The sequence below is a fragment of the Exiguobacterium sp. s191 genome, assembly GCF_018618955.1.
GTDB lineage: Bacteria > Bacillota > Bacilli > Exiguobacteriales > Exiguobacteriaceae > Exiguobacterium_A > Exiguobacterium_A abrahamii.
Genome location: NZ_JACSNC010000001.1, coordinates 1,711,244 through 1,768,420 on the forward strand (window position 1 = coordinate 1,711,244; position 57,177 = coordinate 1,768,420).

General features: G+C 48.0%; 59 protein-coding genes and 2 riboswitches (1 of these 61 running past the window's edge). Of the genes, 13 read left to right on the forward strand and 46 right to left on the reverse strand.

Annotation, left to right across the window (positions count from 1 at the left end):
• Positions 1-40: 40 nt before the first annotated feature.
• Together KNQ09_RS09070 and metK are read right to left on the reverse strand one after the other, a co-directional pair.
• The gene (locus tag KNQ09_RS09070; protein ID WP_023469107.1) at positions 41-529 is read right to left on the reverse strand and encodes a GNAT family N-acetyltransferase; all 489 of its coding nucleotides are present in this window, start codon (positions 527-529) and stop codon (positions 41-43) included.
• A 137-nt stretch (positions 530-666) separates the two neighbouring features.
• Positions 667-1,875 carry a methionine adenosyltransferase gene (metK, locus tag KNQ09_RS09075; protein ID WP_023469108.1) on the reverse strand — a complete coding sequence of 403 codons (1,209 nt, stop codon included), beginning with the start codon at positions 1,873-1,875 and terminating at the stop codon, positions 667-669.
• Between the two features lie 128 nt (positions 1,876-2,003).
• Positions 2,004-2,130, reverse strand: a riboswitch (SAM riboswitch).
• Between the two features lie 234 nt (positions 2,131-2,364).
• Between metK and pckA the strand changes: the two genes are divergently transcribed.
• Positions 2,365-3,933, forward strand: a complete 1,569-nt coding sequence (gene pckA / locus KNQ09_RS09080; RefSeq protein ID WP_195864591.1) for a phosphoenolpyruvate carboxykinase (ATP) — start codon at positions 2,365-2,367, stop codon at positions 3,931-3,933.
• Positions 3,934-4,184: 251 nt separating this feature from the next.
• Here pckA and KNQ09_RS09085 read toward each other — a convergent pair whose 3' ends face one another.
• The 9 genes from KNQ09_RS09085 to KNQ09_RS09125 form a co-directional block, all read right to left on the reverse strand.
• A complete protein-coding gene (locus tag KNQ09_RS09085) occupies positions 4,185-5,441 on the reverse strand; it encodes an EAL and HDOD domain-containing protein (protein ID WP_214858182.1) in 1,257 nt (418 codons plus the stop codon).
• 174 nt (positions 5,442-5,615) lie between these two features.
• Entirely contained in the window at positions 5,616-6,371 is a 756-nt protein-coding gene (locus KNQ09_RS09090) for an alpha/beta hydrolase family protein (protein ID WP_214858184.1), read from the reverse strand.
• A complete protein-coding gene (gene ytkD, locus KNQ09_RS09095) occupies positions 6,343-6,816 on the reverse strand; it encodes an RNA deprotection pyrophosphohydrolase (RefSeq protein WP_047393467.1) in 474 nt (157 codons plus the stop codon). The genes KNQ09_RS09090 and ytkD overlap by 29 nt, the downstream gene beginning before the upstream one ends.
• A 170-nt stretch (positions 6,817-6,986) precedes the next feature.
• Positions 6,987-8,336 carry a glucose-6-phosphate isomerase gene (locus KNQ09_RS09100; protein WP_050678632.1) on the reverse strand — a complete coding sequence of 450 codons (1,350 nt, stop codon included), beginning with the start codon at positions 8,334-8,336 and terminating at the stop codon, positions 6,987-6,989.
• 113 nt (positions 8,337-8,449) lie between these two features.
• Complete coding sequence (locus tag KNQ09_RS09105; protein WP_023469114.1) at positions 8,450-9,616, reverse strand: iron-containing alcohol dehydrogenase; 1,167 nt, start codon at positions 9,614-9,616, stop codon at positions 8,450-8,452.
• Positions 9,617-9,752: 136 nt separating this feature from the next.
• The gene (gene yugI / locus KNQ09_RS09110) at positions 9,753-10,145 is read right to left on the reverse strand and encodes a S1 domain-containing post-transcriptional regulator GSP13 (RefSeq protein WP_012371159.1); all 393 of its coding nucleotides are present in this window, start codon (positions 10,143-10,145) and stop codon (positions 9,753-9,755) included.
• 911 nt (positions 10,146-11,056) lie between these two features.
• Positions 11,057-12,100: a ribonucleotide-diphosphate reductase subunit beta gene (locus KNQ09_RS09115; protein ID WP_035406099.1), complete on the reverse strand. Its 1,044-nt coding sequence runs from the start codon at positions 12,098-12,100 to the stop codon at positions 11,057-11,059.
• Positions 12,069-12,557: a flavodoxin domain-containing protein gene (locus tag KNQ09_RS09120; protein ID WP_023469116.1), complete on the reverse strand. Its 489-nt coding sequence runs from the start codon at positions 12,555-12,557 to the stop codon at positions 12,069-12,071. Before KNQ09_RS09120 ends, KNQ09_RS09115 begins: the two co-directional genes overlap by 32 nt.
• 18 nt (positions 12,558-12,575) lie before the next feature.
• Positions 12,576-14,843, reverse strand: coding sequence for a ribonucleoside-diphosphate reductase subunit alpha (locus KNQ09_RS09125; protein WP_214858186.1), 2,268 nt, complete (start codon positions 14,841-14,843; stop codon positions 12,576-12,578).
• Between the two features lie 456 nt (positions 14,844-15,299).
• On the opposite strand from KNQ09_RS09125, the gene KNQ09_RS09130 reads away from it, so the two are divergent.
• Genes KNQ09_RS09130 through KNQ09_RS09145 form a run of 4 tightly spaced genes read left to right on the forward strand, consistent with a single transcriptional unit; the run spans position 15,300 to position 18,079 of the window.
• Complete coding sequence (locus KNQ09_RS09130) at positions 15,300-15,539, forward strand: NifU N-terminal domain-containing protein (RefSeq protein WP_023469118.1); 240 nt, start codon at positions 15,300-15,302, stop codon at positions 15,537-15,539.
• A 56-nt stretch (positions 15,540-15,595) separates the two neighbouring features.
• Entirely contained in the window at positions 15,596-16,390 is a 795-nt protein-coding gene (locus KNQ09_RS09135; RefSeq protein ID WP_214858188.1) for a glycosyltransferase family 2 protein, read from the forward strand.
• 4 nt (positions 16,391-16,394) lie between these two features.
• Positions 16,395-16,892, forward strand: coding sequence for an Lrp/AsnC family transcriptional regulator (locus KNQ09_RS09140; RefSeq protein WP_050678638.1), 498 nt, complete (start codon positions 16,395-16,397; stop codon positions 16,890-16,892).
• Positions 16,889-18,079 carry an aminotransferase gene (locus KNQ09_RS09145; protein ID WP_214858190.1) on the forward strand — a complete coding sequence of 397 codons (1,191 nt, stop codon included), beginning with the start codon at positions 16,889-16,891 and terminating at the stop codon, positions 18,077-18,079. Before KNQ09_RS09140 ends, KNQ09_RS09145 begins: the two co-directional genes overlap by 4 nt.
• Before the next feature lie 253 nt (positions 18,080-18,332).
• Here KNQ09_RS09145 and KNQ09_RS09150 read toward each other — a convergent pair whose 3' ends face one another.
• Both KNQ09_RS09150 and KNQ09_RS09155 read right to left on the reverse strand, forming a co-directional pair.
• On the reverse strand, positions 18,333-19,220 hold the full coding sequence (locus tag KNQ09_RS09150) for a MazG nucleotide pyrophosphohydrolase domain-containing protein (RefSeq protein ID WP_251138118.1): 888 nt from the start codon (positions 19,218-19,220) through the stop codon (positions 18,333-18,335).
• Positions 19,186-19,371: a hypothetical protein gene (locus tag KNQ09_RS09155; RefSeq protein WP_064299469.1), complete on the reverse strand. Its 186-nt coding sequence runs from the start codon at positions 19,369-19,371 to the stop codon at positions 19,186-19,188. Before KNQ09_RS09155 ends, KNQ09_RS09150 begins: the two co-directional genes overlap by 35 nt.
• Positions 19,372-19,464: 93 nt before the next feature.
• Here KNQ09_RS09155 and ytvI point away from each other — a divergent pair, with 93 nt between their 5' ends.
• Positions 19,465-20,589: a sporulation integral membrane protein YtvI gene (ytvI, locus tag KNQ09_RS09160; RefSeq protein ID WP_214858192.1), complete on the forward strand. Its 1,125-nt coding sequence runs from the start codon at positions 19,465-19,467 to the stop codon at positions 20,587-20,589.
• Here ytvI and KNQ09_RS09165 read toward each other — a convergent pair.
• From KNQ09_RS09165 to KNQ09_RS09175, 3 genes are read right to left on the reverse strand one after another with little or no spacing between them, the layout of a single operon-like run.
• Positions 20,569-21,237, reverse strand: coding sequence for a DUF429 domain-containing protein (locus KNQ09_RS09165; RefSeq protein WP_064299467.1), 669 nt, complete (start codon positions 21,235-21,237; stop codon positions 20,569-20,571). The two genes, ytvI and KNQ09_RS09165, sit on opposite strands and share 21 nt — an antisense overlap.
• Positions 21,218-21,388, reverse strand: coding sequence for a hypothetical protein (locus KNQ09_RS09170; RefSeq protein ID WP_156501818.1), 171 nt, complete (start codon positions 21,386-21,388; stop codon positions 21,218-21,220). Before KNQ09_RS09170 ends, KNQ09_RS09165 begins: the two co-directional genes overlap by 20 nt.
• Positions 21,385-22,797, reverse strand: coding sequence for a leucyl aminopeptidase (locus tag KNQ09_RS09175; RefSeq protein ID WP_133207640.1), 1,413 nt, complete (start codon positions 22,795-22,797; stop codon positions 21,385-21,387). The genes KNQ09_RS09170 and KNQ09_RS09175 overlap by 4 nt, the downstream gene beginning before the upstream one ends.
• Before the next feature lie 353 nt (positions 22,798-23,150).
• On the opposite strand from KNQ09_RS09175, the gene ptsP reads away from it, so the two are divergent.
• Complete coding sequence (gene ptsP, locus KNQ09_RS09180; protein ID WP_023469128.1) at positions 23,151-24,875, forward strand: phosphoenolpyruvate--protein phosphotransferase; 1,725 nt, start codon at positions 23,151-23,153, stop codon at positions 24,873-24,875.
• Between the two features lie 108 nt (positions 24,876-24,983).
• Here ptsP and KNQ09_RS09185 read toward each other — a convergent pair whose 3' ends face one another.
• The 6 genes from KNQ09_RS09185 to KNQ09_RS09210 form a co-directional block, all read right to left on the reverse strand.
• Entirely contained in the window at positions 24,984-26,501 is a 1,518-nt protein-coding gene (locus tag KNQ09_RS09185; protein ID WP_064299465.1) for an MDR family MFS transporter, read from the reverse strand.
• Positions 26,502-26,653: 152 nt separating this feature from the next.
• On the reverse strand, positions 26,654-28,762 hold the full coding sequence (ptsG, locus tag KNQ09_RS09190) for a glucose-specific PTS transporter subunit IIBC (protein ID WP_064299464.1): 2,109 nt from the start codon (positions 28,760-28,762) through the stop codon (positions 26,654-26,656).
• 130 nt (positions 28,763-28,892) lie between these two features.
• Positions 28,893-30,416: a glucose-specific PTS transporter subunit IIBC gene (gene ptsG / locus KNQ09_RS09195; RefSeq protein ID WP_029342409.1), complete on the reverse strand. Its 1,524-nt coding sequence runs from the start codon at positions 30,414-30,416 to the stop codon at positions 28,893-28,895.
• Between the two features lie 217 nt (positions 30,417-30,633).
• The gene (gene glcT / locus KNQ09_RS09200) at positions 30,634-31,491 is read right to left on the reverse strand and encodes a glucose PTS transporter transcription antiterminator GlcT (RefSeq protein ID WP_023469132.1); all 858 of its coding nucleotides are present in this window, start codon (positions 31,489-31,491) and stop codon (positions 30,634-30,636) included.
• Positions 31,492-31,592: 101 nt separating this feature from the next.
• Positions 31,593-31,910, reverse strand: coding sequence for a YuiB family protein (locus KNQ09_RS09205; protein WP_023469133.1), 318 nt, complete (start codon positions 31,908-31,910; stop codon positions 31,593-31,595).
• 81 nt (positions 31,911-31,991) lie between these two features.
• Positions 31,992-33,203, reverse strand: coding sequence for an NAD(P)/FAD-dependent oxidoreductase (locus tag KNQ09_RS09210; RefSeq protein ID WP_029342410.1), 1,212 nt, complete (start codon positions 33,201-33,203; stop codon positions 31,992-31,994).
• Positions 33,204-33,446: 243 nt separating this feature from the next.
• Here KNQ09_RS09210 and KNQ09_RS09215 point away from each other — a divergent pair, with 243 nt between their 5' ends.
• Entirely contained in the window at positions 33,447-34,445 is a 999-nt protein-coding gene (locus KNQ09_RS09215; RefSeq protein WP_023469135.1) for an NAD(P)/FAD-dependent oxidoreductase, read from the forward strand.
• Positions 34,446-34,705: 260 nt separating this feature from the next.
• On the opposite strand, the gene KNQ09_RS09220 is transcribed toward KNQ09_RS09215, so the two are convergent.
• From KNQ09_RS09220 to KNQ09_RS09240, 5 genes are all read right to left on the reverse strand, one after another.
• Positions 34,706-35,032 (reverse strand): GNAT family N-acetyltransferase, encoded by a 327-nt coding sequence (locus KNQ09_RS09220; RefSeq protein WP_214858194.1) that lies wholly within the window; start codon positions 35,030-35,032, stop codon positions 34,706-34,708.
• A gap of 18 nt (positions 35,033-35,050) precedes the next feature.
• Positions 35,051-35,197 carry a hypothetical protein gene (locus KNQ09_RS09225; protein ID WP_214858196.1) on the reverse strand — a complete coding sequence of 49 codons (147 nt, stop codon included), beginning with the start codon at positions 35,195-35,197 and terminating at the stop codon, positions 35,051-35,053.
• Positions 35,194-35,685: a GNAT family N-acetyltransferase gene (locus KNQ09_RS09230; protein WP_251138119.1), complete on the reverse strand. Its 492-nt coding sequence runs from the start codon at positions 35,683-35,685 to the stop codon at positions 35,194-35,196. The genes KNQ09_RS09225 and KNQ09_RS09230 overlap by 4 nt, the downstream gene beginning before the upstream one ends.
• Before the next feature lie 8 nt (positions 35,686-35,693).
• Positions 35,694-36,560, reverse strand: a complete 867-nt coding sequence (locus KNQ09_RS09235; protein WP_214858200.1) for an NAD-dependent epimerase/dehydratase family protein — start codon at positions 36,558-36,560, stop codon at positions 35,694-35,696.
• A 117-nt stretch (positions 36,561-36,677) separates the two neighbouring features.
• On the reverse strand, positions 36,678-37,028 hold the full coding sequence (locus tag KNQ09_RS09240; RefSeq protein WP_029342414.1) for a HesB/IscA family protein: 351 nt from the start codon (positions 37,026-37,028) through the stop codon (positions 36,678-36,680).
• Between the two features lie 111 nt (positions 37,029-37,139).
• Positions 37,140-37,281, forward strand: a riboswitch (FMN riboswitch).
• Positions 37,282-37,436: 155 nt separating this feature from the next.
• Here KNQ09_RS09240 and KNQ09_RS09245 point away from each other — a divergent pair.
• The gene (locus KNQ09_RS09245) at positions 37,437-38,003 is read left to right on the forward strand and encodes an ECF transporter S component (RefSeq protein ID WP_214858202.1); all 567 of its coding nucleotides are present in this window, start codon (positions 37,437-37,439) and stop codon (positions 38,001-38,003) included.
• Positions 38,004-38,079: 76 nt separating this feature from the next.
• On the opposite strand, the gene KNQ09_RS09250 is transcribed toward KNQ09_RS09245, so the two are convergent.
• The gene (locus KNQ09_RS09250) at positions 38,080-38,313 is read right to left on the reverse strand and encodes a YuzB family protein (protein WP_023469141.1); all 234 of its coding nucleotides are present in this window, start codon (positions 38,311-38,313) and stop codon (positions 38,080-38,082) included.
• A 92-nt stretch (positions 38,314-38,405) separates the two neighbouring features.
• Between KNQ09_RS09250 and KNQ09_RS09255 the strand changes: the two genes are divergently transcribed.
• Positions 38,406-39,458 carry an NAD(P)/FAD-dependent oxidoreductase gene (locus KNQ09_RS09255; RefSeq protein WP_055968842.1) on the forward strand — a complete coding sequence of 351 codons (1,053 nt, stop codon included), beginning with the start codon at positions 38,406-38,408 and terminating at the stop codon, positions 39,456-39,458.
• A 40-nt stretch (positions 39,459-39,498) separates the two neighbouring features.
• Here the strand turns inward: KNQ09_RS09255 and KNQ09_RS09260 are convergent, their stop codons facing one another.
• Positions 39,499-39,795, reverse strand: a complete 297-nt coding sequence (locus KNQ09_RS09260) for a DUF1462 family protein (RefSeq protein WP_064299461.1) — start codon at positions 39,793-39,795, stop codon at positions 39,499-39,501.
• Between the two features lie 109 nt (positions 39,796-39,904).
• Here KNQ09_RS09260 and KNQ09_RS09265 point away from each other — a divergent pair, with 109 nt between their 5' ends.
• Entirely contained in the window at positions 39,905-40,132 is a 228-nt protein-coding gene (locus KNQ09_RS09265) for a NifU family protein (protein WP_012371190.1), read from the forward strand.
• 42 nt (positions 40,133-40,174) lie between these two features.
• Here KNQ09_RS09265 and KNQ09_RS09270 read toward each other — a convergent pair whose 3' ends face one another.
• Positions 40,175-40,939, reverse strand: a complete 765-nt coding sequence (locus KNQ09_RS09270; protein ID WP_214858204.1) for a TIGR01457 family HAD-type hydrolase — start codon at positions 40,937-40,939, stop codon at positions 40,175-40,177.
• Positions 40,940-40,945: 6 nt separating this feature from the next.
• On the reverse strand, positions 40,946-41,389 hold the full coding sequence (locus KNQ09_RS09275) for a DUF86 domain-containing protein (RefSeq protein ID WP_214858206.1): 444 nt from the start codon (positions 41,387-41,389) through the stop codon (positions 40,946-40,948).
• 151 nt (positions 41,390-41,540) lie between these two features.
• Between KNQ09_RS09275 and glpX the strand changes: the two genes are divergently transcribed.
• Both glpX and KNQ09_RS09285 read left to right on the forward strand, forming a co-directional pair.
• Positions 41,541-42,521 (forward strand): class II fructose-bisphosphatase, encoded by a 981-nt coding sequence (gene glpX, locus KNQ09_RS09280; protein ID WP_029342420.1) that lies wholly within the window; start codon positions 41,541-41,543, stop codon positions 42,519-42,521.
• Positions 42,522-42,556: 35 nt separating this feature from the next.
• Positions 42,557-42,832 carry a DUF3055 domain-containing protein gene (locus KNQ09_RS09285; RefSeq protein WP_023469147.1) on the forward strand — a complete coding sequence of 92 codons (276 nt, stop codon included), beginning with the start codon at positions 42,557-42,559 and terminating at the stop codon, positions 42,830-42,832.
• 33 nt (positions 42,833-42,865) lie between these two features.
• On the opposite strand, the gene KNQ09_RS09290 is transcribed toward KNQ09_RS09285, so the two are convergent.
• The 15 genes from KNQ09_RS09290 to KNQ09_RS09360 all read right to left on the reverse strand — a co-directional run.
• Positions 42,866-43,312: a general stress protein gene (locus KNQ09_RS09290; protein ID WP_064299459.1), complete on the reverse strand. Its 447-nt coding sequence runs from the start codon at positions 43,310-43,312 to the stop codon at positions 42,866-42,868.
• Between the two features lie 85 nt (positions 43,313-43,397).
• Positions 43,398-43,775, reverse strand: a complete 378-nt coding sequence (locus KNQ09_RS09295; RefSeq protein ID WP_029342423.1) for a YutD family protein — start codon at positions 43,773-43,775, stop codon at positions 43,398-43,400.
• Positions 43,776-43,869: 94 nt separating this feature from the next.
• Positions 43,870-44,769 (reverse strand): lipoyl synthase, encoded by a 900-nt coding sequence (gene lipA, locus KNQ09_RS09300; protein WP_023469150.1) that lies wholly within the window; start codon positions 44,767-44,769, stop codon positions 43,870-43,872.
• A 62-nt stretch (positions 44,770-44,831) separates the two neighbouring features.
• Positions 44,832-46,133 carry a bifunctional metallophosphatase/5'-nucleotidase gene (locus tag KNQ09_RS09305; protein ID WP_064299458.1) on the reverse strand — a complete coding sequence of 434 codons (1,302 nt, stop codon included), beginning with the start codon at positions 46,131-46,133 and terminating at the stop codon, positions 44,832-44,834.
• Positions 46,134-46,154: 21 nt separating this feature from the next.
• Entirely contained in the window at positions 46,155-46,997 is an 843-nt protein-coding gene (locus tag KNQ09_RS09310; RefSeq protein ID WP_064299457.1) for a DUF72 domain-containing protein, read from the reverse strand.
• 167 nt (positions 46,998-47,164) lie between these two features.
• Complete coding sequence (locus tag KNQ09_RS09315) at positions 47,165-48,238, reverse strand: acyltransferase (protein ID WP_064299456.1); 1,074 nt, start codon at positions 48,236-48,238, stop codon at positions 47,165-47,167.
• A gap of 146 nt (positions 48,239-48,384) precedes the next feature.
• On the reverse strand, positions 48,385-48,936 hold the full coding sequence (locus KNQ09_RS09320; protein ID WP_064299455.1) for a dihydrofolate reductase family protein: 552 nt from the start codon (positions 48,934-48,936) through the stop codon (positions 48,385-48,387).
• 85 nt (positions 48,937-49,021) lie between these two features.
• Positions 49,022-50,419, reverse strand: a complete 1,398-nt coding sequence (sufB, locus tag KNQ09_RS09325) for a Fe-S cluster assembly protein SufB (RefSeq protein ID WP_023469154.1) — start codon at positions 50,417-50,419, stop codon at positions 49,022-49,024.
• Positions 50,420-50,455: 36 nt separating this feature from the next.
• The gene (gene sufU / locus KNQ09_RS09330; RefSeq protein WP_023469155.1) at positions 50,456-50,890 is read right to left on the reverse strand and encodes a Fe-S cluster assembly sulfur transfer protein SufU; all 435 of its coding nucleotides are present in this window, start codon (positions 50,888-50,890) and stop codon (positions 50,456-50,458) included.
• Positions 50,880-52,103: a cysteine desulfurase gene (locus KNQ09_RS09335; protein WP_035396382.1), complete on the reverse strand. Its 1,224-nt coding sequence runs from the start codon at positions 52,101-52,103 to the stop codon at positions 50,880-50,882. Before KNQ09_RS09335 ends, sufU begins: the two co-directional genes overlap by 11 nt.
• A gap of 1 nt (position 52,104) precedes the next feature.
• A complete protein-coding gene (gene sufD / locus KNQ09_RS09340) occupies positions 52,105-53,382 on the reverse strand; it encodes a Fe-S cluster assembly protein SufD (protein WP_023469157.1) in 1,278 nt (425 codons plus the stop codon).
• 18 nt (positions 53,383-53,400) lie between these two features.
• Complete coding sequence (gene sufC, locus KNQ09_RS09345; protein ID WP_023469158.1) at positions 53,401-54,186, reverse strand: Fe-S cluster assembly ATPase SufC; 786 nt, start codon at positions 54,184-54,186, stop codon at positions 53,401-53,403.
• Positions 54,187-54,319: 133 nt separating this feature from the next.
• A complete protein-coding gene (locus KNQ09_RS09350; protein ID WP_064299453.1) occupies positions 54,320-55,570 on the reverse strand; it encodes an MDR family MFS transporter in 1,251 nt (416 codons plus the stop codon).
• 79 nt (positions 55,571-55,649) lie between these two features.
• A complete protein-coding gene (locus tag KNQ09_RS09355) occupies positions 55,650-56,483 on the reverse strand; it encodes a MetQ/NlpA family ABC transporter substrate-binding protein (RefSeq protein ID WP_050678660.1) in 834 nt (277 codons plus the stop codon).
• Positions 56,484-56,515: 32 nt separating this feature from the next.
• A protein-coding gene (locus KNQ09_RS09360) for a methionine ABC transporter permease (RefSeq protein ID WP_064299452.1) crosses the window boundary here: on the reverse strand, positions 56,516-57,177 show its 3' portion. 4 nt of this gene lie beyond the right edge of the window; 662 of the gene's 666 nt are visible here — the last part of the coding sequence; its start codon lies off the right edge, out of view; it ends in the stop codon at positions 56,516-56,518.

The window sequence follows — 57,177 nt, forward strand, 5'->3', positions numbered from 1 at the left end:
CCTTATTTCAAACGCACACGAAACCGTCCCAAGACGGATTTCATGAGGCGACATGGCGAAGACGAATGACAGATTCTACTTGCCCAAAGACTTCTTCCGTCATCTCACTGAGTTCTTCAAAACCGAATGAGGTTAAGAACTGACGTGCTTTATAGTTACGTGCCTCCACGTATACTTCGAGTGGGACGGCTCCTTGTCGTTCGAGTTCACGGATCAGCCGTCGTCCGATTCCGTTTTGCTGATATTTCGGCAAGACGTACAGACGAATGATCTCCCACGTTCCCTCAACATCAACAGCATGAATGAAACCGACGATTTCCTCATCGATGATTCCGACATAAAAATACTCTCCCCGTGCTTCTTCCGCCGTCCGGATCGCACGAACGACTTCTTCTTGCGGATACGCCTCCTGCACGAAATGCGCTTTCGAACGTTCGGAATAGATTTCTGCATACGTATCCAACCAAGATGTGACGGCAATGTCATGAATACGTCCTGCATCAGCTGGAATAGCTTCGCGTATTTCCATAATCGGAACCCCCCTTTGTATTCATACGAATCGACTCATGTACTTTTACCCTCTTCTAGAAAAAACATTCGTTTCCTGCAAAGTTCCACGGAAACAAAAAAGTCCGAAAACCCGCGTAGGGTTTTCGGACTTTTTGATTATGCGAAACGTTTTGCTTGTTCTTCAAGAACTGCTGCTTTATCTGTTTGCTCCCATGGAAGCTCAACATCTGTACGACCGAAGTGACCGTATGCAGCTGTTTGACGATAGATCGGACGACGGAGATCAAGCATGTTGATGATTCCAGCCGGACGAAGATCGAAGTTTTCAGCAACCAATTCGACGAGTTGCGCTTCAGGAAGTTTTCCTGTACCGAATGTGTCAACCGCGATTGATACTGGGTGCGCGACACCGATTGCGTACGCGAGTTGAACTTCTGCTTTGTCTGCAAGACCTGCAGCAACGAGGTTCTTCGCGACGTAACGTGCTGCGTATGCAGCTGAACGGTCGACTTTTGTTGGATCTTTACCTGAGAATGCTCCACCGCCGTGGCGTGCGTATCCACCATACGTATCAACGATGATCTTACGACCAGTTAATCCAGCATCTCCTTGTGGTCCGCCAATGACGAAACGACCAGTTGGGTTGATGAAGAATTTCGTTGCTGCGTCGATGTATTCAGCCGGGATAACCGGTGTGATGACGTGTTCTTTCAAGTCAGCTTGGATTTGCTCAAGCGTGACTTCTTCTGCATGTTGTGTCGAGATGACGATCGTATCGACACGAACCGGCTCGTTGTTCTCGTTGTATTCGACCGTGACTTGTGTTTTTCCGTCTGGACGAAGGTAGTCGAGTTGACCGTTTTTACGCACTTCTGCCAAACGGCGTGCGAGACGGTGTGAAAGCGAGATTGGAAGTGGCATGAGTTCTGGTGTTTCTTTCGTTGCGTAACCGAACATGAGACCTTGGTCTCCTGCACCGATTGCATCGATTTCTGCATCAGACATGCTACCTTCACGTGCTTCAAGCGCTTGGTCGACACCAAGAGCGATGTCTGCTGATTGCTCATCGATTGATGTCAATACAGCACATGTGTCCGCGTCAAAACCGTATTTCGCGCGTGTGTAGCCGATTTCACGAATCGTTTCACGGACGACTTTTGGAATGTCGACGTAAGTCGATGTCGTGATCTCACCTGCAACGAGAACGAGACCTGTTGTAACAGAAGTTTCTGCTGCAACACGTGCGTTTGGATCCGCTGCGAGGATTGCATCAAGAATTGAATCCGAAATTTGGTCACAGATTTTATCTGGATGACCTTCAGTGACTGACTCCGACGTGAATAGTCGGCGATTAAGGTTTGTCATGTATGACCCTCCCAAAAAAGAATTTGACGGTGTACTCATTTCCCCTAGTTGAGTGGGACGGTAAAATGAAAAAAACCTTTCCAAGTCCAAAAAATGGTCAGGGAAAGGTTGTGCGTTCTTCCTTTACCCTCTTATCGTTCGAAGTGTTTACTTCGCTTCAGGAGAGCACCTTTTCCCTCATTAATATGTGAATTAATGTAGGACGGTTGCCGGGTTTCTTCGGGCCTTGTTCCCTCCACCTGCTCAGAATAAGAGTATCCGTTACGAATTACATGATATAAAGTTGTACCTACTCTGTCAAGCAAGGTTTCAAATTCTAGTCGAAACTTTTTGAAAGAGATGTTAAACTGTTAATGCTGAAAGCGTTTCCAGATAAATAGAAATCAGCACCAGAAAATGATTGCTCTCTCTTTAGTATGTCATATATAATAAATGTGTCATACTAAATACAGTGAGCCAAAACCAACGTAGGGGAAAGGTGGGGTCAGGATGCCGATGACGGTCCTGAATATCGAAGAACTACTCAAGAAAGAGCATGTGTTCAAACAACTATCTGTTGCTGAACTTGTCGAACATGCGATTCGAAACGAAGAAGGTGTCCTTGCTGAGAACGGTGCATTATCTGTAGAAACGGGGAAATTTACAGGTCGTTCACCAAAAGATAAGTTCATCGTCCGTGATTCTTCCTGCGAGTCTCACATTGATTGGGGGCATGTCAACCAACCAATGGATGGAGACAAATTTGAACAATTGTTGCAAAAGGTTCTTCGTTACATGAACGAAGCCGACCAGCTCTACTACACAGAAGCTGCTGCTGGAGCAGATACGCACTTCACCCTTCCGGTCCGTGTGCTCACACAATACGCTTGGCATAACCTGTTTGCCAAACAACTCTTTTTACGCGAGTATCCTGAAGTGGCTGCCTTCGAACCGTTCACGGTCGTCTATGCGCCACATTTCAAAGCAGATCCTGCCGTTGACGGAACGAACTCCGAAACGTTCATCGCGATGTCGTTCGAACATCGGATCGTCCTGATCGGTGGAACGGAATACGCGGGAGAAATCAAAAAATCGATCTTCTCCGTCATGAACTATCTCTTGCCACAAGAAAATGTCCTTTCGATGCACTGCTCGGCAAACGTCGGACACGAAGGCGACGTCGCCTTGTTCTTCGGTCTATCCGGTACTGGTAAGACCACCCTCTCAGCAGACGATAGCCGTCAATTGATCGGAGACGATGAGCATGGTTGGTCGCACGACGGTGTCTTCAACATCGAAGGTGGATGTTATGCAAAGACCGTTAACTTATCACGCGAAAAAGAACCGCAAATCTTTGACGCGATCCGTTTCGGAACCGTCCTTGAAAACGTCGTGCTCGACGAAGCCCGTCACCCTGATTACGATGACACATCGTTGACGGAAAATACGCGTGCTGCTTATCCGATCACAGCGATTGATAATATCGCTGTTCCTTCACGTGCTGGTCATCCGAAGACGATCGTCTTCTTGACGGCTGATGCGTACGGTGTTTTGCCTCCGATCAGTAAATTGACGAAAGAACAAGCGATGTATCACTTCCTATCAGGATATACATCAAAACTCGCCGGAACAGAACGCGGTGTCACGGAACCGGAAGCAACATTCTCAACATGCTTCGGTTCACCGTTCCTTCCACTGATGCCTGAAAAATATGCGACGATGCTCGGCGAATTGATTGATCGTCATGGTGTCACTGTTTATCTCGTCAACACAGGCTGGACAGGTGGTGCTTACGGAACAGGTAGTCGTATGAAGCTATCGTATACACGGACGATGGTCAATGCTGCCGTCAACGGCACACTCGCAACGATTCCAACAGAAGAACATCCGATTTTCGGACTTCATATGCCACTTGAAGTTCCAGGTGTTCCAAGCGAGTTACTCAATCCGGTACGCGTCTGGTCGAATCCGGACGAATACGACACACAAGCGCGGTCGCTTGCTGAGAAATTCCAACACAATTTCCTTCGCTTCGAAAGTGCGACGGATGCGATCAAGTCAGCTGGTCCACGCCTATAAAAAAAGAGCCTTCGGGCTCTTTTTTTATGTTTAGAAATCGGTACATCTCTTAAGAAAATCAATTCATGGTCAACAAAAAAAGAATGATGCGTCACACGCAACTCCTACAGGAAAAAGCGCATTTATGCGCTATCAGAGACAAACAAGACCCGCTTTCCTGCTGGAATGAAGCAGGAAAACTGGCTTGTGTCTCGCCTGAGGAAAGGGCGTGAAAAGACGAGTCATTCTTTTTTGAGTCAGCCCCTTCATTTTCACTCTAAAACAGAATCCGTTTTTTCTTGAAGATGTGTTTCTTTTTGTTTGAGCCATTCCTGACTTTCTGCTAGTAGCGCATAGGCTCGTGGAAGTGAGACATCTAAACGTTGACTGAGCAGTTCGAACTGATCGAAATCACCGCGATCTGCACTGATCGCAAGCACTAAACAATCCCGAAACGGATGATCTTTTCCTTGCAGAACGATCTTCAGAGAATCTTCAATTGGCAGTTGGTCGATGATGTCGTCGATATCCACAGATAACAGCGCATCTATGTGTGATAACAGACCGATCATATAAGCACTCTCCGGCTTTAACGTACACGTCTCTTTCGCAAATAACTCACAAAGTTTTGCGCAGTGCAAGGAAGACCGAAGTAACTCATTTGACCATTCGTAAGGACTAGCAAGCTTCATCTCACGCAAGACGATTAACGAAATCCAGCTTTTGAGTTGTGAGAAGCCAAGTAGTGAAATGGCTTGTCGAACAGAGCTGACTGTATTGCGTAATCCCATTCCCGGAGAATTGATCAATTGTAGTACTTGAATACTGATATAAGGATTTGCTTCGATCTCATCAATGACCTCATCGTATTTTTCATCCGTATCGAGCCATTTTAGCATCTTCAGCAATACCGGCAATTGAGGAGGGACAGCTTTTCCCTTCATCAACATTGGCTTAGCGTAAAAATAGCCTTGAAACCAGTCATATCCCATGTCAAGACAACGTGTATGATCCTCATGTGTCTCGACTCGTTCGGCAAGCATCTTGATGTGGGGATAATTACGCCGGACGATATGCAGGATCGCACTTTGCTCGCGAGTAGGAATCGCCTCGATGTCGATTTTAATTAAATCAATTAGCGCGAATAATTCTGTTCCATGTTGACGAAGTAAATCGGTCACAAAATCATCGAGTGCTAGTGTAAAACCTGCTTCTTTCCAACTGTGCAACACAGATAACATCTCTGTATCGATATCAACAGTTTCTAAAATTTCGATAACGAACCGTTTTGGATCTAAATAGTGAATCAGATCACTTTTCAAGAGATCCGCTGTAAAGTTGACGAAAAGTTTTTTACCTTCAGCGACATGCTCTACACCCATATGAACGAGTGTATTCGTTAAAACATCCATCGTCGCTAGATCACCGTCGAATACATTCATTTGTTTGACGGAACGATACAGTAACTCGAATGCATCAACTGCTCCGATTCGGTCAACGATGGGTTGACGTGCTAGTAAGATATCCATCGTCCTCCATCCCCCTCTACATTACTCATATGGTTCTAATTATATCAAAATTTATTTTTCAGGAAGTTTATTGTTTTTTACAACGAATCAATATTCTTTTTTTCCCATTATGTATGTAAGTTCAATTTTTCAGATGACAAAAAAACCGATACGACATTCATCGTACCGGCTAAATTATCGATTATAGATACCAGTCTCAAACCAATTCAACACATTCCGTGTCACACGCAACTTGTCATGAATCGGAAATTGATGGGCATAGGCATAAGTCTGAAGCGTCGTCTGCTCAGGATGACGTGCAGCATAAGCGGTTGCGTGTCGTAAACGAACGTTCTCGTCGTATGCACCGTGAATCAATAATACTTCACCTTGAGGTTCGACATGGAGCGGCGAGCGAACCGCGTATTCATCAGGAACCGTGTCTGGTGTACCTCCCGTGTATCGCCGCAGCATCTTTTGCATCGTCTTCTGCTCTTCATACGTCCACGTCAACTCCGTCACCCCTGCCCAGGACACCGTTCGGGCGACTGGACGGTGATGCGCAAGGAGCAATGCCATCTGTCCACCACGTGAAAATCCAAATGCGTGAACATGCGAGACACGTTGCTGCAACCAGTCAAAGGCACTGCAGGCGTCTTCGATATCATGATGTCCAAAGTCTTCTTTTCCCGTACCGCCTAGATTCCCTCGATAGAAAGGTGCCATGACAAAAAAACCTGCCTGTGCGAACGCGAGCAGTCGTGTCGGTCGGACCATTCCGATCGAACGCGTTCCACCACGCAAGTAGAGAATTCCCTGACCGTTCGCGACTTGCGGGAGTACGATATAGGCACCGACCCGTTCTCCGTCCGCTGTGGTATAAAACATCCGAAACGTCCGAAACGGACCTTGCCGCGGAAGTTCAAACCAATCGGCGTTCGCTAAGTACACGGAGCGTCTCCGGAAGGACACGGTCCTTCATCATAAAGCTGTATTGTCGATTCGTATCGAGACGATCAGGGAGTTCCTCGAATAGAAAAGCACCATCTGTTTCATCCACGGCAAGATGAGACGACAATGATCCGATTTGCGCGAAATAGATGTTTTTGATGATCGTATCGCCTTTTCCGGCAACACGATATTGTCCGACATATGAGAGAGAATCGATTTTCCCACCCGTCTCTTCCATCACTTCACGACGTGCGGCTTCTTCTGCCGTTTCACCCGGTTCAACCTTTCCACCAGGAAATTCGTAACCACGCTGCTTATGATGGGTCAGTAACCATTTTCCTTCGTACACGGCAATGACCCACACGTGCAAAGGACGATCCGAGAACGGATGGTCATCAAAACTTAACTCTACTTGATTTTGATAATAATCCAAGAATGTAATCACGTACGTGCACCTCATTTCTTCTTCTAACTTCACTTTACCTGTTTCACGGGTATTCTAAAAGTGAAAACGCTAGGATTACCTGTAAATCTGGAAAATGATAGCCTACTATCATCCGGTAAACACAAAAACAGCCGATGTTCCACTAGGGAACGATCGACTGTCGTTTTACATTACTTCAAACGTGCTTCGAGTTCTGCTTTTTCTGCTTCGAATCCTGGTTTCCCAAGAAGAGCGAACATGTTTTTCTTGTACGCTTCGACGCCTGGCTGATCAAATGGGTTCACTCCGAGGAGGTAACCACTCATCGCACAAGCTTTTTCGAAGAAGTAGAACAGGAATCCGAGGTGATACGGTGTCATCTCTGGAAGTTCGACTGTCAAGTTCGGTACTTGTCCGTCCGTGTGCGCAAGCAACGTACCTTCTGCCGCTTTATCGTTGACGAATTGAATTGACTTACCTGCAAGGAAGTTCAATCCATCGAGATCCTGAGCATCTTCTTCAACAGTCAACGCATGACGCGCTTGACCGACTTTGATGACTGTCTCGAACAGGTCACGACGACCTTCTTGGACGTATTGTCCCATCGAGTGGAGATCCGTCGAGAAGTCGACTGCTGCTGGGAAGATTCCTTTGAAGTCTTTTCCTTCTGACTCGCCGTATAATTGTTTCCACCACTCCGATACATAATGAAGTGCTGGTTCGTAGTTGACGAGAAGCTCGATCGTCTTCCCTTTCGCATAGAGCGCATTTCGTACGACCGCGTATTGATACGCTTCGTTGTCAGCTAGGTTTTCGCTCGCATAGCGCTCTTGCGCATCACGGGCACCTTGCATCAACTCTTCGATTGAAATACCAGCTGCTGCGATTGGTAATAGACCAACCGGTGTCAAAACAGAGAAACGACCGCCGACATCGTCCGGAATGACGAATGTTTCATATCCTTCAGAGTCTGCGAGTGTTTTTAATGCACCACGCGCTTTATCCGTCGTTGCATAAATCCGGTGTTTTGCTTCTGCTTTACCGTATTTCTCTTCCATGAACGATTTCAAGAGACGGAACGAAATTGCTGGTTCTGTCGTCGTACCCGATTTCGAGATGATGTTGACCGATACATCTTTTCCTTCGAGGACTTCGAATAAATCGTGCAGATACGTCGATGAGATATTATGTCCTGCATAGATGATTTGTGGTGCTTTGCGATCTTCTTTTGATAACAAGTTATGGAATGAGTGTCCGAGCATCTCGATCGCAGCACGCGCTCCGAGATATGAACCGCCGATTCCGACGACTAACAACACATCAGAATCCGACTTGATTTTTTCTGCAGACGCTTGAATACGTGCAAACTCCGCTTGATCGTAGTTCGTCGGAAGATCCACCCATCCTAAGAAATCACTTCCTGCGCCTGTTCCTGCATGAATCGCATGGTGAAGCGTCTTTACCGTTTCCGCCATATGATCTACTTCATGTTGACCTACGAATTGTAGGGCTTTCGAATAATCAAAACGTACTGTTGACATGCCATCGTCCTCCTTATTCATTCGCAACGAAATGCGACCTTCCTTTTCATTAAAACGCAAGAAGGAAGGTCGTTCAAGTCTTTTGTGAAATGAGTAGCAAATGTTACAGATTGTTATAGGGCAGCTGTCACGATTTGACGAACGTCTTCGTTTCCAAGTGATTTGAAGTTTCCGAAGTCGCCGCGTGTCATTGCTGACTTGACGATTGCGTCAACTGTATCTTCTTTGATGTCGTAATCAGCAAGACGATTCGGTGCACCGAGTGATGTCCAGAAAGCACTAATTGCGTCAATTGTCGCATGTGCCGCTTCCATTTCTGATTTACCTTCCGTATCAACGTTAAAGACGTTCTCACCGAGTGTCACGAAACGATGTGCATTTGATTCGTCAAGCACGTGGCGCATCCAGTTCGGGAAGAGGATCGCGAGTCCACCTGCGTGCGGGATATCGTGAACAGCTGAGACGGCATGCTCGATGTTGTGTGATGCCCAGTCGCCGCGTGCGCCCATTTGAAGGACACCGTTGAGTGCCATCGTACCAGCGAAGAGAATCGTGCCACGAAGTTCAACGTTCTCGAGATCGTTGACGAGTTTTGGTGCTGCTTCGACGACTGCTTTCATGACACCTTCTGTCATCCGTTCTTGGACCGGTGCATGCGCAGGGTGGAAGTATTGCTCGAGGCAGTGGCTCATCATATCGACGATACCGTAGATTGTTTGATCTTTTGGCACACTGACTGTGTACTTCGGATCAAGGATCGAGAATGTCGGGAATGTAAGCGGGCTACCCCAACCGTACTTCTCTTGTGTCTTCCAGTTCGTGATGACGGATCCTGAGTTCATCTCAGAACCTGTTGCTGCAAGCGTCAAGACTGTTCCGAATGGGATGACTGTTTCTGGTGTTGCTTTGCCGATGACGAGATCCCATGCTTCGCCTTCATAAGGAATACCAGCAGCAATCAATTTCGTGCAGTCGATGACAGAACCGCCACCGAGTGCAAGCAATGCGTCAACGCCTGCTTCACGTGCGATTTTGATACCGCGCTCTGCTGTCTCGATACGCGGGTTCGGTTCGACACCGTCGCATTCGACGTACTCGATTCCTGCCGCGTTGAGTTCACGTGTGACATCATCATAGACGCCATTACGTTTAATACTGCCGCCACCGAAGACGAGCATGACTTTCTTTGCACCGAGTGCTTCGAGTTGTGGTTTCAGTTGGCTGACTTGACCGTCACCAAAAATAAGTCTTGTTGGATTGCGATATTCAAAGTTTTCCATCTGTGTTGCCTCCTCAATAAGTAATGAACACCTTACATTATCCACACATTCCCCTTTCGCATCTAATTTAATGCTTATTCTATGTAAAAATCGCATAAAAAAAGAGAACCGACCGATGTCGATTCTCTCATGTGGCTTATTTTTGGAAGTTTGATTTTTCAATCCATTCTTCCAATTTACCTTTAAGAACGTTGAATCCAGGTGCTTCTTCTTGTTTGAAAGCAGGACCTGCATCGCGACGTCCAGCGTTTTTGCGTGGACCTTTCGCGCGTGCTTCACGTTTTGGAGCTTCCTGAGTTGCTTTGATCGAAAGCTTCATTTTTTTGTTAGCTTCGTCGATGTCGAGAACTTTAACAGTTACTTCATCGCCAACTTTTACGTAATCGTTGATGTCTTTTACGTAATCGTGTGAGATTTCTGAGATGTGGACGAGACCTTGTGTTTGCTCGTCAAGTGCTACGAAAGCACCGAAGTTTTGAATACCAGTTACTTTACCAGTAACGACTTGGTCTTTTTCAAAGTTTGCCATAATGTATACACTCCCTAACTAAATTCATCAACTTATAATAACACACTTTTCTTGTATCGTAAAAAATATTTTTGGAATTTGTTTATTTTTTATTTCACAAGGGAACATTTTAGTAGCAAGACTTCAAGTATTCCCCCTGATTCTGCCGAACTTTCCGAGTTCGGCCCTTTTTTTGTTCTTTTACTCAATTGACCTAAAAAACAGATACCGAAAAGTGATGTGAGCGACTTTCAAAACGCTCTAATAAAAACGGACAGTCTCGGTCTGCTCGCTTTCCGCGGACAAGCCCTCATGCCGCTTCAGATGCGTCGCATCTTCCAGGGTCATGATGACTTGTTTTTCCGCAGGAGTCGAGCAAGACCTCACCTGTCCTAGCGTAAAGGAAATCATGATGTGAAGCAATCACAATTTAAGACGGTTGATTAATTACTCAAAAATCAAATCGTAATTGACAATGACCGTTCACAAACGAACCTGAACGAAAGTGTTCTTCAATCCATTTATCGCGACGAAAATGTCCACGTACCAAATGAGCCGCTCGTTGATGCGGAGTAAGGATACACATTAGTAGTTACCTCCTTCCCTTTTAGCAGGGAAGAATGACTCGCAACATCAATCAAATAAAGTTTTACCTGAATACGCATATGTAGTATCGTATAAATTAAGTATTTAAACACTACCTCTATTCATGTTGTATTGGCGTACAACATGAGTGCAACGCGCAGTTGAAGGCCATTCTTCACTGCCGTACTAAGCAGTTGCGATTTCGCAGCTGCTTTTTTGTGCACTTTTCCGGACCACCTCCTTTGATATCTGAATTTTCGATTATTTCAACCGTTAGAAAAAGGACTAACTGAATAGTTTCAACAAAACTTTATCAGTTAGTCCTTTCCACATACCGTTCACTTCACTTACAGATCGTCAAATCCATTCGCATCGGTTACTTTCGCATACGAACGTGATTTTTGTTCGAAGAAGTCCGATTTCGTCGCGTTCATCGAATCATCTGAATACGCACGAATCCATGGCATGACGTCTTCGTCGTGCCCTTCATAGAGATCCGACAAACCGATGACGCGAAGGCGTTTGTTCGCGAGATATTTAACGTAATCACGCATCTCACTGACATCAAGTCCGTCTAAATCACGTAAAACGTATTCGCTCCACTCGATTTCAAGATCAACGGCACGCTTGAACGTGTCATAAACGAATTGTGTGAATGAGCCATCGGCATCAATTTCCGGATGCTCCGACAAGACAGCACGTAACAATTGGCTGATGAAGTACGAATGTTGTAATTCATCACGTTGAATATAACTGATCATCGTCGATGTTCCGACCATCTTTTGGTGACGCGCTAAGTTATAGAAGAAGGCAAAGCCCGAATAGAAGTTGATTCCTTCAAGAACGATCGAAGCAACGAGCGATTTCGCGAAGTTCTCTGGAGTCCGGTCATTTTGGAAATCTTCGTATAAATCAAGAATGAATGCATTACGCTTCATGACCATGTCATCGTCTTTCGCGATATCAAAAATCCGGTTTTGTTCAGCCAATGGAACTAAGCTGGATAAGACGTAGCTGTACGATTGATTATGCACGACTTCCTGTTGCGCGATGATCGCGAGAATCGCATGAACGGACGAATCCGACGTGAACATTGCCGATTCCAAGATATAACGTGTCTGAACCGAGTCAAGGATCGAGAGTAGCCCGATGATTCGTTTGAAGGCATCCTGTTCCCGTTCGCTTAATTGATTCCACTGTTGCATGTCCTTCGACATCGAGATCTCATCTGGGATCCAGAAGTTCGATAACAGTTGTTTGTAAATCGAATAAAACTGTGGATACGCAATGTCGTTCCAGTTGACGATGGCACTCGTTTCGCCACCGATGATCGCTGTCGCGCGATTTGGATGACGTGCATCAAGCAGTTTGATTTTTTGTAGCTGTTCCATGTGCTTCGACTCCTTCTTGCTGTAATTGAAGAATGGTCCGTTTCGTCCATTCCTTGACGAGATGTGGGCGATTGCGTGGTGACTGTTCGATTTTCAACAGTTCTCCAGCAAGCGGTACACCGAATTTCGAGAGATGATAGGCCATCTCATCAACGGCGCGACAATATTTGACGAACATCTTGTCCCCTGTTCCAAAAACAGCTGCCTGCGGAATCGCATGCGAACTCTCCTTTAGAACGGTTCTGAGACAATCGCGCATATCGTCGGGTAGTTGCCCATCTCCCCACGTATACGAACCAAAATAGACGATATCATAAGGCATTAACTGATACGTCGTCACTTCATCCGCAAACAACATCGTCGGCTCGATTCCCATCTCAGAACACGTCTTCGCGACGAGTTCTGCCACCTCCTCCGTGTTTCCACTCAATGACGCATATACGATTGCTGCCTTCATGATATCGTCCTCCTTATCTTATGATGAACACGATTCACATTCGTCGATTTCAACCGTCGTCGAACGCGTGTAGTAGATCGTCTTCATCCCGAGTTGCCACGCTTCCATGTGCATCTCGAGTAATTCTTTCGCCTTGACGTTATTTTTCACGTACAGATTGAAACTGATCGCTTGGTCGATGTGACGCTGACGCGAAGCATTTTGACGGATGCTCCATAACTGGTCGATTTCAAACGCTGATTTATAGAACCAGTTCGTTTCCGGTGTCAAATCTGGAACGGTGACTGGAATCTTATAGTTTTTCTTCTCTTCCGAGTAGACTTTTTTGTAGATTGGATCAATCGATGCCGTACTACCCGCAATGATTGCCGTTGATGAGTTCGGTGCGACTGCCATCAAGTATGCGTTACGCATTCCGTACGCCGTGATGTCGGCTTGGAGACGATCCCAATCGAGTTCATCCGTCGTTTTGTAGTGGCGACGTTTGATGTACTCTCCTGTTTGCCATTCCGAACCTTTGAAGAGACGGTACGCGCCTTTCTCTTTCGCAAGTTGCATCGACGCATCGATCGTCAAGTAAGCAATCTTCTCGTAGAGACGGTCTGCGTATTGTACCGCTTCGACCGATTCCCAACGGATGCCTTCGAGTGCGAGCAGATGGTGCCAACCGAACGTCCCAAGACCAACGGCACGGTATTTTTGATTCGTCAATTGTGCTTGCGGGACATCGATCGTATTCAAGTCGATGACGTTATCAAGCATCCGCATTTGAATCGGAATCAATCGCTCTAGGACGTCAGAACGAACTGCACGTGCAAGTGCGATCGATGACAAGTTACAGACGACGAAGTCCCCAGGTGTCTTCGTGACGATGATCTTACCGTCTTCCGTGTATTCTTCCGTCACGGTCGTCGGGCTCATGTTCTGCATGATTTCTGAGCACAGGTTTGACGAGTAGATCATGCCTGCATGTTTATTCGGATTCGCACGGTTAACGGCGTCACGGAAGAACATGTATGGCGTCCCTGTCTCAAGTTGCGAACGCATGTAGCGTTTGACGAGATCGATTGCTGGAACTGTTTTTTTGCTGAGGCGTGGCTCGTTGACACATGCTTCGTATCGTTCCGTGAAGCTGCCACCTTGTTCCGTCTCATCGAAGTAATCCTCGAGGCTAAAGCCCATGACTGTCCGAATTTCGTGTGGGTCAAATAAATGCCAGTCTTCTCGTGCTTCGACGGCACGCATGAAACGGTCCGGTAAGTTGACGCCTGTGAACAAGTCGTGTGTCCGAAGTCGCTCATCCCCGTTGTTGAGCTTCGCGTCCAGGAACTCGAGAATATCCTTATGCCAGATGTCGAGATACACCGCGATAGATCCTTGGCGCATACCGAGCTGGTCGACGCTGACTGCCGTGTTGTTCAATTGTTTCATCCACGGGATGACACCGCTTGAGACGCCTTTGAAGCCTTTGATGTCTGATCCGCGTGAGCGAATCTTACCCATGTAGACGCCGATTCCGCCGCCACCTTTAGAAAGTGTCGCCACGTCCGTGTTCGAGTCGTAGATGCCACGTAGCGAATCATCGACTGTATCGATGAAACATGAAGAAAGTTGACCGTAAGACTTACCAGCGTTCGAAAGCGTCGGAGTCGCAACTGTCATGTAGAGATTCGACAATGCCCAGTAAGACTCTTTGACGAGTTCTAAACGACGTTCTTTCGGTTCGTTCTGCATCAGTGTCATCGCGATGACCATGAATCGTTCTTGTGGTAGCTCGTACAAGTTTTTGACGTGATCACGTGCGAGGTACCGGTCTGCCAGTGTTCGAAGACCAATGTATGTGAACAAGTGATCGCGGGATGGATCGATCGTTGCCGACAGTTCGTTGATGTCTTCTTTCGAATACGCATCTAGTAAATGTTTCGTGAAGATGCCGATTTCTGTCAGTTTTTCAATCAGCGTATACAGCGAACCATACCGTTCTTCTGCTGCATATCCGCGGTTTTCACCTGCTTCAAGGTATAACCGATTTAAGTAAGTCGCTGTCGCTACGAATGTCCAGTTCGGCTCTTCTGCCTTTAACATATCGAGTGCGTGCATCGTTAACAGTTCATAGACTTGATCGGCTTGTAGGGATTTTCCTTCAAGCGCTCGGATGGCACGTTCAGTATAGCGGTCGATATCAAGCTCCGGATAAGTTTCCGTTGCTTGTCTAATCACGACATATACGTCTTCTATTGTCATTGCACCCTTAAAGATGCGTGCTGTATTCAGTGGAGATGCCACTATGAACCACTCCCATTCTCTATCGTTAAACAGGTTCGCATTACACAATGAAATACGCTAAACTAAAAAAAGACGTCCTACATATAGAAAGGACTCTACAAGTATCACTCTATATATAGACGTTTTAGCCGTTTTTAAACCTGTTAATGTACAAGATATAGGTTATCACTGAAATTCAAAAAAATAACCCCTTGCTTTGAAATTCAGGTCAAACAATTTAAAAAAGGCATCATGACGCCTTTTGAGATATATTGAGATAGCGAGTAAAATGCATTATAAGGTCAAGTGAACCGTTAAAATAAAGATGGTCCATTTCTCCTACTAGAAGAAAAATATTCTCTTCGAATTTTCTGATATACTGAACGTATCGATCTTCCGTCTATCAGGAAGAAGGATTCCATCCATCTATCACGAAAAGACGGCATATACGTATGTACGTTGAAAGGAGCTTACCTCATGCAAGTCGATTACACACCAAATCCGAATTCCGTCAAAATCACGCTCGAAGAACAGCGCTTCGGTGCTAAAAGTACGAGTGTCAAAAAAGAAGATACACCTGAAGATGCGTTGCTCGCATCATTGATCGCCCTCGATGGCATCGACAATCTATTCGCTTACGGCGACTTCGTGACGGTTACGAAAGAACCAGAAGCAGAATGGAACGAATTGCTACCACGCATTGAAGCAAACATGTAAAAAACAAGAAGACACCTGTTCCTGGACAGGTGTCTTTGTTCAAGGAGCGATCACTGATGCCAACCGTATCCATCATCATTCCGACGTACAATCGTCCTCGTGAATTAGCAGAAGCGCTAGAAGCATTGACGCGTCAACACTATCAAGACTTCGAAGTCATCGTCTTAAACAATAATGGAGACGATGTCTCAGCAGTGACGACTGCGTATCAGGACCGTCTTCAACTAACCTATGTCGAGTTACCTGAAAACCATCATGTTCGTGCTCGAAATCATGGTGTCACGCTCGCTTCCGGTCGGTATATCTTACTTCATGACGATGACGACCTCTTATTACCGAGTCACCTCGAAGAAGCGGTCGGCGATCTCGAAGCTGGTGCCGACCTCACCTATACGGACGCGGAACTCTTTACGTATCGCTGGGATGAGGATCACCGGATTGCAATCGATTCTGAGCCATTCGCGTATCCGTACGATCCGGAGACGATTCGAGAAGACTCGACGTATATTCCGTCCGGGTCACTCTACCGTAAATCGCTCCACGATCAACTCGGTCCATTTGATGAGGACGTCTTCAACTACTGGGACTGGGATTGGATCTTACGCGTCGGCAAGGAACATTTAATACTGCACCCGGCGCGCGCGACCGTCTTATATGCTTTCAATCCGTCGGGTAATCATGAATCCGCGCGTCAGGATGCAGCGCGACACGTCTTTTTTGAACGCCTCGTTGAAAAACACCAACTTCCGACAAATGAAATGAAGAACTTCCATATCGTCCAGGCTGAGCGACGCGCACGATTGCGCCAGACCCGCCGTACCTTTAATGGTCAATTGACAGAAAGTGAGTGATCCCATGTACACCGAAAAACAACTCGAATTATTAGCATTATTAACACAAAATGGTCCGATGGACGTGGACTTGCTTGCGCAAATGCTCGACTGGGAAGCGTCAGAAGTAGCAGCTTCCATCGAGACATTCAAACGCGACGGTGTCCTACTCGGTTACACCGCTGTCATCGACTGGCAAAAGATTCATGCCCATCATGGCGTGACAGCTTTCATCGATGTCAAAGTCACACCGAAACGTGGACGCGGTTTTGACGAGGTAGCGGAGCGCATCCATCGTTTCCCGGAAGTGACGTCCCTTTATCTGATGTCGGGCGCATATGACTTACAAGTCGTACTTGATGGCAAATCGCTACAAGAAGTCTCTCAATTCGTTTCGGAAAAATTATCGACGCTCGACTCCGTCATCTCGACGACGACCCATTTCCGCTTGAAGACCTACAAGCACGATGGTGTTCTCTTCAGTCAGGATGATGACGACAAACGATTGAAGGTGTCTCCATGAAGTCTCTATCTGAACGTGTCGAACAGCTAGCCCCATCTGGCATCCGTCGTTTCTTTGATTTAGCAGGATCGATGGAAGACGTCATCTCCCTTGGTGTCGGCGAACCTGATTTCGTCACGCCATGGAATGTTCGCGAAGCGAGCTTCGCAGCACTCGAGCAAGGTTATACAGCGTATAGTGCCAACGCCGGTTTACTCGAGTTACGCCAGGAAATCGCACTTTACATGCAAGAAAAATTCGCCATCTCCTATTCGACGACGGAGGAGATCATCGTCACGACTGGAGCCTCAGAAGGACTCGACCTTGCGTTTCGTAGTTTGATCAATCCCGGTGATGAAGTCATCGTCGTCGAACCGGCATTCGTCTCGTATGCCCCTTTGATTGAACTCGCTGGTGGCATTCCTGTCGCCGCTGCGTGTCATGCAGAAGACGGTTTTGCGATTCAACCGGAAACGATCGAACAATTGCTGACAGATAAGACGAAAGCGATCATTTTCTGTTTCCCATCGAATCCGACAGGCTCGACGATGTCGCGCGATCAATTAGCGGACCTAGCGTTACTCGTCCAAAAGCATGATCTATATGTCATCAGTGACGAAATCTATGCGGAACTGTCCTACGAAACGGAAGCGATCTGCTTCGCGACCCTTCCCGGTATGCGAGAGCGGACGATCATCATCAACGGTTTCTCGAAAGCCTTCGCGATGACAGGATGGCGGCTCGGTTTCACTTGTGCGCCACCTGCAATCACACAATCGATGCTGAAGGTCCATCAATACGGGATGATGTGTGCCCCGACACTCGTTCAATTCGCGGGCATTGAAGCACTGCGTTCTCGTCATAAAACGGTCCCTGACATGGTGACGAGTTATCGTCAACGCCGGAACTACTTCGTTAAGGCGTTAAACGATGCAGGTCTCCCAACACACTTACCAGGTGGCGCCTTCTATGCCTTTCCGTACATCGGTCATACCGGACTGACGAGTGAACAGTTTGCTGAGCAACTACTACTCGCTGAGCGCGTCGCCGTCGTTCCAGGATCCGTCTTCGGAGCAAGCGGTGAAGGTTATGTCCGGGCAAGTTACGCGAGTTCGATTGAACAACTCCAAGAAGCAATCGCTCGGATTCAGCGCTTCATGAAAAAATGGCAGACTCAAGATGAGGCAGCATCGTCTCGTTCACATTAAAAATAAAAGGTTGACTCAAAAGTCAATCTCCACGAGATAAGGGTGGCAGAATGATAATCTGCCACCCTTATCTCGTAACAAAAAGAATGACGCGTCTTTTCATGCCTTTCCTCAGGCGAGACACAAGCCAGTTTTCCTGCTTCATTCAAGCAGGAAAGCGGGTCTTGATTGTCTCTGACAGCGCAAATGCGCTGTTTCCTGTAGGAGTGGCGTGTGACGGGTCATTCTTTTTTTGAGTCAGTTCCTTATTTATTTAATCGATATAGAGAACAAGGAACATCCGATGATCGTCTTCTGCGTGATACGGCGAGATTGGACCGAGTTGTGGCGCAAAGACTTCCAACCGATACGGTGAATCCTTGAAGTCAAGCGGTGTCCGCTCTTTGATCAAGCGCCCCATTTCGTCTGCTAGTTCTTTCACTTCAACCAAACTACGCGAGCGTTCCATCGGTGCTTCGAAGACGAATGCCTCGATCCCCTCAATCGACGCACATCGGAGGAAACGCCGGAGTGACGGTAATGCTGCTTCCATATTGTCCTCGATCGTTTGACTCTCCTCGTACACAGGGGCTCCCCAGAGGCGCGCATCACTTCCTGTCGCACTCCGGAAATGATCAATCGTCTCTTCCGTGATGGGATCACGCGTCAACGCGAAGCGTGTTTTATCCCGCTTCAGATTCTTTTCATTCGTCCGGTCGATTTCTGTCAGCAAATCAAGTTGAAGTGGTCGCGCTAACCGAAACAGTTCGCGTTGCAGACGTGCTAAGGAATGACCAATCGGAACAATCTTGTCTTTCGCTTTCGGCGGTTTATCGCCTTCATACCCGTTCATGACACGTGCGATTTGTCCGGTCTCATGCACGAGTCGATAAAACGAACCGTCCTGATCATCATTTGCTGTCCCGAGCGTCTCATGCTGTGCTGCAAGATCCGCCACGTATTGATTCGCAAGACAGGTCGAAATCATCAAGACGTCGACAAGCTCTGAGCGAAGGGCTTCTAAATCATTTTGTTCCAGTGCTTCTCCGACCTCACCGACTTCTTCCGTCAGGCGCGCGAGACCAGATAGCGGCCGAAAATAACCGCCGAGTGAGCGAATCGTCGCATCAACCTTTTGTTGCAGTGTCTTCATCTGTTCCATCTGTCTGACCCTCCACGATTGCTTGGCGTACGTGCATTTCTGTCTCTTGTTTGACGCGTTGCGTAAACGCCTGATTTTTCTTCCATTCTCGGATTCCGACAGATGTCGCAGCAATCAATGCAGCAATTAGTCCAATTTCTCTTTTACGCATCGAGATCTCCTCCTTTTGAATGACTCGTAACCTATCTAAACATGATATGATGATATCAATTAATTCTACATAATCCAGTAAGAGGTGTTGCTTGTGTCGACTGAACGTCTTTGGCAAATGGCCCGGTTCCTGACGGTGATCTTCGCCTTCTTAGTTGGTGGATGGTTACTCATCCGCCTCTCGTCCATTTTGTATCCGTTTGTCTTTGCGTTTCTGCTTGCCCTTTTGAGTCGACCGCTCGTCGATTTTTTCCAAAAGCGGTTACGAATCACTCGCGGATGGGGTGCGTTGTTGTCCATCATTTTGATCAGTGGCTTATTAGTTGGTTCGCTCGCCTTGATCATCATGCAGTTGATTCGCGGTCTTGTATTTGTCGCCAACCAATTACCGGCGCAAATCCAAGAGTTGAGCCTGTATTTTCAAAAGCTGTACAATGAAAAACTGGCACCCATCTGGAACGATGCTTCCGAAGCCTTACGCTCACTGGAGCCATCGCAACAAAACACGGTCCAAAACAGTATCCAATCACTCGGTAGTTCACTTGCGAGTGCGATTGGCGAAGGATCAAAAAGTATCGCCATGATGCTACAGACGGTCCTTGCAACGTTGCCATCGATTGCATTGATTTTCGTCATCGTCTTACTCGCTTGGTTCTTCATCGCAAAAGATTGGCACCAGTACGAGATGCGATTGAAACGTTATGAGATGCTTCCTTGGTTCGCTCGTTTCGAGTCGGTCTTCTTGAGTTTACGGTCTGCCTTGTTCGGCTATCTCAAAGCGCAGCTCACGTTGATCACGATCACGTTCTTCATCGTCTTGATCGGTTTGTTCGTCATTGGTGTCGAGCATCCGTTCGCAGTCGCTTTTATCGCTGCCTTTTTTGATATCTTGCCGTATCTTGGCACCGGTTCCGTCTTCCTGCCTTGGATTGCCTATTCGATCATCACGGGTGATACAACACTTGCGATTGGACTCGGGATTCTATACGCTCTCGTCATTCTGCAGCGTAACATCATGGAACCGAAAATCGTCGGCGATAATATCGGGATTCAACCCATCACGGCGTTGATTGCGCTGTTCGTCGGAATCAAATTCTTTGGTGTCTTCGGACTGATTCTCGGACCATTGATCGCTGTCATCTTAAAAGCACTCTACAACGCCCAGATTTTTCATTATATCTGGGACTTCGTCAAAGGATCACCCACACCATTTCGGTGAGGGTGATTTTTTTGGTACAGCTGCATATAACGGATATCCTTCCGGATCCACCGGTCGACTCGCCGGCAAATAATCACACGGAAAACGGGCGCCCGTCGCAAGCAGACAAGCGTCGAGCCAATCATCGACCGCAACATGCGACTGACGCTGTTCCCATAACGGCGGACAATCAAAACGCTCGAGCAATTCAATCCGTTCCGCAATGCCTTCGGTCGTCTTCTTTGAAAAGCGTGCCGGATGACCGGCGAGTCGCGCGAAACAGACTTCCGGATGGGCTTCAATCATCTCCGTTCGATATACGCTGCGGACTTCTCGGATTTTCGGTAATAGGTACCACGCTTGTTTCGAAAGCCCGATCCCCGCATGTTGTTTGGCTAAATCATTTGCTTCCATATAGGTAGAAGCTGTCAACGCACTACGAAACGGTGCATTAAAGACACTGCTCGTCCGCCCAGGTCGTAGCTCCAGTCGCAACAGTTGATCCGTTTCCCGTCGTCCTTCCATCAAGCCGATCGGCATATCGATCCAGATCCGGTCAGCTAGCGGAATCTGAGTAAGCGTCGGTTCGACGAATCCCGTATAACGACCATTTTCGTACATAACGACGACCCACCCCGCCTTTGCCGCATCAATTCCGATGACGATCATTCGTCTTCTCCCGGAAAGAACGCAGTAGTGATAAGACGGTGAAGATACCGATGAACGTCGCGAGACCGAGCGATAGACGGTCGCGCGCATCCATATACCAGACGATGGCAAGAATCGTCAACAAGACGCCGAGTAGATTCCAACGTCTCATTTTTCTTGCTCGACGAATCGATACAGACTACGAACCATAACGCCTGTCGCTCCTTTTGGACCAATCTCAGACGCTTGATTCTGTTCCGATGTTCCCGCGATATCGAGGTGTAGCCAAGGTGTGTCACCGACGAATTCGCCGACGAACGCACCACCGAAAATCATATGTCCCATGCGTCCCGGTGAGTTGTTCAAATCTGCGACTTCCGAACGGCGAACTTGTTTAATGAACGCATCGACATATGGCATTTGCCAGACCATCTCATTCGTCTCTTTCGTCACCTGTTCAAAGCGTTCGTAAAGTGACGCATCGTTCGTCAATGCACCTGTGATTTCTGTTCCAAGCGCAACAAGGACACCGCCTGTCAACGTTGCGAGATCGATGATCGCTTTTGGCTGGTATTCTTTGACGTACGTGACTGCGTCAGCAAGGACAAGCCGTCCTTCCGCATCCGTGTTCAAGACTTCAATCGTTTTTCCTGCCATCGACGTGATGACGTCATCCGGCTTGAAGGCATCCCCGGAAATCATGTTGTCGGTTGCTGGAATGACACCGATGACGTGAACATCTGGCTTCAGTTGACCGAGTGCTTCGAACAGTCCAAGAACGGCTGCTGCTCCCCCCATATCGCCTTTCATCCCGACGATCCCGTCTTTCGGTTTGATGGAATAACCACCTGTATCGAACGTGACTCCCTTCCCGACGACCGCGATCGGTGCTTCTGCTGATCCTTTATATTCAAGGACGATCAATTTCGGTGGAATGACGGATCCTTGGTTGACGGCAAGCAAGGCGCCCATCCCAAGTGCTTCCATCTCTTCCTTATCGATGATCCGGAGATCATGCCCATGACGCTCCGCGATGAAGCGTGCTTCATCCGCAAGCGCTGGCGCCGTCAAAAGATTCCCAGGCATCGTTACGAGACGACGCGCTAAGTTCGTCGCTTCAGCCAAGACCGTTCCGCGGCGTACGGCTTCTTCCTCTACAGGTAAGACCGTCAGTTGTAACGTATATGCTTTCGAAGGCGACGTCTTATAATGTTTGACCTCATATGTAGCGAGGGTGAATGTCTCGGCAATCAGTTCGACCGGTTGCCCTGGGAACGTTGTTGCGTCAACTGTGACATGTTCTAAGCGACGTGCTTTGACATGTTGTGCCGCTTTCCCGAGCAAGCGACGTAAATCGTCTTGCGCGAGCTGATCAACTTTCCCGAGTCCAACAAACAGTACACGTGCGACGTCGCCCGCTAACGTTGGCAATAGACGCAGTTCTCCTCGTTTCGTTGAGATATCGCCTTGACGAACCCACTCTTCTAGTTTGTCACCATACAGTGCTTGTAAACGTTCATCGAGCGGTTGATTTCCAGAAATCCCGACAACGAGTACATCTACGGATTGATTCGTTTGCATATAAAACTCCCCCTTTGACTAGTATCTATTAGTATGAAGTGTTTTCAGTCATTTTCCAACTGATAGCCTCTCGACTGACCGCAAACGCTTTCACTACTTCTGTTCGACAATTTGTCGAAATGCTTGGTTTCAAACAATTGTTGCCCGTTTCACAATATGATAGGATTATACAGGTGAAATGTTGAGACACTTCAAGAAACGATGCGTTTGCTGTTCCGAGAAATGTCTACGTTTTCATTCAAGGGAGAGTGCGCAGAAGGCTCGTTAAGAGAGAGGCGTTTATGGGTATCTATAGATAGCTAAGAAACGAAGTCGTCGCGTTAAAAAAACTTACTGAAAAGAGGGTAATGCACATGGCACAACATATCAAGGGAATTGGCGCTTCTGCAGGGATCGCGATTGCAAAAGCATTCGTGATGGAAACACCGGTCTTTGAGATTCCATCGCACAAAATCGAGGATGCAGCTGCGGAAAAAGAACGTTTCCAAGCAGCGATCGCAAAATCGAAGACAGAACTCGAAGTCATTCGTGAAAATACCTTACAAGAATTAGGTCCAGATAAAGCGGAAATCTTCTCGGCTCACCTTCTCATCTTAGAAGATCCGGAAATCGTCAGTCAGGTGAACGCAAAAATCGAGGACGAGCAAGCAAATGCTGCAAAAGCACTCGATGAAGTCGCAAACATGATGGTCATGATTTTCGAATCGATGGATAACGAATACATGCGCGAACGTGCAGCAGACGTTCGTGACGTCACGAAACGGACGATGGCTCACCTTCTCGGTATCACGTTCGTCACTCCAGCTCAAATCAACGAAGAAGTCATCATCATCGCGGAAGACTTGACTCCTTCGGATACAGCTCAATTGAACCGTAAATATGCTAAAGGTTTCGCAACGAACATTGGTGGCCGGACATCGCACTCTGCCATCATGTCACGTTCACTCGAAATTCCAGCAGTCGTCGGAACAAAAGTCGTCTTGACGGACGTTAAACACGGCGATCTTCTCATCCTTGATGGTGCAGAAGGTGACGTCATCGTCAACCCAAGCGAAGAGCAAGTTGCTGAGTATGAAGCAAAACGCGCAGCATACATCGCACAAAAAGAAGAGTGGAAAAAACTCAAGAACGAAAAAACAATGACGGCTGACGGTCATCACGTCGAGCTCGCTGCAAACATCGGTACACCAAACGATGTCAAAGGCGTTTTGGATAACGGTGCAGAAGCAGTCGGTCTCTACCGTACGGAATTCCTCTACATGGATGCAGAGACATTCCCAACGGAAGATGAGCAGTTCACAGCTTACAAAACGGTTCTCGAATCAATGGGCGATAAAAAAGTCGTCATCCGGACACTTGATATCGGTGGCGATAAAGAATTGTCGTACCTTGATCTCCCACACGAGATGAACCCTTTCCTCGGTTACCGTGCGATCCGTCTCTGTCTCGATCAAACAGACTTGTTCCGTACACAATTACGCGCACTTCTTCGTGCGAGTGCATACGGTAAACTCGCTGTCATGTTCCCGATGATCGCAACGATCGAAGAGTTCCGTGCTGCAAAAGCACTTCTCCTTGAAGAGAAAGCAAACCTCCAAGCTGAAGGCGTTACGGTATCGGAAGACATCGAAGTCGGTATGATGGTCGAAATCCCAGCAACGGCAGTCATGGCTCGTCAGTTCGCAAAAGAAGTCGACTTCTTCTCTGTTGGAACGAACGATTTGATTCAATACACGATGGCGGCAGACCGGATGAACGAAAAAGTATCATACCTGTACCAACCGTTCAACCCAGCGATCTTGAACCTCTTGAACAACGTCATCACTGAAGCACACAAAGCAGGCAAATGGGTCGGTATGTGTGGTGAGATGGCAGGAGAAGAATTGGCACTCCCAATCCTTCTTGGTCTTGGTCTCGATGAGTTCTCAATGTCAGCATCATCTGTTCTTCGCGCTCGTAGCTTGATGACACGTCTCAACAAGTCAGAATGTGAAGCAATCGTTGAGCAAGTACTCGATATGGATACAGCAGAAGAAGTCGTCGACTTCCTCAGCACGACTTTCGACATCAAAAAATAAGTTCTGTCAGACGAATCTGGAACAATCCAGGTTCGTCTTTTTTTGTCTTGTTAAACAAAAAAACAACGCCTCTTTCTAATAAGAAAGAAGACGTTGTTGAAACGGTGATCATTGAGCTTGTTTCTTCTTTTCTGGAGTAGCTTGTTCCGACAAAATCGGACGCTCGTTCCCCATCAAGAAGATAAAGATGACACCGAGTACTGCTGGAATCAGTGCCCAGAAATAGACGGTTGAGATCGATTCTGCAAGCGACGTCTTGATTGCTGTCGCAACTTCTGGTGGCATTTTCGCAAACGCATCAGCCGTTGGGAACTGTCCACCGGACGGCGCTCCACCTTGCGGCAACCGATCCGCTACAGCTGACGTGAACGTCCGTGATTGAATGATTCCGAGGACCGTGACACCAAGCGTCATCCCGATTGTCCGGAATGTTGAGCCCATCGAGGTCGCTGCGCCACGTCGTTGCATCTCGATCCCATTGATACTCGCTAGGTTCAACAAGGAGAAGCTGAAGCCAACACCGAATCCGAGAATGATCATATAGATCGTTACCGCTGTCCGCGATGTCTCAAGCGTCATCGTACTAAGGAGATAGACACCGAGTAGGAAGAAGACCGCCGAGACGATCATGATGTTCCGGAAACCAAACTTATTCGGCAACTGTCCACCAAGTTGCGCTGAGATGACCGAGGCGATCAACATCGGCATTAGGATCAGACCGGAGTTCGTCGCGCTTCCACCAAAGACACCTTGCACGAAGATTGGAATGAATACACTCGCTGAGATAAAGACGAATCCATAAAAGAACGCCACGCCTTGTGTTGCCGCAAATAAGCGACGGCGGAATAGACTGAACGTAATGACGGGATCCGCGGCACGTCGTTCAGCAAATGCGAAGGCAACGAACGCGACGAGCGCTGCTCCGAACAGACCAAGAATTTGTGGCGAAGACCATGCATACTCTTTGCCACCCATTTCGAGCGCGAGTAAGAATAAAACTAATCCGGCGACAAGCGTAAAGGCACCGACGTAGTCGATTTTCTGTGTCCGGTGCACCGGTGATTCCTGATAGAAGACCGTCACGAGACCAAGGGCAATCAATCCGAGTGGGATATTGATATAAAACACCCAGCGCCAGTCGAGCGAATCCGTCAATACGGCACCAAGCAACGGTCCGAAGATACTCGAAATTCCGAAGACCGCTCCAAACAACCCACTGACTTTCCCCCGTTTTTCCGGTGGGAAGATATCAAAGATGATTGTAAAGGCGATCGGCATCAACGCCCCACCACCAAGCCCTTGCAAGGCACGATAGGCAGACAGCTCAATGATCGAGTCTGCCATTCCACATAAGATACTTCCCACCATGAAGAGGAGCATCCCAAAGAGGAAGAAGCGTTTTCTTCCATACATGTCACTCAATTTACCGAAGATCGGCATTCCGGCAACGGTTGCGATCATGTAAGCCGACGTGACCCATGCATACTGATCAAACCCATTCAGTTCGCTGACAATCGTCGGCATCGCTGTCGCAACAATCGTGTTATCCATTGCTGCGACTAAAATCCCAATCAATAATCCGATGACGACAGGTGTCGTATTCGTTTTTGTTGTAGTCGAAGACATCGACGCACCTCATTTCTCAAAAAATTAGCTAACTCTTATAATAGCTAACTCATTGTATCATCATATGTGCAAAATCTCATTATCAAATGTGCTCTACGATCGTTTCACACAAAAAAGACGGATCGCTCAGGGCGATCCGTCGCTTTTCTTCTTTACTCTACTCGATATGAAATCGCTTCTCCGGCTTCGACCGTCCGTCCGACATCAACATCAACTTTTCGATCCCCACTATTCGTGACGATGATCGGCGTCAGTAATGATGGTACGAGTGGTCGTACTTGTTCAAGATCGACATTGAGGAGTGGCGTCCCCGGTTCGACACGATCGCCGGCTTTCGCCAACGCCTCGAACCCTTTTCCTTCGAGTGACACCGTATCAATACCGATGTGAATCAAGATTTCATCTCCATTATCCGCAAGAATACCGATTGCGTGTTTCGTCGGGAAGAACGTCGTGATCTCACCAGAGACAGGGGAGACAACATATCCTTCCGTCGGTTCAATCGCGTATCCGTCACCCATCATACGACCAGAGAACACTTGATCCGGTACATCATCGAGAGAACGAATGATACCGCTCAGTGGTGCGACATATCCATCTTCAGGCACGTAAGCCCCACCACGATCTCCAGCGAGTGGACCGGCATCTGCTGTAGTTCCAGAAGTCCGTGCTTCGTCTCCCGTTGGTACTTGTGGAATTGGGTCTGCTTCTGGTGTCTCTTTCGGTTTATAATTTGGATCTTTCATGATATCTGCCATTTCTGTCTTGATCCCATCGGATTTCGGTCCAAAGATGGCCTGGACGTTATCTCCGACTTCAAGAACACCAGCAGCACCGAGCTCTTTCAAACGATCCTTGTTGACGCCTGATTTATCATTGACCGTAATCCGAAGACGCGTGATACAAGCATCTAAATGTTTAATGTTTGATGGACCACCGAATGCTTGTAGAATTTCATACGGTAGATCACCTGCTTGTGCCGTAGAGGTAGCGGCACCTTCCTTAATTGCTTCGCGCCCCGGAATCTTCAGATCAAACTTCGTGATGACGAAGCGGAATCCGAAGTAGTAGATGACGGCGAAGACAAGACCGACTGGAATGACGAGCCACCACGAGGTTCGGTTCGGTAGAATCCCGAATAACGTGTAGTCAATCAGTCCACCGGAGAACGTCATCCCGATCTTGACGTTCAGTAAATCCATGATCATGAATGAAAGACCTGCAAAGACAGCGTGAACGGCAAACAAGAGTGGTGCAACGAATACGAAGGAGAACTCGACTGGCTCCGTGATACCAGTCAGGAAAGAAGTCAACGCAGCTGAGAAGTAAAGACCTTCGACGGCTTTACGACGATCTTTTGCGACCGTATGGTACATCGCAAGACAGGCTGCTGGAAGACCGAACATCATGAATGGATATTTCCCGGTCATATATGTCCCTGCTGTAAATGGTACACCGTCCTTCAACTGTGCGAAGAAGATCCGCTGATCCCCGTTGATGATCGTTCCGGCTTTATCCGTATATTCTCCGAACTGGAACCAGAAGCTTGAGTACCAGATATGGTGAAGACCAAACGGAATCAACGAACGTTCGACGAGTCCAAAGATAAAGGCAGACAACGGTTCGTTCGCTTCGATGATTGTTTTTGAGAATGTGTTGATTCCACTACCGATCGGTGGCCAAATATACGACAAGGCAAACCCGGCGACAAGACTGAATAAGGCGGTTGCGATCGGAACAAAACGCTTCCCTGCGAAGAATCCGAGGAAATCAGGCAGTTTGATTTTAAAGAATTTATTATAACTGTACGCTGCTATCAAACCGGCAATGATCCCTCCGAATACCCCCATTTGCAAGGTCGGTATCCCGAGGACCGTCGCATACGACAAGTCACTCGCCTTCTGTGCTTCCGTGATTTTTTCTGGTGTGATCTGTAAAAACGAACTGATGACCTTGTTCATGATCAAGAAACCGACGATCGCTGCTAGACCGGCGACCCCTTCCCCATTCGCAAGACCAATCGCGACCCCGACGGCAAACAGTAACCCGAGATTCGCAAAGATGATATCACCCGCATCCTGCATGACTCGCCAAATGACGACTAGCGAATCGTTCTCGAGGAACGGTAAATATTGCGTCAAGTTCGGGTTTTGAAACGCTGTCCCGAACGCGAGCAATAGCCCCGCTGCCGGTAAAATCGCTACCGGTAACATCAGGGCCTTACCGATCCGCTGTAAGACACCAAACACGTTTTTCCACATGCGTATATTCCCTCCTTTTTTAAACAAACTACTTAATTCATACCCTAAAATATTCTAGCGCAAAACGATTCTAAAAGATTTTTCCAAAAAAAAATGAGCCCTTCCGCAGAAGGACTCATTTCTTAAAACATTAGACTGTTTTTTCTTGTTTACGTGATGCGATGACGGCTTGAATTTCAGACTTGATGTTGTCTGATTTCGGTCCGTAGATCGCTTGAACGTTGTTACCAACTTCAAGGACACCAGCAGCACCTAATTTTTTCAACTCATCTTTGTTGACTTTTGATTTGTCGAGAACTTCGACACGAAGACGTGTGATACATGCATCCAAGTGTTTGATGTTCGACTCTGAACCGAGTGCATCAAGAATACCTTCAGCGAGTTCAGAACCTTGAGCAGATGAAGTCTCTTGCGCTGCATCTTCACGACCTGGAGTTTTCAGGTTGAATTTGCGGATTGCGAAACGGAATCCGACATAGTAGATGACAGAGAGTGCAAGACCGACGACGATGACGAGCCACCACTGCGTGCGTCCTGGAAGAACACCGAAGAGAAGGAAGTCAATCAAACCACCAGAGAATGTCATACCGATCTTAACGTTCAACAATTGCATCGTCATGAACGAGAGACCTGCGAAGACTGCGTGAACTGCGAACAAGATTGGAGCAACGAACAAGAATGCGAATTCGATTGGCTCTGTGATACCTGTCAAGAATGCTGTAAGTGCTGCTGATCCAAGAAGACCACCAACGACTGCACGGCGCTCAGGACGAGCTTCATGGTACATAGCAAGAGCTGCTGCTGGAAGACCGAACATCATGAACGGGAATTTACCAGTCATGAACGTACCAGCAGTCAATTCAACGTTATCTTTCAATTGAGCGAAGAAGATCGCTTGGTCACCACGAACGACATCACCTGCTGCATTCGTGTACGAACCGAATTCGAACCAGAATGGTGCATAGAAGATGTGGTGAAGACCGAATGGAATCAACGAACGTTCGATGAGACCGAAGACGAATGCTGCGAGTGTTGGGTTCTTCTCCATCATGAAGTGGGAGAATGTGTTCAATCCGTCCTGAGCGAACGGCCAAACGAATACAAGCACAAGACCAGCGAACAATGAAACGACAGCAGTAACGATTGGAACGAAACGTTTACCAGCAAAGAATCCGAGGAACTGCGGCAATTCGAGATTATGGTACTTCCCATACGCCCAAGCTGCGATCAGACCGATGATGATACCTCCGAATACCCCAGTTTGAAGTGTTGGGATACCGAGTACGTTTGCATACCCTTGACCGTTAGCAACCATTTCTGGTGTAACGCCGAGCCAAACGCTCATTGTTTTGTTCATGATCAAGAATCCGACGATTGCCGCAAGTCCGGCTGCGCCGTCCCCTGCAAGACCAATCGCGACACCGACCGCGAATAAGAGTGCTAAGTTACCGAAGATGATATCCCCGGCTGCTTCCATCAATTTTGCAACCTTGATGATTGCATCATTTTTCAAGAACTCGAGTTTTGACGTCAAGTTCGGATTTTGCATCGCGTTACCGAATCCGAGTAGGATACCGGCAGCTGGCAAAATCGCTACAGGAAGCATCAACGCTTTACCGACACGTTGAAGAACAGCAAAAATCTGTTTGAACATGTGTGTTTCCTCCTTTTCCTGTTAAGAGCGAAGTATGATGAATAATGCCAATGATTGAGACGAAAAAAGTCAGACATCTGACCGATTTTTTACAGAAAAAAATCAGGCACGAGCGGATTGTAGACAATAGACTTATCCCGTTGCATAACGGAAATAAAGCTTCTTGCCCGACATCCCACTCATGCCTGATCGTATCAGTAACACGTAGTCCGTGCGGTCATTTACCTGAATCGTACTGCACTAAGCGTTGCAGATGCATCGTAAGATACGTCGCCTCACCGCGCGGTACCGCTTTCTTCAACTGACGTTCCATGATGGACATCAGCTCCCAAGCAGTATCATAGCATAGCGGATATTCTTCACGCAATAGCTTTTCTACTTTTTCTGGAGCCTCTAGATACTCCCCATTGGAAACCCTTTCAATCGCTGAACGAAGATGCCGAATCAGACGCTTGTAATCAAGCGATTTTCGATCGATTTTAATCTCCAGTCGCTGTTCGATATGACTAGCAATTAAACCGACGAGTTGATGATGGCGGTTGACTTCAAGTACGTCTTTGAAGTTCGTCGCCGAATGAATATGAAGTGCGATGAATCCTGTCTCCGCTGGAGGCAGGTAAAAATTCATCTCGGCACTGATGAACTCGACGATTTCTTCTGCAAGGGCGTACTCTTCCGGATACAAGGCTTCCGTTTCAGCAAGAAACGGATTCGTGACTTCCATTCCTTGTTCCAGTCGCTTGAACGTAAACGTCAAATGATCCGTCAATCCAATATGGATATGTTCGTCGACCTTTTTTCCGAAGCGTGTCTCGATCATCGAGACGATCTCGTTCATCAACGCGATGAAATTTTCATCGAGATGACCGACGAGCGCCTTATATTGATCCTGTTCTTCTTTATCCTTCAACGTGTAGACTTTTTCCAACTTGTCGAGATCTGTCAGTTGATCGCCTGGCTTCCGACCGAAGCCAATCCCTTTCGCGAGGATAATGACTTCCTGATTCGCACCAGTCGAACAAATGACGACATTATTATTCAATACCTTGATAACGTGGTACATTTGTTTATCCATTCGCTCTCAACCCAATCTGCTCTTACACATTTATTTAAAGACATTGTTTTTATTATAACGGTTTTTCAGACACGAAAAAAGCCTACTTACTCAAGTAGACTTTAAAACATTTGGTAACCGCTCTTACGCAAGAAGCGAATCGATAGACCGGCGATGATGATTCCGGCAAGACCAGCCGCGAACATCGTGATATCCGCTGTCTGTAGACCAGCAATCCGGTCTCCGAGATTCGGAATCGCTTCACGAGCATTCGTGAAGTATTCGAGCGTCGATTGGTTGTCGATCATCATGATGATGATGACCGGATAGAGTACGAGCATCACCCACGTACTCCGCAACAACATGTTTAAGATGAATCCGATACTAAAGAACATGACGAGATAAAGCACACTCCCGATCACGGCTTGAATGATATGCATACTGTTCCCCCTTTGAATCTCTTCTAGTATAACCGACAAAAAAGGCAAATGCACGAGTGTACATTTGCCTAAAACGTGAACTTAGAACTTCCCTTTTTTGATCGCAAGACCAAGCTTTTTCAGTTCGAAGAAGTGTTTGTTGTCGATGACTTTTTTCATGAACGATGCATTACGACCGTAAATCTTCTTACCAAAGACCATGCCGATGCCGTCTTTGTGACCAAGCGAAGCGACCGTTCCTTTGTTCTCGTACGTGAACGTCGATGTTTGACGGCCCGCGATGAGTGCTGCGATGTTCTCAGCGACTTTGTGTGCTTGTTGTGTCGCGATTTGTGCAGTCGGTGGGTACGGACGGTTCGAACTTGGGTCCATGACTGCTGAACAGTCACCGATCATGAAGACATTGTCGTGTCCTGGAACACGGAGATCTTCTTCAACGACGACACGGTTACGCATCGCTTCGAAACCAGATGCTGCAACGACAGGGTTACCGCTGACGCCACCAGTCCAGATGATCGTGTTCGCTTCGATCGTCTCAGTCGTGTCGCCTTGAAGCGGACCGAATGTGACGCTTCCTGGTCCACATTCCTTGATGCCGTTACCGAGTTTGAACTCGATGCCTTGGCGCTCAAGCCATTTGTGTGCATAGTTGACGAGATCTGCATCGAATCCTGGAAGGACTGTCGGTGCTGCCTCGATGTTGACGACACGAACGAGTTCGCGTGGAATGTCATATTGTTTGCACAGTTCTGGAATACGGTTGACGAGCTCACCCATGAACTCGATTCCTGTGAATCCAGCACCACCAACGACGATCGTCAAGAGTGAACGATCTTGTGATCCTGTTGTTTTGTACTGTGCGAATGAGTAATCGATATGTTCCTTGATTTTACGGACGCTGTTCAACGAGCTGATCGTCAGAGCGTGTTCCTTCAATCCTTTGATACCGAATGTTTCAGGAACGCCACCGAGAGCAACGACGACGTAATCGTAAGGAACTGTTCCGCCATCTTGTAAGAGAACCGTTTTAGCAGCCGTGTCGACTTTCTCAACGATACCTTTGACAAGTTTGACGCGTGACGGGTTGATGACATCATTGATGTAGATGCGCGCTTGCTCCGCAGACATCGTACCTGCAGCTGGTTCATGCAACCAAGTTGTTTGGTAATGATAGTCGTGTTTGTTGATCAACGTGATGTTCGCTTGATCGACGCCGAGTTTCTTTTGAAGGTTGACTGCTGTGATCAATCCACCGTAGCCCGCTCCAAGAATAACAATGTTAGGTGTGTTCATGTTCTGATACTCCTTACGAATCGTAGTTTTGTTGTGATTTTCTTCACATTCAATTACAGACGAATGCTCAAAAATTTTGTTCAAATAATGTTCACATGTCTATAAGCCTATTGAAACACTTTTCAGGAATGATTGCAAAAGAAAAATGTAATTTCCCTTAAAAAAATGTGAGATGTTCCGTACTTGCACCTTCACCCCCTACTTCCTATATAATGGACCTATCCAACGCTAGGAGGGAATCAGATGCACCAACCATATGATGTCACGATCATCGGCGGCGGTCCGGTCGGACTGTTCACCGCGTTTTATTCAGGAATGCGCCAGATGAAGACGAAGGTCATCGAGAGTCTACCTCAATTAGGTGGTCAACTCGCTACGCTTTATCCTGAAAAATATATATACGATATTGCCGGTTTTCCGAAAGTAAAAGCACAGGAACTGGTCGATCGGTTGCTTGAACAAGCAAATGAATTCGATCCGACCTATGTGCTCGGTGAGACCGTCATCGCCTATGAACGAATGGATGACGGAATCATCCGCCTCGTCACGAACAAAGGCGAGCATTATACGAAGACCGTCATCTTGACGGCAGGAAACGGCTCGTTCGCTGCGCGTCCACTCGGAGTAGCGGATGCAGAACGCTTCGAAGAAACAAACTTACACTATTTCGTCAACGACATGGAACGTTTCAAGGATCGCCAAGTCGTCTTACTGGGTGGCGGTGACTCAGCAGTTGACTGGTCATTGATGCTTGAGCCGATCGCAAAATCCGTCACGCTCGTCCACCGTCGTGATAAGTTCCGTGCCCATGAACATTCGGTCGAACTGTTACACGATTCGTCCGTCAACGTCATGACGCCGTATACACTTGAATCAGTTACAGGTGAGACGCACATCGAGACGCTGACGTTCAAACATGCTGAAAGTGGTGAAGTCGTCGTCGTCGCTGCCGACGATGTCGTCTGTAACTTCGGTTTCGTCTCGTCACTCGGACCGCTCAAAGAATGGGAAGTCGAATTCGAACGCAATTCGATTCGTGTCAATTCGAAGATGGAGACTGCGATTCCAGGCGTCTTCGCTTGTGGTGATATCGCGACTTACGAAGGACGCGTCAAACTGATCGCAACGGGCTTCGGTGAAGCACCAATCGCCGTTAACCAAGCGAAACTTCTCGTTGATCCATCTGCTCGTCATCCGCAACACTCGACGAGTCTGTTCGAAAAAGTAACGAATCATTCTTGATCAGTCACTTGACAGTCCATCTTTACGGACCGATCCAATATTCTCGCTTTCCTCAGGCGGGAGATAAGCCGCGGTATCCCGCACTCCGTGCGGCTTTCCGGGTCTTATCTATCCCTGACGGAAGCACATAACATGCTTCCTTTTCCTGTAGGAGTCGAGAATATATGGTTTCGCCCGTATCATGAATAATAAAGAACCTTCCAGATCAGCTTCTGGAAGGTTCTTTATTTGTTCTTAGCTCTCGCAATGTATTCATCTGTCTATCTCGTTCTTAGTTGGATAGGCATCCGATAAACCCGTTGCACGAGTTCCACTCCACCACGCTCAATCATCGATTCTTTGAAGACCTGACCACCGAATCGTTCGTAAAACTGGCACGCAGGATTATCCCGCAAGACAGAAACCTGCATCGTCTCATATTCCGCTAAGTCCTCAGCGATGCGTTGAAACAACGCTTTCCCGAGTCCCTGCCCTTGAGACGCTTGCAAGACATAAATCGCATAAAGCTCCCCTTCACGCGCATCACTTCGATTCGGTCCGCCTTGCGCGAAGCCAACGACTTCTTCTCCTGAAACGGCAACATACACGCGCTGATCGACTAACGTCTACTCCCATTGTTTCGTCCGTTTTTCGTACGATAACTGCGCTAAATAAGTGTCCGGGATGATACCTTGATACGTCTCCCGCCAAGCGTCGATATGAACGCGAGCGATGGCTGACGCATCTTCAAGATGTGCTTCACGGATTCTCATAACAAGATGATAAAGCGACGTGTCTCGCGTCCATTACGAACAGTCGGCTCGATTTCTTGTCCGCCGTTCGCTAAGATGACACGACATGATGCTAGATTATCAACGCCACACGTCAACAGTACTTGATCCAGTCCACGCTGGCGTGCTTCTTCAAGCGCAAGTCGAAGACCACTCGTCGCATATCCTTTCTGACGCTCGGATGGTCGGATTCCGTATCCGATATGTCCGCCGTACAACTTCAAGTTCTCCGTCAAGTCATGCCGGAAGTTCAACGCTCCGACGATTCGTTGCCCGTCGACCATCCAGTACGTCGTATGGGTGACGAGACCCGGTCTGACCGTCGTCTCCATTTCCTTAAGTTCCGCGAAATAAGCGCCAAGTGGTTCATATGTGTCTCCGACTGCTTCCGGCACGATCGTTTCGCCCGATTCTCGCCAGTCTTCTAAAAAAGCGCGGTACTCCGTTTCCCATTCAAGAGTCGGTTTCATCAACTGCATCATTGGTGATTGCGCACCTCCTCTTCAATCAAACGATCGAGCCAGTCATCGATATGTTGAAACAGATAGCCTGCTTGTTTTGCAGCTGTCGTATCCATATAGAAATCACGTTCCGGTGCAAGCGGCGATTCATCTTCTCCTTTTGCAACGAGTTGACTCGTCGTTCCCGCAACGTGGTCGATCTTATCCACTAGGTCTTGAATTGATAAGACACCGTCACTCGCAGCGTTGATCGGTCCCGTCAGTTCGGAACGACCACACCACTCAAGAAAGGCAGCGGCTTCGTAACTTGAGATATACCCCATCTTCGCGTATGTGTTTTCGGCAACGATCGGACGACCGTCAAGCGCCCGCTTGATATGAAAGACGAGTCGCTCCGTATAGTCATCTGGTCCGAGGACGACCGGAAAACGGACCGCAACGACTGGGAACGTCGCCCGTTGGAAGAAATAACTCTCCGCTTGGCGTTTCCCTTCGCCATATCCATGTTCCTTCTCGAGGTCATATTTCCCGGGAAACGGATTGTAGGCACGCTCCGTGATATTCGCACCACCGTCTTCATAGACAGACATCGTCGACGTCAACACGTAGCGCCCGACTTTCCCTTCAAACGCGTCGATCGCAAGCTTGGCTTGATACGGCGTGAAGCAAATGTTGTCATAGATGACATCCCAGTGCTGTTGGTTTAAGTCCTTCATCGTACTACTTGACGTCCGATCCCCTTTGAAAAATGTCAAGCCCTTCGCGACTGGTGGCGTATGCTCGCCGCGTGTGACGATCGTCACGTCATCCCCCGAATCGGCTAAGCGAATTGCAAGCCGGCGTCCGAAATAGCGCGTTCCCCCGAAGATCAATACTTTTCTCATCCTGAAGCCCTCCCTGTTCGTAGTAGCATTCACTCTCTTAATATTTCGAGTCAACGGAACAGGTCTCCTGTATACGGACAATAAAAAAATCGTGGACGATGTCCACGATTGGATTCATTAACAGCCACCCGGTGTCCCGGCATTCGTTGCCGTCCGGAACGAAGTCCCGCAACCGCATGTTGCGATGGCATTCGGATTCGTGATCGTGAATCCGCCGCCAAGCATCGACTGTTTATAATCGATTTCCAGTCCTTTGACGACCGGGTAATCTTTTTCGTCCACGATGACGGTCACGCCGTGCTGTTCGAAAACGAGATCCGTTTCTTTCTGTTGGTCGAATCCCATTCCGTACGACAGACCACTACATCCACCACCTTGGACGAGCATCCGAAGATTCCGTTCATCTGCTGGTGCCTGCGCCATCATGTCCTGGACTTGTAGCGCTGCTGCCTCCGTTAAATGGATCATGTCATCACCTTCCTTTTCTTTAGTATACGCAACTTCTGAGCGAATCGAAACCTAGTTGCTTGAAACTATCTTGAATTCGTTGTATAAATGGTATGTACAATAAAATAATCGTTCCATCTTCAGGGCAGGGTGAAATTCCCGACCGGCGGTAAACAACTCATATGAGTTGAAGCCCGCGAGCGAATAGGGCGCTATTTGCTGATTCTGTGTAATTCAGGAGCCGACAGTACAGTCTGGATGGGAGAAGATGGCGGCATGAGTTTGAATTTGATCGATTTTTGCAACAATCGATTAGGTTTATTTAATGCGGACTTCTCCCCTGTTGATCTCATCAATAGGGGTTTCTTTATGGACGCAGTCATGCCAATACTTCATCGAGAGGAACGAGCAAAAGGAGACAATACTCGTATGAAACGCACACAAAAAATGGTCACTCTGTCAATGTTAGGTTCAATCTCATTTGTTCTTATGCTTATCAATTTTCCACTACCGTTCTTACCGAACTATCTGAAGATCGACTTCAGTGATGTTCCTGCTCTCGTCGCAGCGATCATGTTCTCACCGGTCGCAGGTGTCATCGTCGAAGCATTGAAGAACGTGTTGTACTATATCTTCCGCGGAAGTGGTGTTCCGGTCGGAGAATTCGCGAACTTTGCTGCTGGCATCGCATTCGTACTTCCTGTCAGCTGGTTCTACCACAAAAAGAAATCAACACAAGGTCTCGCAACTGGTCTCGTCGCTGGTACGATCACGATGGCACTCGGTCTTGCGATTCTCAACTATATCTTGATCCTTCCAGCGTATGCATGGTTCCTCGGTATGGACTACATGGCGGATCCAGCTGTCAAATGGACAGCGATCACAGCCGGTATCTTACCGTTTAACGTCATCAAGGCGTTGTTCATCTCGGCACTCTTCATTCCGTTGTTCTTGAAACTACGACCATGGATGATGCGCCGTCAACAATCTGCCTGATCCGAAAAGCTGCGCCCGCTGACGGACACGAATCCCCTCGTTCAGACGAACGAGGGGATTTTTTGGCTGTCCGTGCTCACAGCTCATTTTCTTCGATTTTTAGGTAAATCTTTTCGAGTAACTCTTCCGGTGTCTCGCCTACGACGGTCTCACCATCAACGAGACAAAAATGATCAAGCGAACAAATGCCGCAATAGCCGAGGCAACCGTATTCGACGACGTCGACGTTCGGGTCACGTTCGAGTTGCTCCATGACGACCTGTGTACCAGCCGCTAAGTTACTGATACAAAATTCAATAATCGGATTCACTTTTTTTCCTCCTTCAAGCAGGAAACGACCTGCCTCATGTCGTATTATACAAGGTCAGACTGATTTAGGGGAACTAAGGGGGATTTTACGTTATGAAGCAATTGGTCGTACTCGGCGGAGGATATGGTGGAATGCGGATTTGTGAGCGATTCAAGGACGAGGAAGTTGCCGTCACGCTCGTCGACCGTCTACCGTACCACGCACTCAAAACGGAATATTACGCACTCGCAGCAGGTACATTATCAGATCGGGATGTCCGGATTGAATTTCCGGAGGGGAAACATCTTACTTATAAATATGGACATGTCATTAAAATTTCACCAGAGACGAATACGGTCCACCTGCAGGACGGATCAGAATTATTCTATGATGACTTGATCATCGCCCTCGGTTGCGAGGATAAATACCACAACATTCCGGGTGCTCAAGAGTTTACATACAGCATCCAGACACTTGAAGAATCGCGCAAGACACAGCAAGCGATCTGTGGTCTGTCACCGGGGTCCGTCGTCTCGATCGTCGGTGCTGGTCTATCTGGTGTCGAACTCGCCAGTGAACTGCACGAGAGCCGGAAGGATTTGACGATTCGTTTGTTCGACCGCGGTCCATCCGTTTTATCATTCTTATCCGACAAAGTCTCATCTTACGTTCAGGAATGGTTCGAGGAGCATGACGTGGAAGTCATCAACAATTCGAACGTCACGCTCGTCACAGCGGACGACGTGCGTAACGGCGACGATACGTACCCGTCGGACTTGACGATTTGGACGGCAGGTACGCAACCGGTCAAAGTCGTTCGTGATCTCGGCTTTGCTGCAGACAGTGGTGGTCGGATCAAATTGACGGAACATCATCACGTACCAGAATACGATAACGTCTTCGTCATCGGCGATTGTGCCAGCTTGCCGTATGCGCCAAGCGGTCAACTCGCAGAACATCAGGCAGAACAAGTCGTCGACGTCTTGCAAGCGAAATGGCAAGGGAAGAAATTGCCGAAACTGCCAGAAATCAAACTACGCGGGATGCTCGGATCGCTCGGAAAATCAGACGGTTTCGGGATCGTCATGGGCAAGCAAGCGCTGACGGGGAAAGTCCCACGTCTCTTGAAGTCCGGTGTCTTATGGAAACACAAAAAGATTAAATGAGCAAAAGAGGTGTCCCGATCTTGGGATACCTCTTTTTCATTCATCCCGTCTGACTTAACTTTGCATCAATCGCTGCCGTAATCGTCTTCAGCTTGACGTACCCCTCGTCAATCATCTCATCATCAAGCACGATCAATGGATAAAAATAGACATCCTCTTTTAAGGCTTCCGTCCATTGATCCGCTGTCGCTGTCTCGAAATCGACATAGCGTAGCGTCATTTCTTGCTCATATTTTCGCCCGAGGACGGCTTGTAGCCAACTGAACGTCTCTTCCGAGCTGGGTGCCCCGACACAACTCGGACAAGTGACTGCTGTCCCGTAAACCGTGATTTCCATCTTGAAGTCCCCCTTTTCAATTCTCTCCTCTTTAGTATACAAGTTTTCCAGATTGAGAACATTTTTCAACCCTGTTACAATGAAACTATACGAAAGGATGTGTTTACGCATGGAAATGTTTGATCAAGTGAATGAAGTTCTTGAAAAATTGCGTCCGTTCCTTCTTCGTGATGGAGGAGACGTTGAACTCGTAGATGTAGAAGACGGAATCGTAAAACTCCGTTTGATGGGAGCTTGTGGTAGCTGCCCAAGTTCAACGATCACATTGAAGGCCGGTATCGAACGTGCCCTTCTTGAAGAAGTCGCTGGCGTCGTTGAAGTCGAACAAGTCTTCTAATACATGAAATCCCGAACGAATTCTCGTTCGGGATTTTTTGATTCATAGAATCCATTCGGCTAATGTATCGACCATGTATGTCGGTTGACGATCCTGACCTTGAATGAAGACTGGTGTATGGACGCCAGAATTGACGTGCATCGTCCGGATGCCTCCATTGATTCCGAATAGAATATCCGTATGGTAGTTATCCCCGACCATGATGACGTCTTCTTTTGACAGACCAATCATCTCCGTTGCGATATCGACCATGACCGATTCCGGTTTACCGATGAAGAACGGTTCCTTCTCCGTCGTCACGCGCAGTACGGACGTCAAGGCACCGTTTCCTGGTAAGAATCCACGTTCTGTCGGAATGGTGATGTCTCCGTTCGTCGAGATGAAGCGAGCACCGGCACGAATCGCGAGGGCACCGACAGCGAGTTTTTCATACGTGATTTGACGGTCGAGACCGATGACGACGTAATCTGCCGCTTCGGTTGCGACAACGTCTAACCCTTCCCGTTCAAGCGCATCAATCAGTCCTGTCTCACCGATGGCATAGACGCGTGCTTTCGGTGATAGATCAGCGATATAACGACCAGTCGCCATCGCACTCGTCAAGACGTGTTTCGCATCGGAATGAACACCCATCCCGCGTAATTTCTCCGCCACGGCTTCTGCCGTCATCGACGCATTATTCGTCACGAACAAATACGGAATGCCTTCTGCTTGCAGACGATTGACGAACTCGACCGCTTCTTTTACCGGTTCCGTTCCGTTATACATCGTTCCATCTAAATCAAATAAATAGCCTTTTGCCTTCATCCTGACTCACTCCTCGTTTGGTAAAAATGCAGACACCGGTCCGAGTTCTGTCTCGATATACCGGCGAATCGCTTCCGGGAAACGACGTAGTTCTGCTTCCTCTGTCTCAAGTACCGCCCGAATCTCCGCTATACTCGACTGTGTGAATGACCGGACGATCAACGTACGTAACGCAACGAGCTTCTTCAGACTCGTCGCGAGCGGTCCATCGATGACCTTCTCATCTTCTAAAATGAGAATGATATCTTCATAACTTCCCGGATCCCGCATGATGAATCCATCAATCATACTGTTTCCGATGTCGATGACACTTTCGATGACTAAAAAACCGATCCGTTCCATAGCCAGTGCCGTCGTCACCGGATCCCCCGTAACTTCCTTACTTTGTCGAAGTGCCGTCTCATAACAGACGACCGTCTCTTCGATTTTTTGACGATTGACGAAATACATCTTCATTCCCCCTCACATCCTCCATTTTATCGTTATCCGGCAATCCTGAAAAGCAGAAAGGTCATTTGCATCACATTCCCCAATGTGTTATCCTCAATTTAGATTTTTGCTGAAAATAGTATGTCACATTGGTGACGTGGAGGTTATATACATGGAACGGGAACTCGCACTGGAAATCGTACGCGCTACGGAAGCAGCAGCATTAGCTTCTGCTCAATGGATTGGTCGCGGTAAGAAAAATGAAGCGGATGATGCAGCAACGACTGCGATGCGCGAAGTCTTGAACACGGTCAACATGAACGGAACGGTCGTCATCGGTGAAGGTGAGCTCGACGAAGCACCAATGCTCTTCATCGGCGAACGTGTCGGAACAGCAAACGGTCCAATCGTTGACATCGCCGTCGACCCGCTTGAAGGTACGAACATCGTTGCCAAAGGTCTCGGTAATGCAATGGTCGTCATCGCCGTCGCCGATCAAGGTGCCCTGCTCCACGCACCGGATATGTATATGGATAAATTAACAGTTGGACCAAACTTAAAAGGGCACGTCTCGCTCGACGATCCACTTGAAGTCATCATTGAAAAAGCAGCTCAATACAACAACAAACGGATTGAGGACGTCACGGTCATCATGCAGGATCGCCCGCGTCACGATCACTTCCGCGAAGCCGCGATGCGGATGGGCGCACGGGTTCGTCTATTTGAAGACGGCGATGTCTCAGCTGGAATCGCACCACTCTCTCCTGCGACAGGAATCGATATCTTCATCGGAACAGGTGGTGCTCCTGAAGGTGTCATCACGGCTGCTGCCGTCAAAGCGATGGGCGGCGACATGCAGGCACGTTTACATCCGATGAACGAAGAAGAAACCGCTCGTGTCATCCGGATGGGGCTTGAAGATCCGCTTCAACTCTTGACGCTTGATGACCTCATCAAAAGCGACGATTGTATCTTTGCTGCGACCGGCGTCACGACGGGCGAAATGCTCGACGGCGTGAAGTTCTTGACGGATGATATCGTTGAGACGACATCCCTTGTCATGCGTTCAAAGACACGGACGATTCGAAAAGTCATCGCCGAGCATAGCTTATCGCGTAAACCATACTTGCAAAAAGTCCCCCAAACCCTTTAATCTGAAACAGATGTTAGGGAAATGAGGGAAGCTGAATGATGGAAGAACGTGATTTTTTATATGATGATGTCGAACAAACGAAGACACGCTTCGTCAGTTGGATTGGAGAAGCCAGTCGGTTTGATCTCGCCATCACCCACTCAGAGCATTTTTACGGTAAGATTCTCGTCTTGAATCTCTTATCGAATCGCTATGCGATCATCGGTGCGGATGATTTTGATGAACCTGGCTATATCGCGACGGCGTTTGACGTCGAAGACGATGCAGCAACGGAACTCGAGATGTATCTTCGCGCTTATATCGGTCTATGAAAAAAGCCTTCGTCCGCGGACGAAGGCTTTTTCTTATAAGAGACGATCGTTTCGCTCATTTAGTGTATTTGGTCCGCTGAAGACGTTCGTGTTGTCTGACTCGTCATGGGCACGGCGTTCTGAATGCTGATCCGCTTCATCACCGACGAGTAATACGAATTGACCACTTTCGACCGCATGATTCGCACGATCGACGTCTTCCTTCGTCAAGCCACTTCCGTGGATAGCGTCTCCATGAGAGACCGTATCATCCTTTTTGAAGATGCTTTTGATTTCCTGCCAAAGATTACGATGATCTTCCTGCGACAGACGCGTAGACGTCTGTTGGTTGTTCAGATCCGCCAATTCCTCGATTTGTTCGAGATCGTATTTATCGTGCGCTAAGACTTTTAAATCAGTCGAGACGACACCGGCAACACGGAGATCGTGCACGGCACTGACGACTTCTGGTACGGATGAGTAAATTCCAACGATTCGCATGGATAGTTCCCCCTATAGGTACATGATACTTATAGTAATAGCCGAATTCCGTCCACTAGAAACGCTTTTCTGTATGACAGTTTAATTACTCGCCTTCCGTCTTCTCTGGTGCAGGTGCGAACTTCCGTTTCAACTTCAACGTATTGGATGAAGAACCGTCGAAGCGAGGTGGTGCTTCTTCTCCTTCTACCAATCCGATCTTCTTGACGATGAAGTAGGCACATCCGAAGTTACAGTATTCGTAGAGATAATCCGCCACATGCGAAATCTTCGTATCGAATGTCGCTTTCTCGTGTTGATCCTCATAGAAGCCACGTAGCCGTAATTGACCGTGCCCCCAGTCCCCCACGATATAATCATATTTCTCAAGGACGTCGCTAAAACGACCGATGAAGGCTTCCTCATTAAAACCTTCGCGCTTCTCTTCGACGACCTCATAACGTTCCCGATTGACTTGTATCATTATTCCCACCTCCTGCTGTTCTTATCATAGCATATTCCATTTCGCCTGGCAGACGAAAAACCGTCCGAGCAACTGCTCGAACGGTTTTTGATCATTAGTCGATCGGAAGTGCTGTTTTATTCTTTTTCGCTGCGTTGACTTGCTCATCCGCGTGATACGACGAACGAACGAGTGGACCTGCCTCACAGTGCGAGAACCCTTTGCTGAGGGCGATCTGCTTCAGTTCAGCAAACTCTTGCGGTGTATAGTATTTGATGACGTCGAGGTGTTTTTTCGTCGGTTGGAGATACTGACCGATCGTCATGATGTCGACGTTATTTGCGCGAAGATCATCCATCGTTTCAAGAATCTCTTCCCATGTCTCACCAAGACCAAGCATCAAGCTCGACTTCGTTGGAATTTCAGGTGCGAGTTCCTTCGAACGACGAAGGAATTCAAGCGTCCGGTCGTAAGTGGCTTTCGCACGAACGGTCGGCGTCAGACGGCGGACCGTCTCGATGTTGTGGTTCATGATGTCTGGTTGTGCATCGATCAGCGTTTTCAACGCTTCAAAGTTCCCGCCCATATCTGAAGGCAAGACTTCGATTGATGTCTCTGGGTTCATCCGACGCACTTCACGGACAGTTTCAGCGTAAACGCCTGCTCCGAAATCATTCAGATCGTCACGAGCAACCGCTGTGATGACCGCGTGCTTCAGGTTCATCAAACGAACGGATTCCGCGACACGTTTTGGTTCTTCGAGATCGAGTTCGTTTGGACGTCCTGTCGTCACGGCGCAAAAACGGCACGCACGTGTACAGATACTTCCGAGAATCATGAACGTCGCCGTCCGGCGTACCGCCCAACACTCGTGGATATTCGGACACTTTGCTTCCTCACAGACAGTATGTAGCTTTTTCTCGCGCATCATACTTTTTAATTCTGTGTAGGTTTCATTCGTATTCAGCTTGATTTTCAACCATTCCGGTTTACGTTGGATTTCTCCGCGTCCCATGGTTTCGCTTCCCCCTTCATCCCCAAAAAGTCAATTAATGTCTGCTTTAGTATAACAAACAATCAGGGTTTGCGAACATGCAATTCATTATATTCCGACTTCTCCGATAAGCGTTCGAACAATAAATCCCGTAACAATTCCGGCATGAAATATTCTTTTGGCATTTCTTTGATCGCTGGGAAGAGTGGACCGAATGTGAACATATCCGGCAAGACGACCGTATAGTTTCGCGTTGGCTCAAGCGGTTGATGTTCCGCCAAACCAGCATAATGCATCCGCCCCATCAACTTACCACGGAAACCGAGACCACGAACCTTTAGTTGTTCGAACTGATCTGTTTTGACTTCGTCGAGGAAAGTTTGGACTTCCACTCCGGTCATCGTCACTTTACAGGGATTGATCGGGTGCGGGCAGAGTCGATGTAAATCAAAGGCAGAGACAGGACCTGGTGGAAGTGACCCAAGCAGAATGCCTGCCGGGACACAAGCGATATCCGCATCACACCAGTCGCGCATCGTCTCGACAAGCAATTGTGAGAATGGCGACTCGCTGAACCAGTCATTGGCTAGACCCGATGTCTCGCCAATCGGCTCCTTCATCTGTTGTTCCGCAAGATACTGTTCCCGGTCGAGCAATTTTGCCGTCGCTTCATCCTCGGCGTAATCGTGCAAGGAGTGAAGGACCGCTTCCTTCTCACCCGTATCCGTATTCATGTAGATCTCACCTGCATATTGTCCATGTTTTCCCGCTTGCGTGATCAAGACACCGTTCTTGACGACGCCGTCATCAAGGACATGGTGCGTATGCGCACCGATGATCAAATCAAGTTCCGGAAACCGCATCGCCAGTTCTTCGTCTTGATAGAATCCAAGATGACTTAAACAAATCAAGACGTCAACTTCTTGACGCAACCGCTCGATTTCACGCGCTGCGACGTCAAACGGTTCTTCGATCGTCCAACCAAGTAAACCGTATAGTTCAATATACGGTGCCGTCAGACCAAAGACGCCGACTTTGCCGGTCGGTAATTCGTGAATGACCCCTTGTTTGGTAAAAGGCGCTTCTAAATTCGAGACGAGGACCGGAAAGTCCGCTTCCGTGTAGAGATTCGCTAACCAGTCATGCGGAAACGTGATGCCTTCATTGTTCCCGATCGTCACTGCGGTCGGCATCAACGCATTCAGTAGATGCGTATTGATCTTTCCTTTTGTTGCTTCCGTCGCTGGATCCACACGGTCAGCATGATCGCCGAGATCAAAAACGAGCGAATCGTACGTCCGGTGTTCCTTGACGAAGGACATGTAGCGAGGCCACATATCGAAGTGTGAGTGCAAATCATTATAGTGAATGATGTGTAACTTCATGCAGAAGCCCCCCTTGATGATTTAGAACAAAGAGATTTGTCGCGGCGCGAGTTCATAGTCGAGATCGAGAATCTCGATTAATCGTTTCGCATTCGGGGCAGCATCTCCTGCTGAGTTGTTATTGAAGAAAACATAGACATCTTTTGCTTCCGCTGCAACGTCGCGGACGTGACTTGCTAGCTCCTGTAGCTCGTCTTCCGAGTACCGATAGAGACAGCGGACTTTTCGCCAATCTTCGCTGCTTTGACCGGGTTTCTTTAACCAACCGGCTTTATTTCGTCCGTGGAGGCGGATGAATGCGGTCTCCTGCGTCACGACCGGTACGAATGGTACGGAACCATCTTCCGTCTGCGGTTCGTCACAAATCGTATGAATGAACTGATGTTCCTTCAGAAAACGGAGCGTCCGCTCACGATAAGCTTCCGAATACCACGATGGATTTCGGAACTCGATCGCGACTGGCAGTCCGGCAAGTGATTTTCGAATCGTTTGCAAATATTCCAAGTGCATTTTGCTGACATCGAACCAGGGCGGCAACTGCACGAGGATCGCCGCAATCTTTCCACTCTTTCGCATCGGTTCGATCGACGCGATATATTGTTCAAAAATCGGTCCGAGCGGATCTTTGTTATCCCGGTCGTGCCCACTCATCGCCCGGTGAACCTTGACGATGAAGCGAAACCCGTCCGGCGTCTCGGATGTCCATTTCTCATAGTTTCGTTCCGGTTGAATCGCATAGAATGTCGAGTCGACCTCGACCGCTGGAAAATGACCGGCATAGGCAGCCAGTTTCTCTTTACGATCTTGCGGGGTCAAGTAGAGACTATCATGATCTCCCCAGCCCGTGACACCGATATATATCATGCTCTCTTCCCCCTCGTATGTTCTATTCTACCTATTCATCATAGCATAGCAGAATCCGGGATTTCTTCTTCGATGCTTCCTAAGCAAACACTCTTTTTTCAGAAAAAAGACATCCCTCTCCTCCCTACTCATGCAGGAAGGAAAAGGATGCCTAGTCACCGTTCTCATCATGAAGCAGTAGACTGTGCCTCGACGATTTTCGGAGCAGGAGCTCTTCGTTTTGGAACCGGAACGATATAGTTTCCGTACGGCAATAGACTGATCACATAAGAGACAGAAATCGAAGCCGCAAGCGTGACGATCATCGCACAAATGAACATACTCGCAGAGTCGAAGTAAGCGAAGAGATCCGTTCGACCGATTCCGCGAATGACGAGCGGATGAATCAGGTAAATCCCCATCGAATGCGTTCCGATCGTCTGGAAGATGCGCATCGCTGTCGCATCCGTCTGGACACGGCGGAAGACGTAGTTCAAGACGACGAGGACGAACGGGATGTACACAAGGTTCGAAATGTTCGTCGACGTGTACGTCCGCTCTAGGTCGATACTGATCCAAATATCAAGGATGATCAATCCACTGATCAGCAATAAGATTGTCCGATGACGCTTTAGAATCTGTTGAATCTCTTCATAATAGACGGCATATGTAATCCCCATCATGAAATAGGCAATCCAATTGAGTAAGAAAGATCGGCTATTGACGAGTCGATCCAGAAACTCGATGTCTGTCGTTAAGTTTCCTGAAGTCAGCCAGAAGTAGTTGACGCCCATCGCCGCCACTGTCGCGACAAGCAGCAATGTTCCTTTCTTAAGTCGTGCAAGTACCGGAAATACGACATAAAACTGAAGTACCGTCAAAATGAAGTACAGATGGAAGTTTGCTGTTCCATAAAGGAAGTAATCCGATAGCGGCATACCTGGTTTTAAACTATCTTCTACATGATAACGATACACGAGGTAGATCGTGCTCCAAATCAGGTAAGGAATAAAGATTTTAGAGAAACGTGACTTGACGAATGTTCCGAAATCGAATCCTTTGCGCTGGACCATCGACATCAACAGAAACGCACTGATGATGGCAAAGATCGGCGTACCAATCCGAGAAAATTGATCGATGTAACCAATCGCTTCATTTTCGAATTCCCCTTTCGAGTGATACAAACCGGCGATGACATGGACAGCGACGACCATGATTGCCGCAATCGATCGAATGACAGGAATTTCTTGATAAAATTTCATTTTTTCACACCTTAATCATGTTTATATATTTTTTCACAAAAGTTATTATAATCTATTTTCGTCCAAATTAAATGATAATATCCAAATTTTATCGGATGTAACGAAAAAGAATCCCTTTTGAAATAAGAGACTCTTTTTTGTGAAGACTAGATTTTTTCATAAGATAACGCGATACATCCGGAAGCAAAGACGCGTGTTTCGACTAACCGTAGCGTCTGTGGTTGATCAAATACCGGAAACATCCGTTTTCCACCACCGAGCAGAACGGGGTAGATCACGACATGATAGCGATCGACGAGTCCAAGCTCAATTGCTTCAGAAGCAAGCGTCGCCCCACCGATCGCAATCTGTTTTCCAGGCAATGCTTTTAGTGCTTGAAGTTCCTCGGTAAGTGACTTGGTCGCTAGACGCGCATTTCTTGTGACGGAATCAAGCGTCCGCGAGAAGACGACCTTCTCAAGCGATTGCCAGGTTTTCGCATACTCAACGACAATCGGCTCGTCTTCCTGATCCGCTGTCTCCCAGTATTGCATCATCTCGTACAAACGGCGTCCGTAGACATGGGTATCGAACGCTTTCTCGTAGTCATTGAAATACTGATGTAATTCCGCATCCGGTGAAGCGAAATCGATCCTTCCTGACGCATCCTCGATGTAACCGTCAAGCGAGACTTGAAAGGAATAGACGATGTCACGCATAGTAACCCCTCCTTTTTCATTCTTTACCCGAATAACCATTTCATGAAAAAAACTCCCCCATCCGTAGATGAGAGAGTAAGACGAATTATCCGATTGAACCTTCCATCTCGAACTTGATGAGACGGTTCATTTCGACCGCATATTCCATTGGAAGTTCTTTTGTGAATGGCTCGATGAAGCCCATGACGATCATTTCCGTTGCTTCCTCTTGTGAGATCCCGCGGCTCATGAGGTAGAACAATTGCTCTTCCGAGACCTTCGAGACTTTCGCTTCGTGCTCGAGCGAAATGTTATCGTTGAGGATTTCGTTGTACGGAATCGTATCCGACGTCGATTGGTTATCCATGATGAGCGTATCACATTCGATGTTCGAACGTGCACCTGTCGCTTTACGTCCGAAGTGAACGATACCGCGGTACGTGACTTTACCACCGTGTTTTGAGATCGACTTCGAGACGATCGTCGACGACGTGTTCGGTGCTAAGTGAATCATCTTCGCACCCGCATCTTGGTGTTGACCTTTACCAGCGATTGCGATCGACAATGTCATACCACGTGAACCTTCACCTTTAAGGATGACGGCTGGGTATTTCATCGTCAGTTTCGAACCGATGTTACCATCGACCCATTCCATCGTTGCGCCAGCTTCACAGATCGCACGCTTCGTAACGAGGTTGTAGACGTTGTTCGCCCAGTTTTGGATCGTTGTATAACGGCAGTAAGCGTTTTTGTTGATGAAGATCTCAACGACCGCTGAGTGAAGCGAGTTCGTCGTGTAGACCGGTGCTGTACATCCTTCGACGTAGTGAACCGATGCTTCGTCATCAACGATGATCAACGTCCGCTCGAATTGACCCATGTTTTCCGAGTTGATCCGGAAGTAGGCTTGAAGCGGCGTGTCGACTTTAACGCCTTTTGGTACGTAGATGAACGATCCACCTGACCAGACCGCTGTGTTCAAAGCTGCGAACTTGTTGTCTGTTGGCGGGATCAATTTTCCGAAGTACTCACGGAAGATATCTTCGTTCTCTTTTAATGCTGTATCTGTATCTTTGAAGACAACACCGATTTCTTCGAGATCTTCCTTCATGTTGTGATAGACGACCTCTGACTCGTACTGAGCCGAGACACCTGCCAAGTATTTTTGCTCTGCTTCAGGGATACCGAGCTTATCAAACGTACGTTTGATTTCTTCCGGTACTTCATCCCACGATTTCTCTGCACGTTCAGACGGCTTGACGTAGTACGTGATGTCGTCGAAGTTCAATTCTGAGAGATCGCCACCCCACGCTGGCATTGCTTGTTCGTTGAAGATCTTGAGTGATTTCAAACGGAAATCAAGCATCCATTGTGGTTCTTCCTTCATTTTCGAGATCGTTTCGACGACTTCAGTCGTCAAGCCACGTCCAGAACGGAAGATCGAGATATCGCGATCGTGGAAACCATATTTATAATCGCCAATTTCCGGCATGTTCTTTGCCATGTTCATTTCCTCCTCTTACTTGCTTGTGACCGAAGTTTACTTCCCTTCTTCTACGCCGCGTTCGAGCGCCTTCCAGGCAAGTGTCGCACATTTGATCCGTGCCGGGAATTTCGTGACACCCGAGAGTGCCTCGACGTCCCCGAGGTCGAACGATTCGTCGTCATAGTCTTTTCCTTGGACCATGTCCGAAAAGATATCCGCGAGTCGTAAGGCTTCTTCGATAGTCTTACCTTTGACGAGTTGCGTCATCATTGAAGCAGACGCCATGCTGATCGAGCAGCCCTCCCCGTCAAATTTCGCATCACGGACGACATCGTCTTCAATCGCGAGCTGGAGACGAATCGTATCGCCGCACGTCGGATTGTTCATGTCGATCGTGACGCCCCCCTCGATCGCACCGCGATTTCGGGGAGTTTTATAGTGATCCATGATCACTTGACGATACAAGTGATCGAGATTGTTAAAATCCATGACTGAAATACTCCTTCGTTTGGCGAAGTCCTGTCACGAGTGCGTCAACCTCTTCTTTCGTGTTGTAGAGATAGAAGCTAGCGCGAGCCGTCGAGCTCGCTCCGAGCCAACGCATCAGGGGCTGTGCACAGTGGTGACCGGCGCGAACCGCGATTCCCTGCATATCAAGGACGGTTGCGACGTCATGTGCATGGACATCACCGAGATTGAACGTGACGAGTCCAACGCGTTCTTCCGGACCGTAAATCGTGAGTCCGTCGATGTCACGCATTTGTGCCATCGCGTACTGCGCGAGTTCACGTTCGTGTGCTTCGACGTTCTCTAAACCAATCTCTTCTAAGAAATCAATCGCTGCCGATAAACCAACGGCACCTGCGATGATTGGTGTGCCCGCTTCGAAACGATATGGAGACGGTTTGAACGTCGACTCTTCAAGACCAACGTAATCAATCATCTCACCACCGAATTCAACCGGTTCCATCGCATTGAGTAATGCCTTTTTCCCGTAAAGAACACCAACGCCTGTCGGACCACACATCTTGTGTGCGGAGAAAGCGAGGAAGTCACAGTCGAGATCCGTGACATTAATCCGTTGGTGTGGTGCACTTTGCGCAGCATCGACGACCATGACGGCACCACGAGCGTGCGCAAGACGAGCGACTTCTTTGATCGGATTGATTGTACCGAGAACGTTCGAGACGTGTGCCATCGCGACGATCTTCGTCCGGTCAGACAGTTGTGCTTCGACCGCTTCGACCGTCACGCGACCATCCGCTGTCAAATCAACGTATTTCAACTTCGCTTTTTTGCGTTTAGCGACTTGTTGCCACGGAATGAGATTCGCATGGTGTTCGAGATATGTGACGACGATCTCGTCGCCTTCTTCGACATGCTCCATGCCGTAGCTAGACGCGACGATGTTGATTGCCGTCGTCGTGCCGCGGGTAAAGATAATTTCTTCATGGTGTTGCGCCTGGATGAAACGACGAACGTTCTCACGCGCACCTTCGTACGCATCCGTCGCTCGTGTTCCGAGCGTATGGACGCCACGGTGCACATTCGAATGAATCGTCTTATAGTAGTCGTCAATCGCATTGATGACGACGAGCGGCTTCTGCGAAGAGGCCGCACTATCGAGATAGACGAGTTTCCGGTCGTTGACCTGTTGGTCGAGGATCGGAAACTGATTGCGGATGGATGCATCGATTCCCATATTAGTTTACTTTCCCTTCGATGACTTGAACGAGACGTTCTTTCACCGAGTCAATCGCAAGTTCCGAGACGACTGGCTGGAGGAATCCGTGAACGACGAGGCGTTCTGCTTCCTTCCGTGAAAGGCCACGGCTCATCAAGTAGTAGAGTTGTAGTTCATCGACACGACCGACAGATGCCGCGTGTCCTGCCATGACGTCATCCTCATCGATCAAGAGGATTGGGTTCGCATCACCACGTGCCTTTTCAGACAACATGAGGACACGTTCCGTTTGAACGCCGTTTGATTTCGAAGCGCCGTGATGGATCATCGACGTTCCGTTGAAGATCGATGTTGCTGCGTCTTTTTGGACACCGTGGATCAAGATGAAACCTTCTGATCCTTTACCGAAGTGGTCCGTCCGGACGTTGAAGTTTTGTTTTTGCTCTCCACGACCGACCGTAACGGCTTTCGTATCTGAGAACGAATCGTTTCCGACGAGGTGTGTTTTTGTTTCTGTAACCGTATGACCGTCATTCATGTGACCGAGTGCCCATTCGAGCTTCGCGCCTTGTTTGACGACACCACGACGGTTCATATACGTGATGGCACCTTTTGATAGCGTGTCGACACCACCGAAGAGAACTTTTGCGTTGTCTTCAACGAAGACTTCTGTGACGACGTTGACGTTATGCGCTTCATCACCATAAGAGACGAAGTTTTCGATATACGTCAGTTCGCTGTCCGCATCTGCGACGATGATCGCGTGATGGTAAAGCGCTGCGCCTGATTGCTCAAGCGTGTAGATCGCTTGCATCGGTACAGAAAGCTTAACGCCTTTTGGTACATAAAGGAACGTACCGCCGTTACGAAGTGCTGCGTTTAATGCCGCAAGACGATCTTCGTTAACTTGAACACCTTCCGTCATGAAGTACTTCTCGACGAGTTCTGGGTGTTGTTTTAATGCGTCTTCGAGCGTCGTGAAGATGACGCCGTTCGCCGCTTCACTGTTTTGCGCGTGGACGAGTTGTCCGTTACGCGTGACGAGCATGTGATCACGGTTCTCGCCGATCAATGCTTCGATATCTGAAGAAAGACCAGTGACGGTTTCGAGTTCCGTCGTACCTTCTGTGAAGTTCCAGCCTTCGATCTTGATTTTTTCTACTTTTGGCAATGCGAGCGTTGGGGCAAGATCAAGCGCGTCTTGACGCTTTGCGACCATCCAAGATGGTTCCCCTAAGCGAGTCGCACGTTCTGCCACTGCCTCGCGATTTACTGCAAGATTCAGTTCTACAGTCATCATGCTTCCTCCCTCGTCTTACGCTTTTGTTTCGATTTCGACGTCTTCGATGCCGAGTTCTTTTTTAACCCAGTCATAACCTTCTGCTTCGAGACGGTGTGCGAGTTCTTTACCACCAGACATGACGATTTTTCCGCCCATCATGATGTGGATGAAGTCTGGCTCGATATAGTTCAAGAGACGTTGGTAGTGCGTGATGATCAAGCAGCCGAATTCAGGTGAACGCATTTCGTTGACACCTTTTGCGACGACTTTCAATGCATCGATATCAAGACCTGAATCGATTTCATCAAGAATCGCGATCGCTGGTTTAAGCATCATCATCTGAAGAATTTCGTTACGTTTCTTTTCTCCACCAGAGAAACCTTCGTTGAGGTAGCGGTGTGCCATTTCTGAAGGCATCTCGAGAAGACCCATTTGTGAATCAAGCTCACGGATGAACTTCATGAGTGAGATTTCATCGCCTTCTTCACGACGCGAGTTGATCGCTGAACGAAGGAAGTCTGAGTTCGTGACACCACTGATTTCGCTTGGGTACTGCATTGCGAGGAACATACCCGCTTGTGCGCGCTCATCGACTTCCATGTCGAGGACGTCTTCGCCGTCGAGTGTGACTGAACCAGATGTCACTTCGTACGATGGGTGACCCATCAATGCTGATGCGAGTGTTGATTTACCTGTCCCGTTTGGTCCCATGACCGCGTGGATTTCCCCGCCTTTGATTTCCAAGTTGACGCCTTTCAAGATTTCCTTGCCGTCGATCGCGACGTGTAGATCTTCAATCTTCAAGTGTGAAGCCTTCATGTTAGAATCCCTCCATCTATTCATTTCGTGACTGACGATTCAGAACACGAGCGTTACTAATTTAGTATCATTCTAATCTTAAAGAAACATCGCGTATTATTCAAGCGTCATCGCTCGCTGATTTTTCTCAAAATCATGCGTTTTGTTGAGAATCATTCGAAAGTTTCACCGGTTCCTCCAGTTCATCGATCGTCGAAGCCCGATGAATCCGTTGTGACAGTAAGAGCAGTGGTATTCCGAATAATGTCAAGCCCGCTAATATCCCGAAAATCGGTAACGGACGGTCCGCTCCATATAAACTTAACAAATGTCCTCCGGCGATCGGACCGATTGATTGTCCGATCGACGTCAAGCCCATCGCCCCGAAGTAACTGCCCCGTAATTCTGGCTTCGCGAACCGATCGGTTAAGATATCAGTCATCGTGAACATCATGACTTCCCCGCACGTGAAGATGAACATCGCGACGATCATCAACCAGATCGCGTTCGCATTTCCCATGATGAACAATCCGATCGCAACAGTCGCAATCCCGGTCGTGATCGAGACGAGTGGTGACGTCTTGACACCAAACTTCATGATTGGATACTGGACGATCAAGACGGTGATTGCATTGATCGTGATTAAGATCGCATAGAGTGTCTTCCCGCCTTCAAGGAGTGACGTTTCCGTCAAGAACTGTGGCAAGGTCGAGTTGAACTGGCTGTAGCCAAAGACCCCGAAGATGATGCCGGCAAGTGCCAGCGTAAAGGCGATATCCGTCCGCAACAGACGAACCGTTGCTCCGAATGACACCTTTTTCCCACCATGCGTCTCGGTGATTGGATAGCGTTTGAATAAGATACCGATCATCACCCCGTACACGATATAGACGAACGCCGTGATGTAAAACGTCGCGGACGTGTTCCCTGCACTCAGCAGCAAGGCGATTCCCGGTCCGATCGCTGCTGCGATGTTGATCATCGCGTAACGGATATTGAAGACGAACAATCGGTTCGCTTCGTCCGTCGTATCACTGATCAGGGCACGGGCGGACGGTTCAAAAATCGAGCGACAGACCCCGTTCAAGGCACTGAGCGTAAAGAATGCCCAGAATGTCTCGACTTGTGCCAGCGCGATGAAGACGACCGCGAACCCAATCGTTCCGGCAAGCATCATCGTCCGCCGTCCATAACGGTCTGACAAAGTACCACCGATGAAGCTCATGACGAGACTGGCGATCGCCGAAATACTGAGCACCCAGCCGACATCGACCGGATCAAACTTCAGGACGGTCGTCATGTAGATGGCGAAGAACGGCATCGTGATGAACGTTCCGAGACGCGAGAAAAACGTCCCGAACAAGACCCCGAGTGTCAACGGATGCAGTTGACGTATGCGTTGCATATGATTCCCCCTAACCCCTGTTTCAGACAAATGAAAAGCATCCTTCCATTATATAGGAAGGATGCCGGTTTCGGTGAACTTATTTGCTGACTGGAACGACCGCACCTTTGTACTTGTCGAGGATCCAATCTTGGTTTTTCTTCTCGTGCAGAACGTCAAGAAGTGCTGTGACACGCTTGTCTTTCTCATCGCCGTCACGTGTGACGATGATGTTGACGTATGGTGAAGACTCATCTTCTGAAGCGATCGCGTCTTTCAGTGGGTTCAGACCGTTATCGATCGCATAGTTCGTGTTGATGAGGACAGCGTCGCCTTCATTGTTTTTATAAGCTTGCGGAAGAAGTGATGCTTCGATGTTCGTCTTGAACTTGAGTTTCTTCGGGTTCTCTGCGATATCACCGAGTTGTGCATCTGTTGTTTTACCGTCTTTAAGCTTGATCAATCCTTCATTTTGAAGGAACGTCAAGACACGACCGCGTTCCGCGACGTTTGAGCTCGTCAGGATCGTTGCACCGTTTGGTAACTTATCGAGTGATTTGTATTTCTTCGAATAAATACCGAGTGGTTCAACGTGGACGCCACCTGCGTTCGCGAACTTATATGATTTGTTTTCTTTCTCTTGTTGCTCAAGATACGGTACGTGCTGGAAGTAGTTCGCATCGATTTCTTTTGAAGCGAGTGCTTTGTTCGGAAGTACGTAATCTTGGAACTTCTTGATTTCAAGCTTGTAACCTTTTGCTTCGTATTCTTTTTTAACGTGCTCAAGAATCTCAGCGTGCGGTACGTTTGATGCACCAACGACGAGTGTTTTGTCGTCGCTACCTGATCCTGATGATTTTTCGCCACATGCAGCAAGGCTGATTGCTAAGACGGATACAGCAGCAGTACCTACGAATTTTTTCCAAACTTTCATGAATGATTCCTCCAATATGAATAAAATTTGAATTAACGTTTATCGATCGCACGGATCAGCAAATCACCAATGATTTGGATGACGAAGACGATCGCTAAGATTAAGAGTGTCGCAATGACGATGACATCGTTTTGAGAACGCTGGAATCCTTCGATGAAGGCCATGTCCCCAAGTCCACCTCCGCCGACTACTCCGGCCATTGCCGTATAACCGACAAGTGAGACGAGTGTGACCGTGATACCAGAAACGATGGCAGGCAACGCTTCCGGGATTAAGACTTTATAGATGATTTGGAACTTCGTCGCCCCCATCGATTCAGCTGCCTCGATGACACCTTTATCGACTTCACGTAACGCGAGTTCAACCATCCGACCGTAAAATGGTGCAGCACCGAAAATCAGTGCCGGTAATGCTGCCGTTGGTCCGAGGAACGAACCGACGATCGCTGTCGTAAATGGAATCAATAAGATCAGTAAGATGATGAACGGAATCGAACGGAAGACGTTGACGATCAAGCTCAACACTGAATAGAACGCCCGATTCTTGAACAATAACTCTTCGTTTGTCGCATACAATAGTAAACCAATGATCAAACCGAGAACGAATGTCGAAACCCCAGCGATTGCCGTCATATAGACGGTACTGCCTGTCGCTTCCCACACCATGTCCCAATCTAGGTTGTCAAAGAATGAAA

Coding starts and splice junctions, on each gene's coding strand:
- KNQ09_RS09070 (WP_023469107.1), bottom strand. CDS start 529: ATGGAAATACGCGAAGCTATTCCAGCTGATGCAGGACGTATTCATGAC.
- metK (WP_023469108.1), bottom strand. CDS start 1,875: ATGACAAACCTTAATCGCCGACTATTCACGTCGGAGTCAGTCACTGAA.
- pckA (WP_195864591.1), top strand. CDS start 2,365: ATGCCGATGACGGTCCTGAATATCGAAGAACTACTCAAGAAAGAGCAT.
- KNQ09_RS09085 (WP_214858182.1), bottom strand. CDS start 5,441: ATGGATATCTTACTAGCACGTCAACCCATCGTTGACCGAATCGGAGCA.
- KNQ09_RS09100 (WP_050678632.1), bottom strand. CDS start 8,336: ATGTCAACAGTACGTTTTGATTATTCGAAAGCCCTACAATTCGTAGGT.
- KNQ09_RS09105 (WP_023469114.1), bottom strand. CDS start 9,616: ATGGAAAACTTTGAATATCGCAATCCAACAAGACTTATTTTTGGTGAC.
- yugI (WP_012371159.1), bottom strand. CDS start 10,145: ATGGCAAACTTTGAAAAAGACCAAGTCGTTACTGGTAAAGTAACTGGT.
- KNQ09_RS09115 (WP_035406099.1), bottom strand. CDS start 12,100: ATGGAACAGCTACAAAAAATCAAACTGCTTGATGCACGTCATCCAAAT.
- KNQ09_RS09120 (WP_023469116.1), bottom strand. CDS start 12,557: ATGAAGGCAGCAATCGTATATGCGTCATTGAGTGGAAACACGGAGGAG.
- KNQ09_RS09130 (WP_023469118.1), top strand. CDS start 15,300: ATGCAAGTCGATTACACACCAAATCCGAATTCCGTCAAAATCACGCTC.
- KNQ09_RS09135 (WP_214858188.1), top strand. CDS start 15,596: ATGCCAACCGTATCCATCATCATTCCGACGTACAATCGTCCTCGTGAA.
- KNQ09_RS09140 (WP_050678638.1), top strand. CDS start 16,395: ATGTACACCGAAAAACAACTCGAATTATTAGCATTATTAACACAAAAT.
- KNQ09_RS09145 (WP_214858190.1), top strand. CDS start 16,889: ATGAAGTCTCTATCTGAACGTGTCGAACAGCTAGCCCCATCTGGCATC.
- KNQ09_RS09150 (WP_251138118.1), bottom strand. CDS start 19,220: ATGGAACAGATGAAGACACTGCAACAAAAGGTTGATGCGACGATTCGC.
- KNQ09_RS09155 (WP_064299469.1), bottom strand. CDS start 19,371: ATGCGTAAAAGAGAAATTGGACTAATTGCTGCATTGATTGCTGCGACA.
- KNQ09_RS09165 (WP_064299467.1), bottom strand. CDS start 21,237: ATGATCGTCATCGGAATTGATGCGGCAAAGGCGGGGTGGGTCGTCGTT.
- KNQ09_RS09170 (WP_156501818.1), bottom strand. CDS start 21,388: ATGAGACGTTGGAATCTACTCGGCGTCTTGTTGACGATTCTTGCCATC.
- KNQ09_RS09175 (WP_133207640.1), bottom strand. CDS start 22,797: ATGCAAACGAATCAATCCGTAGATGTACTCGTTGTCGGGATTTCTGGA.
- ptsP (WP_023469128.1), top strand. CDS start 23,151: ATGGCACAACATATCAAGGGAATTGGCGCTTCTGCAGGGATCGCGATT.
- KNQ09_RS09185 (WP_064299465.1), bottom strand. CDS start 26,501: ATGTCTTCGACTACAACAAAAACGAATACGACACCTGTCGTCATCGGA.
- ptsG (WP_064299464.1), bottom strand. CDS start 28,762: ATGTGGAAAAACGTGTTTGGTGTCTTACAGCGGATCGGTAAGGCCCTG.
- ptsG (WP_029342409.1), bottom strand. CDS start 30,416: ATGTTCAAACAGATTTTTGCTGTTCTTCAACGTGTCGGTAAAGCGTTG.
- glcT (WP_023469132.1), bottom strand. CDS start 31,491: ATGGATAAACAAATGTACCACGTTATCAAGGTATTGAATAATAATGTC.
- KNQ09_RS09205 (WP_023469133.1), bottom strand. CDS start 31,910: ATGCATATCATTCAAGCCGTGATCGGGAGTGTGCTTTATCTCGTCATG.
- KNQ09_RS09210 (WP_029342410.1), bottom strand. CDS start 33,203: ATGAACACACCTAACATTGTTATTCTTGGAGCGGGCTACGGTGGATTG.
- KNQ09_RS09215 (WP_023469135.1), top strand. CDS start 33,447: ATGCACCAACCATATGATGTCACGATCATCGGCGGCGGTCCGGTCGGA.
- KNQ09_RS09225 (WP_214858196.1), bottom strand. CDS start 35,197: ATGAGAATCCGTGAAGCACATCTTGAAGATGCGTCAGCCATCGCTCGC.
- KNQ09_RS09230 (WP_251138119.1), bottom strand. CDS start 35,685: ATGAAACCGACTCTTGAATGGGAAACGGAGTACCGCGCTTTTTTAGAA.
- KNQ09_RS09235 (WP_214858200.1), bottom strand. CDS start 36,560: ATGAGAAAAGTATTGATCTTCGGGGGAACGCGCTATTTCGGACGCCGG.
- KNQ09_RS09240 (WP_029342414.1), bottom strand. CDS start 37,028: ATGATCCATTTAACGGAGGCAGCAGCGCTACAAGTCCAGGACATGATG.
- KNQ09_RS09245 (WP_214858202.1), top strand. CDS start 37,437: ATGAAACGCACACAAAAAATGGTCACTCTGTCAATGTTAGGTTCAATC.
- KNQ09_RS09255 (WP_055968842.1), top strand. CDS start 38,406: ATGAAGCAATTGGTCGTACTCGGCGGAGGATATGGTGGAATGCGGATT.
- KNQ09_RS09260 (WP_064299461.1), bottom strand. CDS start 39,795: ATGGAAATCACGGTTTACGGGACAGCAGTCACTTGTCCGAGTTGTGTC.
- KNQ09_RS09265 (WP_012371190.1), top strand. CDS start 39,905: ATGGAAATGTTTGATCAAGTGAATGAAGTTCTTGAAAAATTGCGTCCG.
- KNQ09_RS09270 (WP_214858204.1), bottom strand. CDS start 40,939: ATGAAGGCAAAAGGCTATTTATTTGATTTAGATGGAACGATGTATAAC.
- KNQ09_RS09275 (WP_214858206.1), bottom strand. CDS start 41,389: ATGTATTTCGTCAATCGTCAAAAAATCGAAGAGACGGTCGTCTGTTAT.
- glpX (WP_029342420.1), top strand. CDS start 41,541: ATGGAACGGGAACTCGCACTGGAAATCGTACGCGCTACGGAAGCAGCA.
- KNQ09_RS09285 (WP_023469147.1), top strand. CDS start 42,557: ATGATGGAAGAACGTGATTTTTTATATGATGATGTCGAACAAACGAAG.
- KNQ09_RS09290 (WP_064299459.1), bottom strand. CDS start 43,312: ATGCGAATCGTTGGAATTTACTCATCCGTACCAGAAGTCGTCAGTGCC.
- KNQ09_RS09295 (WP_029342423.1), bottom strand. CDS start 43,775: ATGATACAAGTCAATCGGGAACGTTATGAGGTCGTCGAAGAGAAGCGC.
- lipA (WP_023469150.1), bottom strand. CDS start 44,769: ATGGGACGCGGAGAAATCCAACGTAAACCGGAATGGTTGAAAATCAAG.
- KNQ09_RS09305 (WP_064299458.1), bottom strand. CDS start 46,133: ATGAAGTTACACATCATTCACTATAATGATTTGCACTCACACTTCGAT.
- KNQ09_RS09310 (WP_064299457.1), bottom strand. CDS start 46,997: ATGATATATATCGGTGTCACGGGCTGGGGAGATCATGATAGTCTCTAC.
- KNQ09_RS09315 (WP_064299456.1), bottom strand. CDS start 48,238: ATGAAATTTTATCAAGAAATTCCTGTCATTCGATCGATTGCGGCAATC.
- KNQ09_RS09320 (WP_064299455.1), bottom strand. CDS start 48,936: ATGCGTGACATCGTCTATTCCTTTCAAGTCTCGCTTGACGGTTACATC.
- sufB (WP_023469154.1), bottom strand. CDS start 50,419: ATGGCAAAGAACATGCCGGAAATTGGCGATTATAAATATGGTTTCCAC.
- sufU (WP_023469155.1), bottom strand. CDS start 50,890: ATGGATTTTAACAATCTCGATCACTTGTATCGTCAAGTGATCATGGAT.
- KNQ09_RS09335 (WP_035396382.1), bottom strand. CDS start 52,103: ATGGGAATCGATGCATCCATCCGCAATCAGTTTCCGATCCTCGACCAA.
- sufD (WP_023469157.1), bottom strand. CDS start 53,382: ATGACTGTAGAACTGAATCTTGCAGTAAATCGCGAGGCAGTGGCAGAA.
- sufC (WP_023469158.1), bottom strand. CDS start 54,186: ATGAAGGCTTCACACTTGAAGATTGAAGATCTACACGTCGCGATCGAC.
- KNQ09_RS09350 (WP_064299453.1), bottom strand. CDS start 55,570: ATGCAACGCATACGTCAACTGCATCCGTTGACACTCGGGGTCTTGTTC.
- KNQ09_RS09355 (WP_050678660.1), bottom strand. CDS start 56,483: ATGAAAGTTTGGAAAAAATTCGTAGGTACTGCTGCTGTATCCGTCTTA.